We start from the raw sequence: 55800 nt of genomic DNA, 5'->3' as shown, positions 1-55800 counted from the left end.
GAGCAAGCTGATCATCGACACCGACCCCGGTGTCGACGACGCTTTCGCGATCGCGCTGGCGGCGGTTTCCGCCGACGTCGAGCTGCTGGGGGTGACCACGGTCTTCGGCAACGTGCCGCTGACCAGCACCACCGCCAACGCCCGGCGCCTGCTCCAGCTGTGCGACCGCCCCGACGTGCCGGTCGCCGCCGGGGCTTCCCGGCCGTTGGTGCACCTGAACAAACGCGGTTCGAGCCACGTCCATGGCAACGACGGGCTCTCGGGCCACGCGGGGACGCTGCCGGAGGCGACGCGGCCGTTGGAGTCGCTGGACGCCGTGGGGCTGATGGTCTCGCTGCTGGAAGCGTCCGACGAACCGGTGACGATCGCGCCGATCGGTCCGCTCACCAACATCGCCGCGCTGCTCGCCGCGCACCCCGGCATCAAGTCGAAGATCTCGCGCATCGTGCTGATGGGCGGCGGCGTCGCGCGCGGCAACAGCACGGCCGTCGCCGAGTTCAACATCTGGGCCGACCCGGAGGCCGCGCATCGTGTGATCGCCGAGGACGACGTGCCGTGTGTGATGGTCCCCCTCGACCTCACGCACCGCTGCGCCGTGGACAGCGCGTGGCTGGCGAAGCTCGCCGCGTCGGGGCCGCTGGGCCGGACACTCGAAGGGCTCACGCCCGACTACCTCGCCCACTACCGGCGGGTCCTGGGCTTCGACGGCATCGTGATGCACGACGCGGTGGCCGTGGCGGAGGCGATCAGCCCCGGGATTCTCCAGACGGAGACCTACCCGGTGGACATCGACGTGACCGCGGGGCCGGCGCGCGGCATGACGCTCGTCGATCGCCGCGCGGTGCCGATCGACCCGACGGGGCGGCCGATCGAGGTCGCGGTCGACACCGAGCTCGACGGGCTGCGGGAGTTCGTGCTTTCGAGACTTGCCGGAGGTCGGTGATGGCTGGGTCGCCGGAGGGTTCGCCGTCGTCGCCGGTCGGTGGCGACCGCGAGGGCGCGATGTCGCCGCCGAGTGGCGACGGCCAGGTCAGCGGGCCTTCGCCGGCTGAAGGCGACAACGCGGCCGACGCCAAGTCGCCGGTCAGTGGCGACGACCAGACCACCGCGACGTCGCCACCCATGGGCGACGGTTCGACGGCCGGTGAGCCGTCGGCGGGCAGGGGCGATCGCTCGGCGGCCGGTGAACTGTCGCCGATCAACGGCGAGGGCTCGACGAGTGCGGAAGCGTCGCCGTTGGATGGCGGTCGGGCCGCCGAGGTTTCGCCGGTCGATGGCGGCGCTCAGCCAGCCGATGGCGGCGCTCAGGCTGACCGCGGGGCCGCGCCGTTGGATGGCGACGAGACCATGGCGGCGTCGGACGGTCAGAGCGGACAGCTCACACGGACGTCGCCGATGGGGGGCGACGAGAGCGCCGACGTCTCGCCGTTCGCGGGCGAGAAGGCCGTCTTGGGGACGTCGCCAGTCAGTGGCGATGGCCAGGCCGGGCGGGAGTTTTCGGGTCCGGTCGAGCCGCTGCCGCCGTTCTCCGCGGCGATGACGGAGCGCGTGTCGCCGCTGAGTGGCGACGGTGAGAAGCCCCAGGTCGGGAAGCGGAAGTCGCGGCGGGGGCGGGCGGCTGTGGTGGTCGCGGCGGTCGTCGTGGCTGTCGCGGCGCTGGTGGTGGCCGTGCAGTTCGCGCCGGGGTCGCAGCAGCCGGCGACGACGGCCGCGCAGCAGTCGTCATCGGCGAAGGCGCCGGTGCCGTCGGCGGCCGCGTCGAGTGCGGCGGTGCCGACGACGCAGCCGAACGTGCCGCAGCCCAGTGAGTTCGACGCGTGGGCGTCGAAGACGAGCCAGTGGCTGGACATCCCGCTTCGGGCGATGACGGGGTACGCGGAGGCGACCGTCACGCTCACCAAGGAACAACCCGCGTGCCACCTGTCGTGGGTGACGCTCGCGGCCATCGGCAAGGTCGCGAGCGACCACGGGCGGGCGCAGGGTGACCACGTCGGTACCAACGGCGTGCTGGTCAAGCCGCTGGGCACCGTCGAGGTCCGCGACTTCTACGGCCGCGTCGTGTCGACGGCCAACGCGTCCGGGCCGATGCAGCTGGCGCCCGCGGTGTGGTCGAAGTGGCAGCGCAGCGCATCCGGCGGCAAGCCCGATCCGCAGAACATCGACGACGCCGCCCTCACCGCGGGACGCGCGCTGTGCGCCGGTGGCCGCGATTTGGCGACGGACTGGTGGAACGCCGTTTCGTCGCTGCAAGGCGCGCCCGTTTCGCTGCACCGGATCCTGGCGACGGTGAACGTCTACGGCACCGTGGGGCAGAGCAGCCAGGCGCCGAACCCCGCCGTGCTGAGCGCGGTCGACTTCGCGATCGACCAGATCGGCCTCCCGTACGTCTGGGGCGGCAACGGCAGCGGCGACCCCGATCCGGGCTTCGACTGCTCCGGCCTGACGACGGCCGCGTACGGCAGCGCGGGCGTGAAGCTCATGCGCACGGCGGATACGCAGTTCCACAGCGTCCCCCACGTGAGTGAACCCCAGCTGGGCGACCTGATCTTCTACGGTGAGCCCGCCACGAAGATCCACCACGTCGGTCTGTACATCGGCAATCAGCAGATGATCGACGCTCCGCAGACGGGCCAGGCCGTGCAGGTGCACCCGTACCGCAAGCCTGGCGACGACTACGCGGGCGCGGGACGGCCCACGGCCTGACCGGGCCCTGCTGCTTCTACTCGACCACGTCGCCGCCACACGACCCCGGCCGACGTTGCCGGAACGGCTCGTCCTTGTCGCGGGCGTGCCGGGAGAGGGCGATCGCGGAACAGCCGAACTCGCGGGCGGCCCGGCGCATGGTCGAGGCGCTCGGTCGTGGCGATCCGGCCGGTGCCTCGACGATGTCGTCACGCGACCAGCGCGTGCGACGGCCCGGTGCTGGCTCAGCCATGTGCGCAGTCTCGGACCGTTCGGTCATCCGCTTCGACTACACAAGCGTATAGTCTGCTGTACGTCCGTGTAGTGAGGAGGATGCCGTGGCCGAACCCGAGGACCTGACGGCGCGCGCCCGGATCCGCGACGCGGCGATGCAGCTCTTCGGCGAGCACGGCTTCGAGGGCGCGACGATCCGTGGCATCGCCGAGGCGGCGGGCGTCTCGTCGGGCCTGGTGCGGCACCACTTCGGGTCCAAACAGGCGCTCCTCGAAGCGTGCGACGCGCACCTGGTGAAGCTGATCCGCCGCCTCAACGACGAGGCGCTCGCGGGCGCGGGCGGCAACCACGTGGCGGCCGCGCGGATCGCCGTCGGGCCGTACCAGGCGTACCTGTCGAGGGCGTTGGTGGACGGCGGCGCCGCGCCGTTGTTCGACGAGATGGTGCGGCTGGGGGCGCAGTGGCTCGCCGCCGTCGATCGGACGCGGCCGGACGCGCCGGACGTCGCGCCCGAGGTGCGGGCGGCGGTGAGCACCGCGATGGCGCTGTCGATCACGGTGCTGCACGAGCACGTGTCGCGCGCGATGGGCGTCGACGTGTTCAGCCCCGAGGGCGATGTGCTGCTCGCGCGTGCCCTGATCGACCTCTATTCGCACCCGATGCTCAGCGCCGAGGACGCCCGGAAAGCGCTCGACGGGATCGAGCGGCATCGATGACTTTGGGAGGAACCTGTCATGTCTCATGCGACCCATCCCCGGATCTCGCCGCTTCCGTGGGAGGAGATGGCGCCGGAGGAGCAGAAGCTCGCGAAACTCGGTGCCGACGAGGTGATCCGGGTGCTCGCGCGGAACCCGTCGTTGCTGAAGGCTTCGTCGGGTCTCGGCGAACACCTGCTGGCTCAAGGCAAGCTGCACCCACGCGTCCGGGAGCTGGCGATCTTGCGGGTCGCGCTGCGGTGTGAAGCTCCGTACGAGTGGGCCAACCACGTGCCCGCCGCGCTCGGCGCCGGCGCGACGGCGGACGAGATCAACGCACTGTCGGACCCGGCCGCGGTGTGGTCACCCGAGGACGACGCCGTGCTGCGGGCGGCCGACGAGTTGTCCGCCGCAGCGTTCGTCTCGGACGAAACGTGGACGGCGCTCGCGGCGGCGTTCGATCAGGCGACGATCCTCGAGGTGCTGTTCCTCGTCGGCTACTACCGGATGATGGCGGGTTTTCTGAACTCCACGGGCGTCGCGGTGAGGGCCGACCAGCCAGTGCTGGGCGAGCGCGTGGTGCCGGCCGGCGTCGCGGGACCGGTCGTGGCCGACGCGTTGCCGCTCAGTGGCGAAGCCCGTATCGATGGCACGTGGCACATCACCTTCACCCACCCGGCGGGGAGCAAGGAGCTGGTGCTGAGTCTCGAAACCGTGGCCGGCGGCGTGACTGGGTCCATCGTGGACACCCAGCTGGGCGTAACGGTCCCCATCGTGTCGGGCAGTGTCGACGGTCATCACCTGGAGTTCACCGCCGTGGTGACCGATCCGGCGCGGTTCGACATCGGTGTGGTGGGCACGGTGGGCGGTAACGTGTTCACCGGATCGGTGACGATTTCGGGTGGCGGCACGTTCCCGTTTTCGGGCGTGCGCGCGGGGTGAAGGCGCGGAAATGGCGCGCTTGAGGTCGTGGTCGGCTGCTAGCGTCGGGTCCTTCGTTCCTGCTCCCGAATGGAATTCGACTCATGCGCGCCAGCCTTCGTGCCGGCCTGAAGACGGCACTCAAGAACCGCGACCGCGTCGCCACCACCGCCCTGCGCTCGGCACTGGCGGCGATCGACAACGCCGAGGCCGTGCCGGTCGATCAGCCGTCCACGGCGACCGGGACCGAACACGTCGTGGGTGCGGCCCTGGGTGTCGGCGCCGCGGAGGCCGAGCGTCGTGTGCTGACGGAAGCCGATGTGCGCGCGATCGTCGAGAACGAAGTACTGGAGCGCACGACCGCCGCGGACGAGTACGAGCGGCTCGGCCGGGCCGAGGCGGCGCAGCGGCTGCGCGCGGAGGCCGACGTGCTGAGGCAGCACCTGGAGCCGGCCTCCTGAGGTCGGATCCGGCGACGGCCGCCAGCCGGAAATCGGCACTGACCTCGGTGTCGCCGATTTCCGGCAACGGCATCGGCGAGGCATCGGCCACTTGCCGTGACGTCGGTTTCCCGTTCGCCGTGGGGTTGTTCGCGAGGTCCGAAGGCCTGGTCTGCCTGCGGTGATACCGGGTGGACGGCACCTTCGGGAGGCCGGAGCGCCCGGTACCGTGGTGACGTGAGCGGCAACGAGCTGGGAGAGTTCCTGCGCGCGCAGCGGGCCCGGCTGGCCCCCGAGGACGCGGGCGTGACCAGTCATCGCCCGAGGAGGGTGAGCGGGCTGCGGCGCGAGGAGGTCGCGGTGCTGGCGGGCGTCAGCGCGGACTACTACGCGCGCCTCGAGCAGGGGCGCGAGCGCAACCCGTCCGGGCCCGTGCTGGACGCGATCGGGCGGGCGTTGCGCCTGAGCGCCGATGGCCTCTGGCACGCCTACCGCCTCGCCGGCCTGGTGCCGCGGGTGCCGGAGCACCGGCGTGACGACGTCTCCCCCGAGCTCCTGCGGCTCATGGACACCTTCCCCAACGCGGTCGCGTACGTCACCAACCGGCGCCTCGACCTGCTGGCGACGAACGCGCTCGCCGACGCGCTCCTGTCCCCCCTCGGCAAGCCGGCGAACATGGTGCGCACGCTGTTCCACGACCCAGCGGCGCGTGAGCTGTTCGTGGAGTGGGACGACATCGTGGCCAGCGCCGTCGACGCGTTGCGGCTCGCGAGCGGCTACGACCGCGAAGAAGTCGGCGAGCTCGTGGACGAGCTGCTGGCCACGAGCGACGAATTCGCCGTTCTGTGGGGAAACCACGGCGTGAAGGGGCTCGCCGGGACGCGCAAGACGTTCCACCACCCCGCCGTCGGCCAGATCGTGCTGGACTACCAGACGTTCGACGTCCGCGACGCGTCCGGCCAGTACCTGCTGGTGGGCATCGCGGAGCCGAACAGCGCGAGTGCCGATGCGCTGGCATTGCTGGGGTCGTTGCACGCGGTGGCCGACCAGCCGCGGTGAGCCCGGCCAGGGTGTGCCACTCCTAGGCAACGGCGTCCTTCCCGAGGCGTTTCGCCGCGGGCAGCCTCGAGGTCACGACGGTCCCCACGACCGCGCAGACCTCACGAGGAGTACGCATGAACGGCAAGATCGCGCTGATCACGGGCGCGAGCAGCGGCATCGGAGAGGCCACCGCGCTGCGCCTGGCCGCCGACGGTCACCACGTCGTCCTGGGCGCCCGCCGCACCGACCGGCTCGCGGCGCTCACGGAGAAGATCCGCGCGAACGGCGGCGAGGCCGACTTCCGGCAACTCGACGTGACCAACCTGGAGAGCGTGCGCGCGTTCGTGACGGCCGCGCACGAGCGCCACGGCCGGGTGGACGTACTCGTGAACAACGCCGGCGTGATGCCGCTGTCCACTCTGGACAAGCTCCGCGTCGACGACTGGAACCGGATGATCGACGTAAACCTGCGCGGCACGCTGCACGGGATCGCCGCGGTGTTGCCGTTGATGGGCGAAACCGGGGGTCACATCGTGAACGTCGCGTCGACGTCCGGCCTGCGCGTGGACCCGACGGCGGCCGTGTACTGCGCGACGAAGTTCGGGGTGCGGGCCCTTTCCGAGGGGCTGCGACAGGAGAACACGAACCTTCGCGTCACCATCGTCAGCCCGGGCTTCACGCACTCGGAGCTCGCCGATCAGGGCGGGGATCCCGAGACGCAGGCGGCGGTGCGCGCGGCGAGCGAGCAGCTGGGCATCCCGGCTTCGGCCGTCGCGGACGCCATCGCCTACGCCGTGAGCCAGCCGGCGGCGGTGGACGTGAACGAGATCGTGGTGCGGCCGACGGCCCAGACCTGAGCCGCCACGAACGCGGTCGCCGCGGCGAGACCCGTCGGGCCAATCCGGCGCGAAGGGACCCGTCGCGCCGGCCTTCGGCACGACGGGTCCTTTCGCGACACGAGGATCGGCGGAATCCGGTGCCGCAGAACGGATCCGCGAGTCAGGCCAGCGAGGCGGCCAGCTCCTCCAGCAGGTCCATCTGCTCCTGCATGCCACCCTCCATACCGGACTCGATGATGGCGTCGCGGACTTCGCGGCTGCCCGTCTCCATGAGGATCGACAGGCTGGTGCGGTCGCCGGAGCCGGCGAAGGTCGTGGTGGTGATGGCGGCGTCGTCGTCGGACGCGCCGGGGGTTTCGTAGACCTCGCTGCTGACGATGCGTTCGTTCGGGACGATCTCGCGGTACTCGCCGTGGAACGCGACCTCGAAGCCGCCGTTGGCGTCGAGGACGTAGCGCCACCGGCCGCCGACGCGCAGGTCGATCTCGACGGACCGCATCGTGCCGCGGTGGCCCGCCCAGAAGCGTTTCACCAGCTCAGGCGTGGTCCACGCGCGATAGACGAGGTGCCGCGGGGCGGCGAACTCGCGGGTGATCAGGATCTGGTCATCGGCCGGCAGCGTCACCTTCGCCGTGCCCGTTGTCGTCTCGGTCATGGTCGCTCTCCTCGCCCGTGGATCGGTCGTGGGTACGTTCGAGTTCCTCCAGCACGGAATCCAGCAGCTCGAACCGCTCCTCCCAGGAGCGCTCGAACCGCCGCACCCAGTCGTGGATCGGTTTCAGGGCACGGCCGTTGAGCCGGTACAAGCGCTGACGTCCTTCGTCCCGGACGTCGACCGCGCCCACTTCGCGCAGCACGCGCAGGTGCTTCGACACCTGCGGCTGCCCCATGCCGAGCAGCCGGACGAGGTCGTTGACGGGGTACTCGCCACCGGCGAGCACATCAAGGATCTCCCGTCGCCGCGGTTCGGCCACGGCGTTGAACACGTCGGTCGTCGTCGCTGCTCGTGCCATGCCGCCTATAATATTCCCATATGGGTATGCGTCAAGAGGACGCCGGGCGGGCGCGGACGTGGAACCGCTCCCCCTGTGGCCCGAAAAGGGCGAGAACCTCGCAGGGCACGTCGCCGGGGTTGCCGAACCAATGCGGAACGTGCGTGTCGAACTCCACGACTTCACCCGGTTTGAGGATCACGTCGTGCTCGCCGAGAATGAGCCGCAACTGTCCGGAAAGGACGTAGGCCCACTCGTACCCCTCGTGCACGCGCGGATCGGGGTCCGTGTCAGGCCAGTGCGGCGGGAAGATCTGCTTGTACGCGCGCAGCCCGCCGGGCCGGCGCGTGAGCGGGAAGAACGTGATGCCGTGGCGCACGAAGGAGTTCGTGTGCAGCCGCGGGTCGCTGGTCGGCGCGGTGCCGACGAGCTCGTCGAGCGGCACCTGGTGGGCGCGCGCGAGGGCGAGCAGGAGCTCCAGCGTCGGCTTGCGCTGACCGGATTCAAGGCGCGAAAGCGTGCTCACCGAGATGCCGGTGGTCTCCGACAGCTGGGCGAGCGTGGCGTTGTTCTGCTGGCGGAGCGCGCGCAGCCGCGGGCCCACCGATTCGAGGACGCCGTCGACGTCCGGGAGTTCACCGTCCATGCCTCTATTTGCCACTTCGGCAAATGCATTTGTCAAGTCGGCGAGATCTCCGGATAGTCCGAGGGGAGGGTCGAACTACAGGAGGACCAGGTGAACGAGAACTACGACGTCGTGGTGGTCGGCGGCGGTGCCGCGGGCCTCAGCGGCGCGGTGGCGCTTGCGCGCTCCCGGCGTTCCGTATTGGTGGTGGACGCCGGCGAGCCACGCAACGCGCCGGCCGGCCACGTGCACAACTACCTCGCCCGCGAGAGCACGCCGCCCGGCGAGCTGCTGGCGGCCGGGCGCGAAGAGGTTATCGGCTACGGGGGCGAGATCGTGGACGGCGCCGTGACCTCGGCCGTCGCGCTGGACGGCGGCGGGTTCGTCGTGACCCTCGCCGATGGGAGGACCACGCGAGCGCGTCGCCTCCTGGTGGCGACGGGGCTCGTCGACGAGCTGCCGGACGTCCCGGGCGTCGCCGAGCGGTGGGGCCGCGACGTGCTGCACTGCCCGTACTGCCACGGCTGGGAGGCTCGTGACCAGGCGATCGGCGTGCTGGCGACGAACCCGATGGCCGTCCACCAGGCGCTGATGTGGCGGCAGCTCTCGGACGACGTCGTCGTTTTCCGGCACACGGCCGCGTTCGACGAGGAGCAGCTGGCGCAGCTGACCGCGCGCGGGATCCGGGTCGTCGACGGCGAGGTGGCGGCGCTGCGCGTGGAGGGGGACGCACTCACCGGCGTCGTGCTGCGCTCGGGTGAGGTCGTCGCCCGGGAGGCCGTGGTGGTCGCGCCGCGGTTCACGGCGCGGGCCGACGTGCTCGTGTCTCTGGGGCTGGAGCCGGTGGAGCTCGAGGTCGACGGGCACGTGATCGGCAGTTCGGTACCGGCCGACGCGAACGGCGCCACCGCGGTGCCCGGGGTGTGGGTGGCCGGGAACGTGACCGACATGAAGTCGCAGGTCGTCGTGTCCGCGGCGGCCGGGCTGACGGCCGGCGCGGTGATCAACGGCGATCTCGTGGCCGAGGACGTACGACGCGCGCGGGAGCCTTTCGCGCACGAACTGGAACGACAGGTTGCCGCGCTGGTCGGCGGCTCGACGAAGCACGGGGTGTGACGATGGCTGAGCAGCACGAAGAGGTCCCGTTCGACCAGGATTCCTGGGACGAGCGGTACCGGTCGAAGCCCGCGATCTGGAGCGGGCGGCCCAACGCACAGCTCGTGACGGAGGCCGCCGACCTGCGCCCGGGCAGCGCGCTCGACGCCGGCTCCGGTGAAGGCGGCGACGCGGTGTGGCTCGCGCAGAACGGCTGGCGCGTGACGGCCGCGGACTTCGCGGCCACCGCCCTCGACCGGGGTGCGGCGCAGGCGGCCGAGCTGGGCGTGGGCGACCGGATCCGGTGGCTGACGACCGACCTCACGACCTGGGTGCCGGACGAGAAGTACGACCTCGTCACGTCGCACTTCCTGCACCTGCCGACCGTCCATCGGGTCCCGATCTTCGCGCGGCTGGCGGACGCGGTGGCGCCGGGCGGGACGTTGCTCATCGTCGGCCACCACCCGACCGATGTGGAGGGCGCCGCGCACCGGCCGAACGTGCCGGACATGTTCTTCCTGGCGGAGGACGTGGCTGCGACGTTGGACGAGTCGTGGGAGTCCGTGGTGACGGATGCGAGGGAGCGGGCGCACGAGATCGACGGGCACGAAGTGTCCATTCGCGACACTGTGCTGGTGGCGCGGAAGCGGTGAATCCCTTGGCCGGGCCCCTGTTGCCGTTTGGTGGCGACGGGTGTCCGGCCGGGGCTCTCACCGGTGGATGTCGGTTGTCGCCGTTCGCCGTTCACTGGCGAACGGCTGGTGGGCGGGCGAAAAGCGGCGCCGCGCGGGGGCGGCCGGGTTAGCCTGGGCGGCATGGCGACTTGGGAAGACGTTGCGCGACTGGGGGCGCAGCTGCCGGGGACGGAGCTGGTCGTCAAGAGGGATACGCGGTCGTGGGGCGTGAAGGGCAAGGCGTACGCGTGGGAGCGGCCCTTGCGCAAGACCGATCTGGCCGCGCTCGGGGACGCGGCGCCGGAGGGCGACGTGCTGGCGGTTCGGGTGCCGGATGCCGGGGCGAAGGAGGCGTTGCTGGCGGACGAGCCGGGCGTTTTCTTCACCATTCCGCACTTCGACGGCTACCCGGCCGTGCTCGTGCGGCTGGCCGAGATCGATCTGCCGACGCTTGACGAGGCGCTTGTCGAAGGGTGGCTCTGCCGGGTGCCGAAGACGGTCGGGAAGCAGTACCTGCAGGAGCGCGGCACCGGCTGACATTGTCCAGCTCTCCTTAACGATTCGTCCAAGATCTTTCACTTGTCCTGTCGATCAGGCTGGGGCAGCGTGGACAGCGAATCGACCTGGGGGAGCTCGGATGTCCGGCGGCACGGTGGTGCGGATGGCGGCGCTGGCCGTGCTGTGGGGCTCGACGTTCCTGTGGATCAAACTCGCCCTCGAAGGCTTTTCGCCGGCGGTCGTGACCGTGATCCGGTGCGCGCTCGGGTCGTTGGTGTTGCTCGGGCTCGCGGTGGCGGCGCGGCAGAAGCTGCCCTGCGACCGGACGACGTGGGGGCGGCTGACAGTCGCGGCGTTGTTGTGCAACGCGGCGCCGTTCGCGTTGTTCGCGGTGGGCGAGCGGACCGTCGACTCCGGCGTGGCCGGCGTGCTGAACGCGACCACTCCCCTGTGGTCGCTGCTCATCGGCCTCGCGCTCGGTGGCGAGCGCGGCATCCGGCCGACGCGGCTCGCGGGTCTGCTGATCGGGTTCGCGGGGACGTTGCTGATCTTCGCGCCCTGGACGCGAACCGGACTGGCGAGCTGGGGTTCGCTCGCGCTGCTGGGGGCGGCGGTCAGTTATGCGGTCGCGTACGCGTACATGGGGCGCAAGCTCGTCGGCCGCGGGACGGAGCCGTTGGCGCTGTCGGCCGCGCAGCTGTTGGCGGCGACGGGGCTCAGTGCGCTGGCGTTGCCTGCTGGTTTGTCGTCTTCGCCGCACGTCACGGTGTTGTCGGTGGTGGCCGTGGTGGTGCTCGGGGTGTTCGGGACCGGCGTGACGTTCCATCTGAACTACCGCCTGATCGCCGATGAAGGGCCGACGACGGCGGCGACGGTCGGATACCTGCTGCCCGTGGTGTCGGTGGTGCTCGGGGCCGTGGTGCTGGGCGAGGAGATCGGGCCGCGTGTGGTCGCCGGGATGGTTGTGGTGCTCATGGGTGTCGCCGTCTCGAGGCAACAGCGGCCGGTGGCGGCTGCGTGTCGAGTGAACCCCGAACTCCGAGAAAGCGGCTAAACTTCGCCCGCTCGTCCGCGAATGCGGGTGGAACTGGTCGAGGGATGCGCGGATGCGCAGACTCGTCGTTGTTCTCGCGGTGGTCGTCGCGTCGTTCGGGGCGACGGGGGTGGCGGCGGCCGCGACGTCGGTGAGCGTCGGCGGCGCGGTGGCGAATCCTCGGGCGTTCTCGGCGGCCGATCTGGCGGGCGCGGATCTGGATCAGGTGGTGACGGGGTCGTCGCCGATGGTGCCGCCGGGCAAGAACACGATGCTGCGCGTGACGGTGAAGGTGAGTGGGAAGCACCGTGCGGTGACGTTCGCGCTGGCGGAGCTGGATCCGTCGTTCGGCAACCACCCGGCGGTGTTCCGGGCGGGCCGGCATGGTGTGGACCTGACGGTGCCCGGCGACCGCAACGCCTCACGGACGGTGACGAACGTCCGGTCGGTGACGGTGCTCGTGTCCGCCGCGGCTTCGACGACCCGCGCGGTGCGCGTGACGGCGGGGCGGCGCGTCGTGACTCTGCCGCCGGAACTGCTCGCCCGCCTTCCGCGGAGGACGGTGACGGCGACGTTCGGGTCCGATGCGGGGCCGCAGACGCACACGGAGTCGGGGCCGTCGCTTTCGCTGGTTCTACTACTGGCCGGCGTGCTGCCGACGCCGGACAAGACGGTGGTCGCCGTCGGGTCGGACGGCTACGGGGCCGCGGTGACCCTGGCGGAGGCTTCGGTGGGCGGGCGGCCGTTGCTGCTGTCGACGGTGGAGGACGGGAAGGCGCTGGACCTGCCGCGGTTGGTGCCGTTGGGGGATGTGAAGGGCGGGCGGTATGTGTCGGGGGTGACGGCGCTCGCTGTTGGGTGACGTCGGTTTACTGTGGCCGATTGAGGGCGGGGCTGCGGGGCTTGCGGCGCCGAGGGGAGTTGCCGGGTTGCGACGGCGTGAGGGCACGGTTGGCTGCGGTTGCGCGGAGAATCTCGACCAGGGCTGACAGTCGAGGCTGGCAGAGAAGCTCGCGCAAGTGCGCAGAATCTCGACCGAAGCTGAGGGGATGGGTGACCGGACGCGCCCGGAGGGCTGCGACCAGGATCCGACCAAAAGCCGGCGCGGAAGCCGACTGAGTCGCGGACGACGTCAGGCAGACGGTTGGCCCGCGCTGAAAACCCAGGTCAGCGGCGGTGTTGCCGGTGACCGGGACCGCGAGGCATCCGAATGGCGTATGGTCCGAGTCACATTATTGGTCTATACCATTTGGGCAAGGTTTCCCGCTCTCCAGGTCCCCGCTGTGGAGGTTTCACCATGAGGCTCCCCTCTCCCCGGAAGTTGATTGCTGCGTTGGGTGGATTGGCGGCCGTGGCTGCCGGGTTGGCTGCGCCGGCGGGTGCGGCGCCCGCGGCGGCCGGGTCGCCGGTGCCGGTGGCGCCGTATGTGGATATGGGGGCGTGGCCGACGCCGGTGCTCTCGACGATGTCGTCGAAGGGTGGGGTGAAGGGGTTCACGCTCGGGTTCGTGACGGGCGCAGGGTGCAAGGCCAGCTGGTTCAACGCGTACGACCCGCGGTCGGCGTGGCAGGCGAGTGAGATCGCGAAGATCCGGTCGGGCGGGGGTGATGTGAAGGTGTCCTTCGGGGGTGCGTCCGGGATCGAGCTGGCGCAGGCGTGCAGCAGTGTCTCCTCGCTCGCGGCGGAGTACGACGCGGTGGTGAAGGCGTACGGGCTGAAGTACATCGACCTCGACATCGAGGGCGCGGCGGTCGCGGACACGGCGTCGATCCAGCGGCGGTCGCAGGCACTCAAAACGGTGCAGAACAACAACCCCGGCCTGAAGATCTCACTGACGCTGCCGGTGCTGCCCAACGGGCTCGACAGCAACGGCCTCGGTGTGGTCAACGCCGCCAAGGCCGCGGGCGTGAACCTGGACCTGGTCAACGTGATGGCCATGGACTACTACCAGGGTGCGGGCGACCAGGGCGCGAAGGCGATCTCGGCCGCCAAGGCGACGCAGGCGCAGCTCAAGTCCATCTTCGGGCTGTCGGACGCCGCCGCGTGGAAGAAGGTCGGGCTGACGCCGATGCTGGGCGTCAACGACTCGCAGAACGAGATCTTCTACCAGAAGGACGCCACCGCGGTGGTGAACTTCGCGAAGAGCGTGCACCTGGGCATGTTGTCGTTCTGGGAAGCCGGCCGCGACGCGAACGCGTGCAACGGCGCGCTTTACCGCTGCACCAACGTTTCCCAGCAGCCCTACGAGTTCTCGAAGATCTTCTCCGGCTACACCGGCTGACCGCAGGCCCGGCCTGGGTGTCCAGTGAGGACACCCAGGCCGGGCGACGCCGTCAGGGCAGGTAGTACATCGGGTTCGGCAGCTTCACCGGGTGGTCGGCGTAGCCGCCCTCGAGGTCGCTGAACTGGTCCCCCAGGTTGAGCACGATGCGGGCACCCGTCGCCTGGATGTGGGCACGGGTGCCGGACTTGTACTGGATCGTGGTGCAGGTCAGGCCGCACGGCAGGTAGTCCGGCGCCGTGCCGGCCGGCTTGAAGAACGCGCCCGCCGGGGCCGGGTAGCCCTCGTTGGCCAGGTTCTTCAGCGACTGCGGGCCCTGCGGGGTGCTGCGGCCGGTCAGAAAATAGATCTTCACACCGCGCTGGGCGGCCCAGTTCGCCAGCTCCAGCACGGGCTTGTTGGCCACGAACGTGCCGTTGTCGATCGCCTGCTGCTGCTTGACCGGGTCGAACCCGAAGTCGTTGTCGGCCTCCCAGCCGTAGGTGACCTCGGACGTGTCGTCGACGTCGAGCACGATCGCCGGGTTCTTCACCTTGCCGAGCTTCTGCGTGAGGTAGCGCTTCGCGTCGGCCACGACGCGTTTGGTGTCGGTGACGAACCGGCTCGAGTCGGAGTAGTGGTGCTTGCCCGACGCGTCGAGGTAGTCGCCGTAGTAGGCCTTCACGTCGTTCTTGACCTGGCCGATGTTCGCCGGCTCCCGGCCGTGGGCTGCTGTCACGGCGTCGGAGCCGGCCAGCGCGGTCGCACCACCCGCGACGGTGGCGCCGATCGCCGCGGCGGCAGCGAGCTTGAGCAGGGCGGGAAAACGGGACACGGCGACCCCTCCGATGTCTGGGTGAACTTCCGGTTAAGTGCGCCCGAAATCTACGCCAACAGACGCGTCCGGAGAACCCTCCGAAGGGATGCGTTCGGCGCGGCACACGAAGGCCACCGGCGACCGGCCGATGCGCGTGAGCACCACAGTGGACTCAGCGCTACCACGCGGTTTCAGACGGCGACGCAGGGCGTCCGGATCGATGTCCAGACCGCGGACGAGAATCTCCAAGCGGCCGACGTCGTGGCGTTTCAGCGTGGCGCGCAGGGCTTTTTCGCTGTACGGGCCGTGTTCCAGCACGCGGAAGGCGCGGACGCCCGGCGGTGGGGTGTCACCCGTGAGATAGGCGATGCGTTCGTCCAGCTGCCACAGGCCGTGGCGCGCCGCGTAGTGGCGGACGAGGCCGGCGCGGACGACGGCGCCGTCCGGGTCGATGATCCACTCCCCCGGCGGCGAACCAGGCAGGTCATCCGGTTCGGTGTCGGTGACCATCCACTGAGTACCGTCCGAACGCAACACCGTGGCACGCCGGGAGACGCCGGTCTCCAAGCCACGCCAGAGACAGGCTTCGCGGACCTGTCCGTCGAGGGAGACCAGCTCCACTTCCTCGGCCCACGGCGCGATGGCGAAGTCCAGGCCTGGCGCGCACTTCACCGACAAGGTGCGTCCGGCGTAGGCGTCGACGAGCTCGTCCAGCGGCGGCAGGAAGTCCGCCGGTTTCCACGTGCGCCGCCCGGCCGAGTCGCGCCGGGCCGGGTCGGCGACCACGACCGTGTCGCGGCTGACGGGTCGCAGCGCATCGGCCTGCACCACGCCGACCGAAACCGCAGCGGCGGACGCGTTGTGCCGCGCCATCTCCAGCCGCACGCGGTCCACATCGGACCCCAGCGCCCGCGACGCGACCCGTGCCAGCTCCACCAGGTCGGCGCCGACGGAGCACGTCACGTCGTGTACAGCGCGGCCGGCCAGCCGGGAAGCCCGGTGCCGCGCCACCGCCGTCGCGCTCGCCTGTTGCAAAGCGTCGCCAGTGAACAGCCACGAGTCCGCGTCCGCGAGCTTCGGAGCCGACTTCCGCCGCAGCACCACCGTTTCCAGCACCGCCGCGGCGAAGCGCTCCCCCACCGACCGTCGCACGGCGGCGACGTCGGCGATGCGGGAAGCGTCCGTCAGCGGCAGTGCCGCGCAGTCGGCGAGCGCCGCCCGTCCCGCGGCGGAGCGCAGGAAGGCGACGTCGTCGAGCGAGAAACCGTAGGACAACTCAGGAAGGCCGCTTGGTCCCGGTGATCATCACGTTGTAGAACAGCTCGCGCGGCAGCACCTTCGAGAGCACCTTCTTGTCCAAAGCGGACAGCCGCAGCCACAGGTGGTAGGCGAACATGCGCCAGCGCACCGTGAGCTTCTCCTGAGGCACCGCGGCCTCGAACGTCCGGATCGGCCACCCGGCCAGCGCTGCCGAGAACTCGTCGGTCACCGCGCGCACGTCCTGCGCCCCGGCGCCACGCGCCATCCCCTCGAGCTCCGACGGGTCGAAGGTGTGGATGTCCACCACGGCTTCCAGGGCCGCCGCACGCGACGATTCGTCCAGTTCGGACTGCGGGCGCCGCCAGCCGGTCAACGCGGGCAGCTTCGTGACGCGCGTGGTGAGGTACCAGGTGATCTGGCCCAGCTTGCGCGCGTAGAAGTCGCCGACCTTGGTCGGCTCACCCGCGAAGACGAACCGCCCGCCCGGCTTCAGCACGCGCAGCACCTCGCCGAACGCCTGGCGCACGTCCGGGATGTGGTGCAGCACGGCGTGCCCCACCACGAGGTCGAAAGTGTTGTCCTCGTACGGGATCCGCTCCGCGTCGGCCACGCGGCCGTCGACGTCGAGGCCCAGCTTCTCCGCGTTGCGCAGCGCCACCTGCACCATGCCCGGCGAGAGGTCCGTGACCGAACCCTTCTTCGCGACGCCGCCCTGCATGAGGTTCAGCAGGAAGAACCCGGTGCCGCTGCCCAGCTCCATCGCGTGGGTGTAGGGCTGGCCGTCCTCGCCCGCGACGGCGTTGAACACGTCGGTGGCGTAGGAGATGCAGCGCTCGTCGTACGAGATCGACCACTTCTCGTCGTACGTCCCGGCTTCCCAGTCGTGGTAGAGCACGTTGGCGAGCTTCGGGTCGTCGTAGGCCGCCTTGACCTCGTCGGCCGTGGCGTGCGGGTTCGGGGCCGGGTCGGTCACGGCCGTCACTTCCCCTCGAAAGTGGCCTTGCCGGGGCCGTTCTCGACGAAGGACTTCATGCCGTTCTTCTGGTCCTCGGTGGCCCACAGCGCCGTGAACAGCTGCGTCTCGATCTTCAGGCCGGTGGCCAGGTCGACGTCGAGGCCCGAGTCGATGGCGGTCTTCGCGGCCTTGAGCGCCACGGCGGGACCGTTCACGAACTGCGCGGCCCACTTGTGCGCGGCGGCGTAGACGTCGTCCGGCGCGACGACCTCGTCGACGATGCCGAGCTTCAGCGCTTCGTCGGCCTTCACGAACCGGCCGGTGTAGATGAGGTCCTTGGCCTTGCTCGGTCCGATCAGGCGCGAAAGCCGCTGCGTGCCGCCGGCGCCGGGGATGATGCCGAGCTGGATCTCCGGCTGGCCGACCTTCACGTTGTCGCCCGCCACGCGCCAGTCGGCGGTGAGCGCCAGCTCCAGGCCGCCGCCGAGGGCGTAGCCGGTGATGGCGGCGACGACCGGCTTCGGGATGGCCGCGACGAGCGAGCACGCCGCGGTGAGCTCGGCCCCGAACTTCGAGATCTCCGGGTAGGTGCGGTCACCCATCTCCTTGATGTCCGCGCCGCCGGCGAAGGTCTTCTCGCCCCCGTAGAGGATCACCGCACGCACGTCCGAGCGGTTCGAAGCCTCGCGCGCGGCCTCGGCCAGCTCGGTCTGCAGCTGGTTGTTGATCGCGTTGACCGGCGGCCGGTTCAGGCGGATCGTACCGACCCCGTTCTCGACCTCGAGGTTTACGAACTCTCCCACGCGACTTCCTCCTCGTTGACGAATGCCGGCAGGCTACCGGCCGGTACGCCCGAACTTACCGGCGCCGGGCGAAGAACCGCTCGCCCGAACGCTGCAGCACCAGGTCCTGGTCAAAGGTCTTCGACAGGTTCTCGCTCGTGATCACGTCGTCCATCAGGCCCGCGACCACGGCGTGCCCGTCGCGCAGCAGCAACGCGTGGGTGAAGCCCGGCGGGATCTCCTCGACGTGGTGCGTGACGAGGACCATGGCCGGCGCGTCCGGGTCCATCGCGAGGTCGGACAACCGCGCCACGAGGTCCTCGCGCCCGCCCAGGTCCAGACCCGCCGCCGGCTCGTCGAGCAGCAGCAGCTCCGGGTCGGTCATCAGCGAACGCGCGATCAGCACCCGCTTGCGCTCGCCTTCCGACAGCGTGCCGAACGTGCGCTTCGCCATGTGCGCGATGCCGAGCGTGCCCAGCAGCTCGGCGGCGCGGTTGAGGTCGAGGCTGTCGTAGGCCTCGCGCCAGCGGCCCATCACGGCGTAGCCGGCGCTCACCACCACGTCTTCCACACGCTCGTCGCCGGGAATGCGCTGGGCGATGGCGGCGGAGGTGAACCCGATGCGGGGGCGCAGGTCGAAGATGTTCACGCGGCCGATGCGGTCGCCGAGCAGGTCGACGGTGCCGGCCGTGGGGTGCAGTTCCGCGGCGGCCAGCCGCAGCAGGGTCGTCTTGCCCGCGCCGTTGGGCCCGAGCACGACCCACCGTTCGTCGAGTTCGACGCTCCAGTCGAGGTCCGCGAGAAGGTCGTTTCCGCTGCGGCGGACGCCGACACCGGACATCCGCACCACGAGGTCGTCAAGGTCGCTGGGCAGGATCGGCTCGCTCACGGGCCCATTGTGGCCGTCCACGCGCGCGCGTCCGCACCCGCCCGGGGTTGACAACGCACCCGCGCGCGTGTGAGCCCGCGACGGCGTCCAGCGGATGGGACGAAGCAGCGTACAAACCGTGGGCTGTGGCACGATCGGTGACGTGTCCAGGTCCGCGTCCGCCGCCGTCCCCGCAGCCCGGGGCTCGTTCTGGCGCCGGCGCACGATCGACCTGCTCCTCGTGGCCTCGTGCGGGTGTACGCGAGCGCGGCGCGCCTGCTGAGACGCGGGTTTCGTGCCGCGCTGTGCCGTTCTGCCAGCCGTCACCACTGCTTGAGGAGCACCCGCGTTGACCACGTCGATCACCCGTCCCGACTTCGAGATCCACCCCCGTCTGACCGATCCCCTGCTGGCGCAGCTGCTGCAGCCCGAGCGCCTGCTGTGGACGCCGCGTGAGCTGGCCGACCTCACCAAGACCGTGACCACCGAGCTGACCTCCAGCCTGCGCGAGGTGCTGCGCTTCGACGAGGAAAGCCGCTGGTGGGCGCGGCTCGCGCTCACCGACGGGCTGGAGCTGTGGCTGCTGTCGTGGCTGCCCGGCCAGCAGACGAAGCCCCATGACCACGGCGGCGCGGCCGGCTCGTTCACCGTGCTGCAGGGCGAACTGGGTGAGGAATACCGCTATCCCGGCGGCCCGATCCGGCGCCGCACGCACCAGGCGGGCGAGGGCATCGGCTTCGGCGCCGGGCGCGCGCACCAGGTCACCGGCCTCGGCGACGAGCCGGCCACGAGCGTCCACGCGTACTCGCCGCCGCTGGTGCCCACGCGCGAATACGCGACGCTGGCCGACGTGCCCGCCGAAATCCCGCCGCTGCCGGTCATACTCGGCCGATGAGCTCGATCGACGACTTCCTCGCCGGCGCCCGGTCCTCCCTGGACCGGGTCCCGCCGGCTCGCGCAGCCGCGCTGCAGGCCGAAGGCGCGCTGATCGTGGACATCCGGCCGCACGCCAACCGCGCCGCCGAGGGCGAGATTCCCGGCGCCGTGGTCGTCGAGCGGATCCACCTGGAGTGGCGGCTCGCCCCGGACAGCGACTGGCGGCTGCCCGGTGTGACCACTGACACGACGGCGATCGTGATGTGCAACGAGGGCTACTCGTCGAGCCTGGCCGCGGCGGATCTGCAGCGGTTGGGGTTGAAGAACGCTACGGATCTCGCGGGTGGGTTCCGGGCGTGGGCGGCGGAGGGGCTGCCCGTGGTGGAGGGTGGGTCGCCGGCGGTGCCGTGACGGCGGTTCCGGCGGGCCCCGGCCTGGTCTGCAACAGCAGTGGTGACCCCGCGAAGCCGTGCCGTTCGTAGGCCGGCACGGCTCGCTCCGACGAATGCACGGTGACGCGCTCCAGGCCGAGTTCCGCGGCCAGGCGCAGGGTCGCGTCGATCAGCCCGCCGCCCAACCCGCCGTCGCGGGCCTCCGGCACCACGTACACGCACTGCACGTCACCCGAGGCCCGCGAGAGCGCGACCGGCGACGGCACCCGCGCCGTGATCGCGAGGAACGCCATCCCGATCACTTCGCCGTCGCGCACGAGGACCAGGCACCGGTGCGTGGCCGCGTTGTCCCGCGCCCACGCCGCGAACTCCCGCACGAACGCGGCCCGCTCCTCGTCGGGCAGGCCGTCCCGCTCCGCCACCCACCGCCACCGCAACCCGGCGACGGCCTCGAACTCGGCGGGACGCGCCGGGCGGACCTCGATGGCCGCCACCGTCAGGCGAGGACGACGCGGGCCAGTTCCGCCGGGCTCGCCAGCAGCGGGTGTTTCGGCAGCACGCGCACCGTGTAGCCCACCGAGCCGGCACGGGGCAGGCGCAGTGAGGCGGAGAACGCGCCGATGCCGTCGCCGCGCATGGGGACCGTGACGGTGTCGGTGAGCTCGTCGCCGTCGCCGACCTGCCCGACGACGGCCTGGATGTCCACTTCGGACGGGTCGAGGCCGGCGAGGTCGATGCGGGCGCGGACGGTGACCTCGGTGCCGACGACAAGCCTTTCGGAGCGGTCGTAGAGCAGCTCCGAGTCGAAGATCCGCACGCGGGGCCACGACACCTCGAGCTTGGTGCGGTAGTCGGCGAGCGACAGCGCGCCGGCGTACCCGTCGCCGACGGCGGCGGCGACCATGCGCGAAGCGGGCAGGTAGCCGGAGTCCACGTACTCGCGGACCATGCGCGACGCCTGCACGCGCGGGCCGAGCGTCTCCAGCGTGTGCCAGACCATGGACAGCCAGCCGGAGGGGACGCCCGAGGAATCCTTGTCGTAGTAGAGCGGCGCGATCTGCTGGCCGAGCAGGTCGTAGAGCGCGGCGGCCTCCAGGTCGTCGCGGCGTAAGGGATCGGTGACGCCGTCGGCGGTGGGGATGGCCCAGCCGTTGGAGCCGTCGTAGCACTCGTCCCACCAGCCGTCGCGGATGGAGAGGTTCAGGCCGCCGTTGAGCGCCGACTTCATGCCCGACGTGCCGCACGCCTCCAGCGGCCGCACGGGGTTGTTGAGCCACACGTCGCAGCCGCGGTAGAGGTAGCGGGCCATGGACATGTCGTAGTCGGGCAGGAAGACGATCCGGTGGCGCACGGCGGGGTCGTCGACGAACCGCACGATCTGCTGGATGAGCTGCTTGCCGTTCTCGTCGGCCGGGTGCGACTTGCCGCCGATCACGATCTGGATCGGCCGCTTCTCGTCCAGCAGCAGGGCGCGCAGGCGGTCGGGATCGCGCAGCATGAGGGTGAGGCGTTTGTACGTGGGCACGCGGCGGGCGAAGCCGACCGTCAGCACGTCGGGGTCGAAGACGCGCTCGGTCCAGCCCAGCTCCAGCGCGGAAGCGCCGCGCTGCATCCACGCCGCCCGCACGCGCCGGCGGACCTCGGCCACGAGCTTCTCCCGCAGCTCGCGGCGCAGCCCCCACAGCTGCTGGTCGGTGACGCCGTCGCGCAGCGAGCTGTCCGGCGTGCGGCCCTCGTGGCCGAACTCGTCGTGGTTGCCGCCCAGCAGCGCGCTCAGCTCGCGCGCGACCCACGTGGGCCCGTGCACGCCGTTGGTGATGGACGAGACCGGCACCTCGTCGTCGTCGAAACCGGGCCACAGGCGGGAGAACATGCGGCGGGTGACGCGGCCGTGCAGCTCCGAGACGCCGTTGGCGCGCTGAGCGAGCCGCAGTCCCATGTGGGCCATGTTGAACAGGCCGGGGTTGTCCTCCGCGCCGAGCTGCAGCACGCGGCGCACGTCGATGTCGGGCACGAGCCGGCCGTCGGAGAAGTAGCGCTGCACGAGGTCGACGGGGAACCGGTCGATGCCGGCGCTCACCGGCGTGTGGGTGGTGAACACCGTGCCCGCGCGCACGGCCGGGAGCGCCTCGTCGAAGCCGAGGCGGTCGGCCTGGATGATCTCGCGGGCGCGCTCGAGGCCGAGGAAGCCGGCGTGGCCCTCGTTGGTGTGGAAGACGTTCGGCTGCGGGTGGCCGGTGAGCTCGCAGAACTTCCGCACGGCCCGGAAGCCGCCGATGCCGGCGAGGATCTCCTGGCGGATGCGGTGGTCGGCGTCGCCGCCGTACAGCCGGTCGGTGACGGGACGCAGGTCCTCGTCGTTGGCTTCGATGTCGGTGTCGAGCAGCAGCAACGGAATGCGGCCCACGCGGGCGCGCCAGATCTGCGCGCGCAGCGTGCGCCCGCCCGGCATGGCGACCTCGACGAGGACCGCGTGCCCGCCGTCGGTCACCAGCTCCAGCGGGAACGCGTTGGGGTCGATCACGGGGTAGTGCTCGACCTGCCAGCCGTCGAGCGACAGGCTCTGGCGGAAGTAGCCCGACCGGTACAGCAGCCCCACGCCGACCATCGGCACGCCGAGGTCCGAAGCCGCCTTCAGGTGGTCGCCCGCGAGCACGCCCAGGCCGCCCGAGTAGTTCGGCAGGGCCTCGGTGACGCCGAACTCCATCGAGAAGTACGCGACGGCCGCGGGCAGACCTTCGTCGGTGCGCCGCTGGTACCAGCGCGGTTCGGTGAGGTACTGCTCCAGCCCCGCCGCGGCTTCGTGGGTGCGGCGCAGGAAGTCCTCGTCCACGGCCAGCTCTTCGAGCCGCTCCGGCGGCAGCGCGGTGAGCATCCGCAACGGGTCACGGATGGCGTTGAAGAGCTCGGCGTCCATCGACGCGAACAAGTCGCGGGTCGGTGGGTGCCACGTCCAGCGCAGGTTCGTCGCGAGCGCGCCGAGGCCCGCTAGCGATTCCGGCAGGCTGGCTCGGACGGTGAACCGGCGGACAGCACGCATGGTCAGCGACCATATCGGGCCCGGGCACGGAGCGCGCATGACCCGTTCGGGGATAACGCTCACATCGGGCACAGCCGCTTAGTAGGGTCCCGGGCGTGATGAGGCGAGGGGGAGCGCTGCTGGCGCTCGCGGTGGTGGCCGCGCTGGGCGCGGCGGCGTGCGGCAACAGCTCGGCCGGGCCGGTGACGCCCGGGGCCGGCAACGTCGCGGGCCTGCCCGTGACCCACTTCGACAGCGGCCTGAAGCGCGGCGCGCCGAAGCCGGACCTGACCGTGAAGAACGCCGAGGGCGGGCAGGACGACCAGCTGGCCACGGCCGCGATCGCCGACGTCGAGGCCTACTGGGGCGAGGCGCTGCCGACCGAGTTCGGGCAGGACTTCAAGCCCGTGACGTCACTGCTGTCCTACGACTCGCGCACCGACACGGAGCAGACGGCGTGCGGCAGCGTGAAGAAGCTCGTGAACGCGTTCTACTGCTCAGCTGACGACTCGGTGGCGTGGGACCGCGGCGTGCTGCTGCCGATGCTGCGCCAGCGCTTCGGGCCGATGTCGGTGGTCACCGTGCTGGCGCACGAGTTCGGCCACGCGATCCAGTACCGGCTCGGGCCGAAGGCCGGCATCACGAAGAGCACGCCGAGCGTGGTGAAGGAGCAGCAGGCCGACTGCTTCGCGGGCAGCTACTTCCGCTGGGTCGCCGAGGGGAAGAGCAAGTACTACCAGGTGTCCACGGCCGAGGGCCTGGACCAGATCATGGCCGCGATGTTCTTCATCCGCGACCAGGCCGGCACCAGCGCCACCGACCGGCAGGCGCACGGCACGGCGTTCGACCGGACGTTCGCGTTCCAGTCCGGGTTCGAGAAGGGCCCGAAGGAGTGCGCGGGAATGAACGCGCAGAACGTGCAGGCGCGGCTCACGGAGCGGCCCTTCGACAGCAAGGACACCGGCAAGGGCGACGCGAAGATCTCCGAGCAGACCCTGACGCTGCTGAAGGCGAGCCTCGATTCGGCGTTCGGCGGTGCGGGGGTGCAGGCGCCGACGATCGTGCAGGGCAGCGGCAGCTGCTCGGGTGGGCCGTCGACCCCGCCCGCGTCCTACTGCCCCGCGGACAACACGGTGAACATCGACGTTTCGCGGCTCACGGCGCTGGCGCAGCCGGTGGACGAGGAAGCCGAGGCCTCCGGGCAGCAGAGCACGGGGCTGGGCGACTTCGCCGCATTCGCGGAGGTGGCGTCGCGGTACGCGTTGGGGATCCAGAAGGGCGTGGGAGCGTCGCTGGACAACCCGAACGCGGGGCTGCGGACATCGTGTCTGGTGGGTGCCTGGGCGGCGTTCACGAACCGGCCCGGCACGCTGCGCCTGTCCGCCGGCGACCTCGACGAGGCGATCGCGGACCTGCTGCGTCCGGAGGGCCTGGTGTCGGCGGACGTGAACGGCAAGCGGCCGGACAGCGGTTTCGACCGGGTCGAGTCGCTGCGCCGGGGATACCTCGAGGGTTCCTCGGTCTGCTCGAAGCAGTACGGCTGACCGATCCGCCGGCGCGTTTTCCACGCAGGCTGGAAAATCAGCGTGAACGGAGTTTCCCGGCATGCTGGAAACGCGCCCGGCGGGTCGGGAACACGACGAAGGCCCCCGATCGCGGATCGGGGGCCTTCGTCGTGGAACGGCTCAGAACAGGGCGCTCGCCAGGTTGCGGCGGGCCTTCATCACGCGCTCGTCGGCCGGGTCGAAGAGGTCGAACAGCGCCACCAGGTGTTCGCGGACGCGGTTGCGGTCGTCGCCGGCGGTGCGGCGGACGGCGTCGATCAGGCGGGTGAACGCGGCGTCCACGTCCTGCTCCGCGATCTCCAGGTCGGCGGCCGCGAGCTGGGCGTCGAGGTTCGACGGGTCGGCGTCGGCCTTGGTGCGGGCGTCCGGGTCGGCCGCTTCGGCGCGGGCGGTGAACTTGACCTGGGCCAGGGCGTTCTTGGCCAGCTCGTTGGCGGGCTCGGCGTCGAGGATGCGCTCGTAGGCGGCCTGCGCCGCGGCGAAGTCGCCCTGCTCGAAGGCTTCCTCTGCCTCGGTGAAGCGCGGGTCCTCGGGCTCCTCGATCGGGCCGCGGACCTCCTCGGCGGCGCGGATGCCGGGGAGCTTGTCCCGCAGGGCGTCGAGCAGCGCGTTCAGCCACTTGCGGATCTCGGGCTCCGGCAGGGCGCCGGAGAACGCGTCCACGGGCTGGCCGCCGCCGATCGCGACGACGGTCGGGATCGACTGGGCACCGAACAGCTGCGCGATGCGCGGGTTGGCGTCCACGTCGACGCGGGCGAGCACCCACGCGCCGGCCGCTTCGGTGGCGAGGCGCTCCAGCACGGGGCTGAGCTGCTTGCACGGGCCGCACCAGTCGGCCCACAGGTCCACGAGCACGAGCTGGTTGAGCGAGCGCTCGACGACGTCGGTCTGGAACGTGGCTTCCGTCACATCCATGATGACGTCCGACGGCGGCGCGCCACCCCCGGCCGGCGCCGCACCCGCGGGCGGCGCGGGGGGCTGGCTCCGGGACGCTTCGGCCCGGGCCTTGAGCGCGGACAGGTCGACCGCGCCGGACAGTGCGGCGGACATGGCCGCTGAGTTCGCTGCAGATCCGCGTGGGTGTGTCACGCCCTCCATCCTGGCACGGGGTGGCGGGACATTTCACCGCCGGTGCCCGGGTGGCGCACTCGCGTCGCGATTGGCAGGAGCGCCCGGCTCGTGCATGCTCACGGCGGAAAGATCAGGGAGGCCGTGATGCTGAGCCGGCGCAACGCCACCGTGGCGGTGGCCGTCGGGGTGGGTGTGGCGTGGGTCGTGGCGATCACGGTGCTCATCGCGAACCAGCCGGACCCGGGCGCCCCCTCGCCCGTCGCTCTGCGTGACTCGCTGCGCAGTGCCCTCGTCGCCCGCGACTCCGGCGCGCTCGAAGACCTGCTCGACTACCCGGGCTCGGGCGCCTCCGACTTCGCCGACGACTACGTGGCCGTGCTCGGCGAAGACGACGTGCGCGACATCGCCGTGCAGCTCGTCCCCGACGACCACTCCCCCACGCGCGCGGTGGTCAGCGGGGTGACGCACGGTTCGCGCTTCACCTACTCCCTGGCCGTGACCAGGGAGGAAGGCCGGTGGACCGTGGCGTTCACCCCGCCGCTGCCGTAGGCACTCAGCCCTCGCGCAGGTGCGCTTCCACGCGGTCGACCTTCGCGGTGAGCTGGCCCGTGTCGTAGCCCGGGCGGATGTCGGCCTTGAGGACGAGGCCGACGCGCGCCGAGCCCTCCCCCGCGGCTTGCACGGCCTGCTTCACGACGGCCATCACCTCGTCCCATTCGCCCTCGACGTTCGTGAACATCGCGTTGGTGGAATTCGGCAGCCCGCTGTCGCGGACGACCTTCACGGCGCGGGAGACGGCCTCGCTCACGCCGGCGTCCGGGTCACCGCCGGAGGGGCTCACGCTGAACGCGACGATCATGTCGGGATCCTTTCGTCAGGGGAAAACAAAGGCGGGGCGAGCAGGGCGATCGCCGTCTTCCGGGTACCCGCTGGTAACTTCGTTTGTCATGAACCGACCGCTGCCGTTCGACCCGATCGCCCGTGCGGCCGAGCTCTGGGAGGACCGGATCGGTCCCGCCGGAACCATGGCCGCGGTCACCGGTCTGATGCGGGTGCAACAGATCATCCAGTCGGCGGTCGACGGCTCGCTCAAGCCGCACGGCCTCACGTTCGCCCGCTACGAGGCGCTCGTGCTGCTCACCTTCGCCCGCAACTCGAGGCTGCCGATGCGGGTGATGGGTGAACGGCTGCAGCTGCACCCCACCAGTGTCACCAACATAGTCGACCGCCTCGAGCGCGACGGGCTCGTGAAGCGCGTGCCGCACCCCACCGACCGCCGCACCACGCTGGTCGAGATCACCGACGACGGCCGCGCGCGCCGCGAAGCCGCGACGGCCGCGGTGACGGGCATCGACTTCGGGCTCACGGGGCTCACCGAGCGGCAGGTCGAGCAGCTCACCGATCTGCTCACCAAGGTCCGCCGCTCATCCGGCGACTTCACCGAATAACGCCGAAACCACGCGACCCGGGCAAACGCGAAACGGGCCCGCACGACACGAGGTCGTACGGGCCCGTCGGAAGCGGGGAACTCAGGCGTTCGCGGTCTCCGGCACGCGGGACTCGAACAGGCCGACACCGCCGTGGGTGAGGCGCTGCGGGCCGTCGAGGCGGCCGTTGCGCAGGGCCCACTTCTCGAAGATCCAGGTGAACAGCGGCGGGATGCTGGACAGCAGCGCGAGCACCAGGGTCTTCGGGCGCCAGCCGAGCGGCTTGGCGACGGACAGGGAGACCACGACGTAGAGCACGAAGATCACGCCGTGGACCATGCCGATGACGGGCACGCCGCCCTCACCGGAGGAGTGCACGACGTACTTGAGAAACATCCCGATCAGCAACGCGGCCCAGGACAGGGCTTCGGCGACTGCGGCCACGCGGAACACGAGAGCGGCCTTGCTGGACACGACTTTCCTCCTGTGCGTCACACGGGTGCGTGCTGCCTGCACACACAAAAACGCGTCCGGCGCACTGTCCAAGGGGGACTACCCGCTTGACGTCAACAGCACTGTCGGACGCGTATGACACCAGTGTGAGGCGTGACGGCCCTCACCGGAACACCGGGGCCCGTGACTATCCTCACGACCCCTCCCGAATATGGTCTGGACCACTGCGGAAAACCGGCGGGGAAATGCCCGGAAAACCGTGAAGGCCCCTTCCCGGTCTCGCATTCCGGGAAAGAGCCTTCACGGACAGTCCTCAATCGGGCACTAACCGGCACAAGGTGACGGCGGCGCCGACGAAGGTGATGTTGCCCACGTGGCCTGCGTGGCGTCGGCGGTCAGCGTGAAGTCCAGCGTGGTCCCGCCCCGCAACTGCTCGACACTCACGTACGACTTGTCGGACGGCCGCGCCTGCCGCCCGTCGCCCACCTTCAGGTTGCGGACGTACTGGAGCTTCGCCCCGTCCGCGCCCGGCGCCTTGATCGTCACCGAACGCCCGTTCTGCAGGTGCAGCACCGATTTGGCGAACTGCGGCGCGTTCAGCACGAAGTTCCCGGTACCGGGCACGGCCGGGTAGAGGCCGAGCGCGCTGAAGACGTACCACGCCGACATGGTGCCGAGGTCGTCGTTGCCCGTGACGCCGTTCGGGGCGTTCGTGAACAGCGTGTGGGCCGCGCGCACCACCGCGGAGGTCTTCCACGGCTGGCCGGTGAGCGTGTACATCCACGGCGAGTGCAGGTCGGGCTCGTTGTTGGGGTTGTAGCGGAACTGGTTGTAGTAGGAGTACGGCCCCACGACCCACTCCTCCCGGACGGTCTTCGCCGGGTCCTTCACGAGGTCGTCGTAGGCGAAGAAGTCGTCGAGGCGCTGGTGGGTGTTGTCGGCGCCGCCCATCTCCTTCATCAGGCCGGGCACGTCCTGCTGCACGAGCCACTGGTACTGCCAGGCGGTGCCCTCGTGGAAGCCGTCCTGGCTCTGCGGGCTGTACGGCTGGCCCGCCGGGGTGAACCAGTCGCCACCGGTGACCTTCGGGCGGAAGAAGCCGGTGAAGCCGCGGTCGGTCACGGTCGGGTCCCACAGCGTCTGGTAGGTGCGCCCCTTCGCGGCCAGCGCGGCCGCGTCCTGCTTCTTGCCCAGCGCCGCGGCCATGACCGACAGCGAGCAGTCGCCGAGCGCGTACTCGAGCGTGGCCGAAGCGCCGTGGTTCGGGTCGGTGTCCTGGCCCTTCTTCGGGAAGTTCGGGTCGTACTGCACGAACCCGTCGGCCTGGTAGCTCGCGTTGCCGGAGCGGCCCTGGAACGGCGAGGACGCCGGTGGGATCTGCTGCGAGTTCTGCAGCAGCGCCTCGTACGCCTCGACTTCGTCGCCCTTCAGCGCGCCGAAGCGCCACAGGTCGACCAGGAACGGCGTGACCGGGTCGCCGGTCATCGTGTTCGTCTCCTGGCTCGCGTACGCCCACCGCGGCAGCCAGCCGCCCTCCTCGTGGATCGCGAGGATGCTCTTCGCGATGTCGCGCGCCCGGTCGGGCTTGAGCAGCGCGAGCAGCTGGTTCTGGCTGCGGTAGGTGTCCCACAGCGAGAAGAAGTCGTAGTAGGTCCAGCCGATCGCGCGGTGGATCTTCTTGTCGAAGCCGTAGTAGCGGCCGTCGGCGTCGTTCGCGGTGAGCGGCTGCAGGAACGCGTGGTAGAGCGACGTGTAGAACACGGTGCGCTCGTCGGGCGTGCCGCCAGTGATGTCCACACTGGACAGTTCCTGGCGCCACGTGCGCTGTGCGTCGGCCTTCACTGCGTCGAACGGGCGCACCCGCGAGGCGGCGAGGTTCACGTCGGCGCCGTGGGCGTCCACCTGGGAGATCGACGTGGTGGCCGTGATCTGGTCGCCCTTCGGGAAGGTCAGCCACGCGCCGCGCAGGCCCGCGCCGCCGTCCGAGGACTTGCTGCCGGGCGTGCCACCCGTCGGCGACCAGGTGCCGTAACTGGAGAACGGCTTGTCGAACTTGGTGGTGAAGTACGTCGTGTAGGCCTTGCCGCCGCAGAAGGCCTGCGACTCGACGGTGCCGGAGATCGTGTGGTCGTCGACGATCCGCACGCTGCTGCCGGTCACGGGCTCCTTGGCGTTGGCCTGCCCGACGTTCACGAACACGTTGGCAGGACCGGACTTGTCGAAGGTGTAGCGCTCGACGCCGCTGCGGGTCGAGGCCGTGGTCTCCACGTCGACGCCGCCGTAGCCCGTGAGGTGCACCTTGTAGTAGCCGGGTTTCCCGACCTCGCCGTCGTGGGTGTAGGGCGCGGCGTAGTTGGCGTTGTCGAACGTGGCGGGCTTGGTCGTGTCGAAGGCCGCGCCCGGGCCGACGTCGCCCGTGGTGGGCAGGGTCTGCACGAGGCCGCCCTGTTCCCAGCAGCCCGCGCCGGACAGGTAGAAGTGGCCGAAGCCGCGGATCGCGGTGTCGGTGTAGAGGTAGCCGGCGTAGTGCGTGGTGGACGGCGAGACCTGCACCATGCCGAACGGCGCCGAAGCGCCGGGGAACGTGTTGCCCTCGTCCTGCGTGCCGATGAACGTGTTCACGGACTCCAGCGCGTCGGCCGGCCTGGCCGAGGCGGTCACCGGCGTGAGGCCGGCCGCCGCGACGGCGAGCGCGACCGCGCCCGCCAGTGTTCTGCTCCTCATCGAACTCCCCTGAAGGAAACGGGTCCGTGGAGGGCTCCTCGGGTGAGGAGCCCTCCACGGATCACGGACGGGCGAAGATCAGCCGACGGCGATCGCGAAGATGTGCATCGCGCCACCGCTGACGTTCGACGGCAACGTCACGCTCGCCACCGTCTTACCGACGTCGAGGGTGATCGGCGCGGTGCCGAACACCAGCGTGCGAATCTGCTGCGGGTCGGTGCCCGAAGCGTTGCGGTACGGCGTGGACAGCACGATCCGGTTGCCGAACGACGGTTGCGCGGCCCCGCCGCCCAGCGTCCAGTCGGACACGCCGACCGTGGCGGTGGACGTGGTGCCGTCGGTGTAGGTGACAGTGAGCGTGCCCTGCGCGTTGCCGTTGGAGCCGGCGCCGAGCAGCGCGAGCCGGCCCGAGCCGGTCACGGTCACCTTCTGGCCGTTGGCCACGACGTTGTCGGGGTCGCCCGCCGGGAACGAGGGCCAGGTGAAGTTCAGCCCGTCGCTCGTCACCGTGCCGCCCGGCTTGGCGCCGGCCGCCGCCAGCGCGTCGGCCGAGTAGCTCCAGCCACCGCCGTCGAAGTTGGCCTTCGTCGAGTCGGAGTCGGGCGAGATGCCGGCGTTGTCCACTGTGGCCAGCCAGCTGCCCGGCTGCGCCACGAGCACCGTGAGCACGGCCTCGGTGCTCGCCAGCCCCGGCGCGGAGAACGTCACCGGGATGCGGCGGGCGCCGTCGGCGGTGCCCGCGGGGACGGTGACGGTGACCGTGGCCTGCGCCTTGCCGTTCGCGGGCACGGCGACCGAGCCCGACGCCGGAGACAGCGTGATGCCGTCGGCGCTGCCCGCGGTGTAGGTCCACGTCTTCGCGGTGCCGGACAGGTCCTGCACGCCGACGCTCGCCGTCGCGGTCGAGCCCGCCGGGGTCACCACGCGGGCCGGGTTGGCGAACGCGAGGCTCGGCTTCTCCTGCTCGCGGAACGACGGCGGGGCGTCGGCCGCCGCGGCGCCCCACTGGGTGGCCGTGGCGGAGCGGGTGAAGTCGAGCGTGCCGCCGGTCGAGATCAGGGCCTCGGGCAGCCACGCCTTCGCGGCCGCGCCGCCGTTGACCTTCAACGAGCCGACGTAGTCACCGGTGCCCGGCGCGTTGATCGTGATCTTCTTGCCCGCGCCGGTCGTGAGCACGGCGTGCTCGAAGCGCGGCGTGGACAGCAGCACCTCTGCGCGGCCCGGGATCTCCGGGTAGACGCCCAGCGCGGACCACACGTACCAGGCCGACATCTGGCCGAGGTCGTCGTTGCCGATCAGGCCCTCGGGACGCGGGTTGTAGAGCTCGTCCATCGACCGGTGCACGATGGCCTGGGTCTTGGCCGGGGCACCCGCGTACGAGTAGGCGTAGGGCGCGTTGGAGTTCGGCTCGTTGCCCATGAAGGCGTACGGCTCCTGCGTGCCCGCGTTCAGCTTCGTGAAGAAGGTGTCGAGCCGCGACTGGGTCGCCGTGTCGCCGCCGAACGCGGAGACGACGCCGCCGAGGTCGTAGGGCACCATCCACTCGTACTGCGCGCCGTTGCCCTCGACCCAGCCCTGCGAGCTGGCCGGGTCGTACGTGCCGGCGAACGAGCCGTCGGCGTTGCGCGGCTGCAGGTGGCCGGTCCCCGGGTTGTACAGGTTCTGCCAGTTCTGCGCGCGCTTCATGAACGTGGTGTAGGTGGCGCTGTCGCCGAGGCGCTTCGCGAACTGCGCGATGGCGAAGTCGGCGCTGGTGTACTCGAGGGTGTCCGCGCCGGCGCCGGGCACGTAGCCGAGGCGCAGGTAGTCGGCGAGGCCGGGCCGCTCGGTGTAGCCCTGGGTCGGCTGCGTGGCGCCCTTGATCATCAGCAGCAACGCCTTCTGGGCGTCGAAGTCACGCGCGCCGAAGGCGTACGCGCTGGAGACGATGATGTGGTACGGGTCGCCGTTCATCACGCCGGTGTAGTCGTTGGCCACGGTCCAGCGGTCCCACGAGCCGCCCTGCTCGGCGTAGGCCATCATCGAGCGCACGATGTCCGACGTCTGGGCCGGGTCGATCGTGGCCAGCAGCGGGATCTCCGAGCGGTAGATGTCCCAGCCGGAGAAGTTGGTGTACATGGCGTGGCCCTTGTCCGCCTTGTGGATCCGGCCGTCGAAGCCGGGGTAGGAACCGTCCACATCGGAGAACACGTTCGGCTGGATCAGCGAGTGGTACAGCGAGGTGTAGAACGTGGTCAGGTCGGCGTCGGAGCCGCCGCTGACGGCGACCTTGCCGAGCTGGTCGTTCCACGCCTTGCGCGTGCCGGCCGCGATCTGGTCGAAGGACTTCTTGCCGTTGTTCTCGGCCTTCAGGTTCGCCTTCGCGCCGTCCACGGACACGAACGACAGGCCGACCTGCACATTGACCTGCGCGCCGTTGAGGTTCGCGAAGGTCACGTAGCCGCCGCTGCCGGGGCCGCTCACGGTGGTGTCCTGCGTCTTGGCCTTGGCCGGGCGCGCGATCGCGGCGTTCACGCCGTTCGGCTGCGCCACCTTCGCGCGGGCCCCACCGGTCTCCGACGTCTTGCCGGGCGTCACCGCGCCGTTCTTCCACGTGCCGATCGAGGCAAACGGGGTGTCGAACTTGGCCGAGAAGTACACGCGGTAGGTGTTCTGCGCGCCGCAGAAGCGGCCGCTGGTCGCCCAGCCGCTGATGGTGTCCTTGCCGATGGTGATCGACGCGTCGTCGGTGCCGTTGACCGAGCCGGACGTGTTGACCAGCAGCGTCGAGGACGCGCCGGCGGGGTAGGTCAGGCGCGCGGAGCCGGTGCGCTGCGTCGCGCTCAGCTCGACCTTCGCGCCGCTGTCGAGGGTGACGTCGTACTCGCCCGCGGTGGCGTGCTCGTTGTCGTGGCTGAACTTCGACGTGTAGTGGCCCGGGTCCGTCGCGGGCGAGGTGCTGACCTCGCCGACGTACGGGATGAAGGGGATGTCCTCGTAGGTCGAGCAGCCGGCACCCGAGAGGTGCGTGAGGCTGAAGCCCGTGAGGGCGTTGTCGTCGTAGAAGTAGCCGCCCGGCTGCGACTTCACCGTGTCCGGGCTCCACTGCACCATCCCGAACGGCGCCACCGCGCCCGGGAACGTGTTGCCGGCACCACCACCGGTGCCGAGGTCCTCACCACCGGGCCGAGTTCCGACGAAGGGGTTCACCCACTTCGCGAAATCGGTGGCCGGTGCTTTCGCCGCCTCGGCTGCCGTGGCCGGCGCGACCGCCGCCACCACCGCCGTGGTCAGGAAGATCAGTCCGGCTCTCCAGCGCGCTCGCGCCATCGCCATCGCCTCTCCAGTCGTCGGCGCGACACGGCCGTCAGGGCCGCGGAGGAGTGGGATGACAACCTTGTCGCGCACACCGTCGATGCGGGCAACCTTGGGCAATCCCTCACGAAAACGTCAAGGCAGGCGTGGGAACCTGTCTGGTTCAGGACACCGTGATCAGCCATCTGCCCCACAACTTTCGCAGGCTGAATCCCATTCGGCGCGAAGCGGGCATTGACAGCGACCCGGCCTTTGGTGTGCAATCTGCGCCACTATGACAACGTTGTCTCCTCATGGCCGGGAAGCGGACGGGCTTCCCCGCCCGGCGAGCCGACGGGCCACGATGAGCGATGTGGCCCGGCTGGCCGGCGTCAGCATCAAGACCGTGTCCCGGGTGGTCAACGACGAGCCCGCGGTGCACCCCGACACCGCCGAGCGCGTGGTGGCCGCCATCGAGCAGCTCGGGTTCCGCCGCAACCTCGGCGCGCGCAACCTGCGCCGCGGCTCGACCACGGGCACGATCGGCCTCATCGTCGAAGACGTCGGCAACCCGTTCTACTCCGAGCTCAACCGCGCGGTGGAGCGCATCGCCACGTCGTTCGGCCGCCACGTGCTCACCGGCTCGTCGGAGGAGAACTCCGACCGCGAACGCGAGCTGGCGCTGGAGTTCTGCGCGCGCCGGGTCGACGGGATCCTCGTGGTCCCGGCGGGCATGCAGCACGGCTACCTCGTGCCGGAGATGCGCGCGGGCACGCCGGTGGTGTTCCTCGACCGCCCGGCCGGCGACATCGTGGCCGACACCGTGCTCGTCGACAACCTCGGCGGCACCATCGACGCGGTCACGCACCTGGTGCGGCACGGGCACCGCCGGATCGCGTTCCTCGGTGACAGCCCCGACATCTTCACCGCGGCCGAGCGGCTGCGCGGCTTCCGCGAAGGCTGCGTGCGCAACGGCGTCTCCTACGACGAGAGTCTCGTGGTGATGCGCACACCCACGCCCGAGACGATCGCGCACGCCGTGGCGACGCTGCTGTCCGGTCCGTCGGCCGCGACGGCGGTGATCGCGGGCAACAACCGCGTGGCCGTGCACCTGCTGCGCGCCCTGGCCCACGCCGAGCACCGGCCGGCCATGGTGAGCTTCGACGACTTCGAGCTGGCGGACCTGCTGGACCCGCCCGTGACGGTGGTCGCCCACGACGTCAGCGCCCTGGGGCACGCGGCGGCAGAGCTGCTGTTCGCGCGGATCCAGGGGGATCAGTCCGCACCCAGAAAGGTAGTCCTGCCCGTGCATCTTGTCGCCCGTGGTTCCGGTGAGGTCACCCCGTGAGCACGCACCTCGAACCGATCCGGCTCCCGGCCAACCAGCCGCCGCAGTTCTACCGCGGTGGCGACGCGATCGCCGCGCTGCGCGGTGCCACCGGTACGGACTCGAAGTTCGGCCCGGAAGACTGGGTCGGCTCCGTCACCACGATGTTCGGCCAGGACACCAACGGCCTGACGAAGCTCCCCAGCGGTGTCTGGCTGCGCGACGCCGTGCGCGAAAACGCCGAGGCGTGGCTGGGTGCCGCGCACGTGGCCAAGCTCGGCGACTCCACCGGCCTGCTGGTGAAGCTGCTCGACGCGGGCCAGCGGCTGCCCGTGCACTTCCACCCGAGCGACTCCTTTGCGGAGAAGCATTTCGACTCGCACTTCGGCAAGACCGAGGCGTGGATCGTGGTGGGCACCTACGGCGACGACCCGCGCGTGTACCCGGGGTTCAAGGAGACGGTGAGCAAGGCGACCGTCGCCGAGTGGACGCGGGAGCAGGACGCCCCGAGTATGCTGGGCGCGCTCAACAGCGTGCCGGTGCAGGCCGGCGACACCGTGTACATCCCGGCCGGGCTGCCGCACGCGATCGGCGAGGGCGTGTTCGTGGTGGAGCTGCAGCAGCCCACCGACTTCTCGCTCACGCTGGAGTGGCGTGACTTCCTCGCATCGCCGGAGAAGGGCCACCTCGGCATCGGCTTCGACACCGCGATCGAAACGCTCGACACGTCCGGCTGGGACGCCGAGCGGCTCACCACGATCGTCAAGCACACCGCCGAGGACAAGGCCACGTCCGTCGACCTGCTGGCCGCGGGTTCCGACGAGTTCTTCCGCGCCGACCGCGTGCAGCTCAGCGGCGGCTCCCTGGCGTTCGACCCGTCGTTCTCCGTGCTCGTGGTGCTCGACGGCACCGGCACGCTGCGCACGGAACACGGCGGCGAGTTCTCCGTCACCAAGGGCGAGACCTACGTGGTGCCGTTCGACGCCGGGCAGGTCGAGGCGTCGGGCTCGCTGACCGCGATCCGCTGCCGCCCGCCCGCACCCGAGAAGAGGTAGGCCCAGGAGCGCGATCCTGCCGGAGGCGGTGGACCTCACGAAGCACCACGGCTCGGTGGAAGTCCGGCAGGATCGCGCTCGACGGCTCCGAAGAGCAGCTCGCGTCCGAAGTGGACGGTCTGGAGAAAGGCGGGTACCGGGCCCTCGTCGCCCAGGACCCGGCCGCGATCGGCGCCCAGGCGCGCAGGAGGCCGTGGCGGCGCTGGAGGGCGAGCCCGTGACGCGGACCCTCACCGCGCGGCCGCACTCCACCACCGAGGACGACCTGGCCGCGAACCCGCAGAACTTCTCCACGCAGAGCTGCTGAGCATCCCAGATTCGGCGAAGGGGACTTTCCCGCGCGGAAAGTCCCCTTCGCCGCGTTCGGGGCTAGGATCTACTCCCCCAGACTTTTGTCGCCGAGGGGAGGCCGACGATGACCGAGGGTGTCCGGCTGCCGTGGCGTTCCGCCGCGCGCGCCGACCCGATACCGGTGCTGGCCGCGGCGCGCAAGATCACCGACGACCTCATCGACGGGCTGGCCGGCACCCACGCACGGCGCGCGGCCCACGGGCTGCGGCGGCTGTTCGGCGTGGCCGGGCTGGGGCTCACGGACCTCTCGGGCTCGCTGCTGTGGTCGGGCCGGCCGGGGCCGGACGCCACCGTGGCCCACGTGCTCGACGAGGTGCTGCACAGCGAGGAGCCCGCGTCCGTCGACGGAGTCGCGGCGGTGCCGCTGCACGTCCACGACGAGCTGGCGGGCGCGTTGCTCGTGGTGGGCGCGTCGGGTTCGGAGGTGGTCCGGCAGGCGGCCGACGTGGTGGTGCAGGCCCTGGAACGCGGCCGGCTCGAGGCGTCGGCGGACCAGGCGGCGCAGGCCGAGCTGCGGGCGTTGCGGGCGGAGATGTCGCCGCACTTCGTGTACAACGCGCTGACCGTGATCGCGTCGCTGGTGCGCTCGGAGCCCGACCGGGCGCGGGACCTCATGCTCGACTTCGCCGACTACACGCGCTACAGCCTGGCGCGCCACGGCGAGTACACCGTGGTGGCCGAGGAGTTCCGCGCGGTGGAGACCTACCTGGCGCTGCAGCGCGCGGTGCTGGGCGAACGGCTCAAGGTGCAGGTGCGCGTGGCGCCGGAGGTACTGGCGGTGGCCGTGCCGTACCTGGTGCTGGAGCCGCTCGTGGAGAACGCCATCCGCCACGGCATCGAGCCGCGCGCGACCACCGGGCTCGTGCAGGTCCACGGGCAGGCGGAAGGGAACGACTGCGTGATCAGCGTGGAGGACGACGGGGTCGGCATGGACCCGAAGCTGGCCGCCGACATCCTCGCCGGCCGGGTCGCCGAGGGCAGCGGCCTCGGACTGGCCAATGTGGACAGACGACTGCGCAACGTCTACGGCGCCTGGTACGGGCTGACCGTGGAGACGGAAGTGGGTGCCGGTACGCGTGTGGTCGTGCGGGTGCCGCGGTTCCAGCCGGGGGTGCTGCCGTGAGCGGGCTGCGGGTTCTGGCCGTCGACGACCTGGCGCCGGCGCTGGACGAGCTGTGCCGGATGCTGCGCGAGGCACCAGAGGTCGGCGAGGTCGTCGGCGCGGGTGACGCGCTGCGGGCGCTGAAGCTGTTGCAGGCGGACCACTTCGACGCGGTGTTCCTCGACATCTCCATGCCGGGCCTCGACGGGCTGGAGCTGGCGACGCTGCTGGCTCGCCTGTCGGAGCCGCCGGTGATCGTGTTCGTGACCGCGCACGACGGCCACGCGGTCGCGGCGTACGGCATCGGTGCCGTGGACTACCTGCTCAAGCCGGTGCGGACGGAACGGCTGGCGGCGGCGCTGGCGAAGGTCGTGCGCATGGCGCCTTCGGAGGCCCAGCGCGCGGCACCCGACGCGATGGCCGCCCTCCCGGTCGACGCGGGCGGCCGCACGCGGTACGTCCGCCGCGACGACGTGTTGTTCGTGGAGGCCCACGGCGACTACGTCCGCCTCCACACCCGCGGTGGGGTGCACCTCGTGCGCATGCCGATCTCGCGGCTCGAGGAGTACTGGGAAGGCACCGGTTTCACGCGCGTGCACCGCGGTTACCTGCTGTCGGTGTCGGCCGTGCTGGAGCTGCGCAGCGACACCACCGGTGGGTTGCTGGCGCACACGCCCGTCGGCGACGTGCCGGTGAGCCGTCGCCACGCGCGGGAGCTGCGAGACCGGTTGCTGGAGGCGGCGCAGCAGGGGCAGCTGGGGTCGTCTTGGTGAGCGCCGTCTGGGTGGAGACGCCGTGAGCCGGGTCCGGCGGGTCGCCGTGACGAGCCCGCAGACGCGCCTCGCCCGCTCCCGCAGGCAGGCGCGCGGGCGGTGGCGGATGCCGCGGCTGAGGGCGTCCGACGCCGAACGCGCCGCCGTCCTCTACCGGGCGCAACGCAGACGCGGCATTCCCGCGCTGGTCGCCATGTTCGTGCTCGTGCTCGGGCTGCCCGTGGTGTTCGCCGTCGCACCGGGGCTGGACGCGGTGCGGCTGTGGGGCATTCCGTTGTCCTGGCTGATGATCGCACTGCTCCCCTACCCCGTGATGGCCGTGCTGGCGCGCTGGCAGCTGCGGCGCGCGGAGAAGGCCGAGGAGCGGTAGATGGACCTCGCGCTGGCGGTGACGCCCGTCGTGCTCATCACGCTGCTCATCGGCGTGCGCGGGGTGGCCGCGATGCGCACGACGTCGGACTTCCTGGTGGCGTCGCGGCGGATCTCGCCGTTCGTGAACTCCGCTGCGGTGTCCGGGGAGTACCTGTCGGCCGCGTCGTTCCTCGGGGTGGCGGGGCTCGTGGTGAAGGACGGGGTCGGCGCGCTGTGGTACCCCGTCGGGTTCACGGCGGGGTACATCGCGATGCTCGTGCTCGTCGCCGCGCCGATGCGGCGGTCCGGGGCGCTGACGGTGCCGGACTTCGCCGAAGCGCGCCTGGCCTCGCCGGCGCTGCGCAGGATCGCGGCGGTCGTGGTGCTGGTGATCGGCACAATCTACGTCGTACCGCAGTTCCGCACGGCCGGGCTGGTGCTCACGGCCGTGGGCGGCACGCCGTACTGGGTCGGGGTGGTCATCGCGGGCACAGCCGTGAGCGTCACGCTCGCGCTGGGCGGCATGCGCGCGGCGACGTACGTGCAGGCGTTCCAGTTCTTCCTGAAGCTGCTGCTGTTCCTCGTGCCCGCGCTGTGGCTCGTGGTGCACGTGAGCGACGCCGACCGCGACGCCGCGCTCACGCCCGTCGAGTTCACCCGCTTCACGCACGAGACGCCGGTGGACTTCGAGCACGACGTGACCGTGGTCCTGCGCGAGCCCACCACCATCGTCACCGCGACCGGGCCGAGCACGCTCCCGCCGGGCCAACTGACCGTCCACAGTGGAGAGCGCCTGGTCTTCGCCACCAACGCGCCCGTGCCCGACGTCAGCGACGGCGCCGCGCTCGGCGGCCCCGACTGGCAGCGGCCGCTGCTGGACCTCGACAAGGGTTACCCGTTGCTCGGCACGTGGGCCGTGCTCATCGCGACGATGCTCGGGACCATGGGCCTGCCCCACATCCTGATGCGCTTCCACACCAGTCCCGACGGCCGCGCCGCCCGCCGGACCGCGGCGATCACCGTGGCGCTGCTCGGCGTGTTCTACCTGTTCCCCGGCGTCTACGGCGTGCTCGGCCGCGTGCTGGTGCCCGAGATCTACCTCTCCGGCGACACGGACACGGTCGTCGTCGCGCTGCCGGCTCAAGTGGACACCGGCTGGGCCGGTGAACTGTTCACGGCGCTGCTCACCGCGGGCGCGTTCGCGGCGTTCCTGGCGACGTCGCTGGGCCTGCTGCTGGTGATGTCGGGCGCCATCGCCTACGACCTCATGCCCGGTGGCCTGCGCCGGCTGCGCGTGACCGTGGTGTTCGCCGCCGCGGCGATGGTGGTGCTGGCGCTGCCGTCGGCGCAGCTCGACGCCGGGGTGCTCGTGACGTGGGGCTTCACCGTGGCCGCGTCCACGTTCTGCCCGCTGCTCGTGCTCGGCATCTGGTGGCCGCGCCTCACGGCCGCGGGCGCGATCAGCGGCGTGGTCACGGGGCTCGTCGCGTCGTCCGGCTCGATCCTGTTCGCCCTGGCCGGGCCGCGGCTCGACGGCTGGGTGGCGATCTTGGTGTCACAACCGGCACCCTGGTCGGTACCACTCGCGTTCGGCGTCATGGTGGCCGTCTCCCTGCGCGGCCGCCCGCCGTCCTGGGCCGGCGCCGCGATGCTCCGCCTGCACCTCGACGAGCGAGCGCCCGGCCCGGAGCCGCCCCATTCGTCCGCACCCGTGTACCGCTCGTCGACCGTTCGTCGTGTCGCCCGGCGTTTGAACCGCTGACACTTCCTCGCCGGCGCCGGGGCTCCCTAGTGTGGCGCGGACCACAATTCGCAGCGTCGCGAGGGAGTGACCATGAGTCCCACCGACTCCGGCGTGTCCGACAGCCCGCCGGACACCTGGGAGCAAGTCCAGGAGAGCGCTGAGTTCAGGCAGCTACGCCACCGCTTGCGCAGCTTCGTCTTCCCGATGACCGCGCTGTTCCTCATCTGGTACCTGCTGTACGTGCTGCTGGCGGACTACGCCCACGGCTTCATGAGCACGAAGATCGCCGGCAACTTCACGGTGGGCCTGCTGTTCGGCCTGCTGCAGTTCGTGTCGACGTTCCTCATCACGTGGCTGTACGTGCGCTACGCCAACCGGCGCCTCGACCCGCTGTCCGAGCGGATCCGCGAAGACATCGAGAACCCGGTCACGAAGGAGTCCGAATGAAGACCCTCGCGGCAGGCGTCGAGGGCAGCAACCCGACGCTGAACATCATCATCTTCGCGGTGTTCGTGGCGATCACGCTCGTGATCGTGTTCCGTGCGAGCCGCAACACCAAGACGGCGTCCGACTACTACGCCGCCGGACGCGCGTTCTCCGGCCCGCAGAACGGCATCGCGATCAGCGGTGACTACCTGTCGGCCGCTTCGTTCCTCGGCATCGCGGGCGCCATCGCGATCTACGGCTACGACGGGTTCCTCTACTCGATCGGCTTCCTCGTGGCCTGGCTGGTCGCGCTGCTGCTGGTCGCGGAACTGCTGCGCAACACCGGTCGGTTCACGATGGGCGACGTGCTGGCGTTCCGCATGAAGCAGCGCCCGGTGCGCGCCGCGGCGGCGATCTCGACGCTGATCGTGTCGTTCTTCTACCTGCTGGCGCAGATGACGGGCGCGGGTGGCCTGGTCGCCCTGCTGCTGGGCATCGAGGGCAAGACCGCGCAGTCGGTGGTCATCGCGATCGTCGGCGTGATCATGATCGCCTACGTGCTCATCGGCGGCATGAAGGGCACCACGTGGGTGCAGATCATCAAGGCGGCGCTGCTCATCATCGGCGCGCTCGTGATGACGCTGTGGGTGCTCGCCAAGTACGGCTTCAACTTCTCGTCGCTGCTGCAGGGAGCCGTCGACAAGGCGGGCGCGGCCGGCGAGACGCTGCTCGGGCCGGGCAAGCAGTACGGCGCCACGGGAACGTCCAAACTGGACTTCTTCTCGCTCGGCATCGCGCTGGTGCTCGGCACGGCCGGCCTGCCCCACGTGCTGATGCGCTTCTACACCGTGCCCACGGCCCGTGACGCCCGCCGTTCGGTGGTCTGGGCGATCGTGCTGATCGGCGTGTTCTACCTGTTCACGCTGGTGCTGGGCTACGGCGCCGGCGCGCTGGTCGGGCCCGACGACATCAAGGCCGCACCCGGCGGCGTGAACTCGGCGGCGCCGCTGCTGGCCCTGAACCTCGGTGGCCCGGTGCTGCTGGGCCTGGTCTCGGCGATCGCGTTCGCGACGATCCTCGCTGTGGTCGCGGGCCTGACGATCACCGCGTCGGCTTCCTTCGCCCACGACGTGTACGCGAGCGTGGTGAAGAAAGGCAAGCCGCAGCCCGGTTCGGAGGTACGCGTCGCCCGGATCACCGCCGTCGTGATCGGGGCTGTCGCGATCGCCGGTGGCATCCTGGCCAACGGGCAGAACGTGGCGTTCCTCGTGGCGCTTGCCTTCGCCGTCGCGGCCTCGGCCAACCTGCCGACGATCCTGTACTCGCTGTTCTGGAAGCGGTTCAACACGCAGGGTGCACTGTGGAGCATCTACGGCGGCCTGATCATCTCGATCGTGCTGATCGTCTTCTCGCCGGCGGTGTCCGGCAAGCCGATCGACGCGAAGACGGGCAAGAGCCCGTCGATGCTCCAGGGCGTGGACTTCCACTGGTTCCCGCTCGACAATCCGGGTCTGGTGTCCATCCCGGCCGCCTTCCTGCTCGGCTGGCTCGGGACGGTGTTGTCGAAGGAACGCAACAAGAAGAAGTACGCGGAGATGGAGGTCCGTGCCCTCACGGGTGTGGGTGCGGAGAAGGCTGTGCAGCACTGAGTTTCATGCAGTACAAAGCGGGCCGGGACTGTCCAGTCCCGGCCCGCTTTGTACTGGGGGTCCTACAACCCGAGCGGCAGCACCAGCTCCAGGTCGGTCTTGCGCACCGGCGTTCCGTCGACCGCGGTGCCGTCCTCGTTCGGCTCGATGCCGCCGGCGGCGACGCGGTCGAGGGTGCGCAGGCCGAGCGGGCCGACGGTGCCGAACACGGTGTAGTCGGGCCGCAGGGTGGAGTCGCCGTAGACGAGGAAGAACTGGCTGCCGTTGGTGTTCGGGCCGGCGTTGGCCATGGCGACCAGGCCGCGGGAGTAGATCCGGCCCGGACCCGACGGGTTGGTGGTCGAGGGCGGCAGGTCGGTGGGCAGTTCGTCGCGGAAGCTGTAGCCCGGGCCGCCTTCGCCGGTGGCCGTCGGGTCGCCGCACTGCAGGACCTGCAGTGTCGGGTAGGCGGTGAGGCGGTGGCAGGTCGTGTTGTTGAAGAAGCCGTGGCGGGCCAGGTGCAGGAAGCTCTGCACCGTGCACGGGGCCTCGGCGCGGTCGAGTTTCAGCGGCAGCAGGCCCTGGTTGGTGATCACGGGGACGTCGACCTTGCCGCGGTCGGGAGTGTGCCGCGGGTCGGGCGGCAGGGGCACGGGACGGGCGGCGGGCTCGTCCGGCGTTTCGGTGTACTGGCAGGCGCCGTGGGTGGTGGTGGGCGCAGCGGCTTGCGTCGCTTGCGCCGCCGGGGTGAACGCGGCGCACAGCGCACCGATGGCCAGTGTGGTGACGAGGAGCCTCTTCATGCGGTATCCCTCCCAGTGAGAAGGGCAGTATACGAACGGTCCGGACCATTCGGCGCCCCGCGAAAGTCGGGCGCTCACGAAACGCTGACCGGCTCCTGACAACTGTTCCCTAGCGTCCCCGGTCATGATCACTCGCCTCTTCCTCAGCGTCGTGGCCGCCGCCGCGGTGGCGGCCGCGCTGCCCGCGGTCGCGTCGGCCGCGACCGGGCCGGTCGTGCAGCCCCTGGCCGTGTCCGCGGCCGACCAGCAGGCCGTGCTCGACTACTGGACCCCCGAACGGATGAACGCGCTCACTCAGCCGTCGTCGGACAACCCGCCGACGGGCGGCCCGGACGGCGCGCCGTGGACCACCGGCAACGCGGTGTCCAAGACGGTCGGCCGGCTCTTCTTCACCGACCACGGTGAAGATTCCAGCTGCACGGCCACCGTGGTCGACAGCGCGAACCGCAGCACCGTCGTCACGGCCGGGCACTGCGTGAACGACACCGACCTCCTCGGCGAGGACAACCAGTGGAACGCGCACTCGATGTTCGTCCCGGGCTACCACGACGGGCAGGCGCCGTACGGGAAGTTCGTCGCCCGCTTCGGCGTCGCGGACAGCACGTGGCTCGCGAACGACCAGATCGACGCGCAGAGGTTCGACACCTTCGACCAGGCTTTCGTGGTCCTCAACCGCGGTGCGTACGGCGTTTCCGTGCAGGACAAGGTGGGCGCGGCGCAGAAGATCGGCTTCGACCGGCCGGGCAGCGCCGAGGTCTACCAGTTCGGCTACCCGCGCGCCGCGTCCGATCCCGCGCGCGAAGGCCTGCCCGAATACACGGGCGCGCGCCTGGCGTTCTGCACGGGCCCGACGCGCGAGTGGCCGGGCACCCCGGACTTCCCCGACTCGCCGAACCAGTGGGGCACGGCGTGCGTGATGGGCGGCGGCTCCAGCGGCGGCCCGCGCCTGCGCGACTTCAACCCGAAGACCGGCTTCGGCACGGTCGTCGGCGACAACACCGAAGCGGGCTTCTTCGACGCCGCGGGCAAGCCGTGCGAACGCGATTCGGGGTGCACGCGGTACCTGGTGGGGCCGCAGTTCAGCACCGCGGTGACGAAGCCGTTGTTCGAAGCGGCACAGCACGCCTGACCCGGGTGAACGACGAAGGCCGGGCAGCCGCAACGGGCTGCCCGGCCTTTCGCCGAACCAAGAACTACTTCGCCGCCGGAACCCGCAGCAGCAGTGCGTCGCCCTGGCCGCCGCCGCCGCACAGGGCTGCGGCGCCGAGGCCGCCGCCGCGGCGGCGCAGCTCATGGATCAGGTGCACCGCCAGCCGGGCGCCCGAGGCGCCAATCGGGTGGCCCAGGGCGATGGCGCCGCCGTTGACGTTGACCTTCGACGGGTCCAGGCCGAGCTTCTCACTGGCCACCACGCCGACCGCGGCGAACGCCTCGTTGATCTCGACCAGGTCGAGGTCGCCGACGTCGAGCTTGGCCTTCGCGAGAGCCTTGCGGATGGCGTTGGACGGCTGCTCGTGCAGCGACGCGTCCGGGCCGGCGACGACGCCGTGGGCGCCGATCTCGGCCAGCGGCGTGAGGCCCAGCTGGGCGGCCTTCTCGGGGCTGGCGACAATCACGGCCGCGGCGCCGTCGGAGATCTGCGACGACGAGCCGGCGGTGATGGTGCCGTCGGAGGCGAAGGCGGGGCGCAGCTTGGCGAGGCCGTCGACGGTGGTGTCGGCGCGGACGCCCTCGTCGGTGGAGAAGACGATCGGGTCGCCCTTGCGCTGCGGGATGGTGACGGGCGCGATCTCCTCGCGGAAGAAGCCGGCCTCGATGGCGGCCGCGGCGCGCTGGTGGGAGCGCGCGGAGAACTCGTCCTGCTGCTCGCGCGTGATGCCGTAGCGCGCGTTGTGCTTCTCCGTCGAGGCACCCATGGCGACCTGGTCGAAGGCGCAGAACAGGCCGTCGTGGGCCATGTGGTCGAGCATCGTCACGTCGCCGTACTTGAAGCCGCCGCGGGACTTCGGCAGCAGGTGCGGCGCCTGCGTCATCGACTCCTGGCCGCCGGCCACGACCAGGTCGAACTCGCCGGCGCGGATGAGCTGGTCGGCGAGCGCGATGGCGTCGAGGCCCGAGAGGCACACCTTGTTGATCGTGAGCGCCGGGACGTCCATCGGGATGCCCGCGGCCACGGCGGCCTGGCGGGCGGGGATCTGGCCGGCGCCCGCGGTGAGGACCTGGCCCATGATCGTGTACTCGACCTCGGACGGCGAAACCCCGGCCTGCTCCAGCGCCGCTTTGATCGCGATGCCGCCGAGCTGCGCCCCGGTGAAGTCCTTCAGCGAGCCGAGCAGCCGCCCGATGGGGGTACGGGCCGCACCCAGGATCACGGAACCGGACACGTCGTCCTCCCAAGAATTCTGAACACCTACAGTCTCATGACTGTACCCGGGCCCGCGGCTTCTTGATGGAGCCAGTGTGAGGGGGCGCACGTAGGTTTTCAGGGGGCTTCACCAGGGTGGTGGCCTTTATCCTGCCCCCATGAACACTGAGTCCATCCAAGCCGTGCTCACCCCGTTCGTGACCGCGATCGACCACGTCGGGATCGCGGTACCCGACCTCGACGAAGCGATCGCGTTCCACAAGGAGCACTTCGGCCTGGAGGTCGCGCACGAGGAAGTGAACGAGGAGCAGGGGGTCCGCGAAGCGATGCTGCGCGCGCCCGGCACCGCGGGCACCGAGACGATGATCCAGCTCCTCGCGCCGCTGCGCGACGACTCGACGATCGCGAAGTTCCTCGGCCGCAACGGGCCCGGCCTGCAGCAGCTCGCCTTCCGGGTGTCCGATGTGGACGCCGCCGCGGCCGCGCTGCGCGAGCAGGGCCTGCGACTGCTGTACGACGAGGCCAAGCGCGGCACCTCCGACAGCCGCGTGAACTTCGTGCACCCCAAGGACGCCGGCGGCGTGCTCGTGGAGCTGGTGGAGCCCGCCGCGCGCTAGGGCTCTCGCACTCTCAGCGCTTGGGCTCCCGGGCCTTGGCCGACAGCGCGTTGGCCAGGAAGGTGAGTTCGCCGTCGAACTCGGCGGGGCGGTCGTCGCCGGAGTGGCGGGCCGTGGCGTGGCGGTGGCTCACGGCGCGGGCGAGCAGGCCGGAGGCGCTGTCGAGGTCGGCGACGGCGAGGCGCCCGCCCGTGGCGCCCACGATCACCGAGCGGACCAGGCGCACGAGGTGCTGGAAGCGTTCTCCGAGCGCGTCCCGCACCACGTAGTGGGTGTCGGCTTCGCGCCAGAGCACGTGGGAAAGGCCGAGCGAGCCGATGAAGCGGCGGTCGAGCTCCGAGACGAGCCGCCGCAGCGACCCGGCGAGGTCACCGGGCACCACCACGGCGGCGGGCTCGATGTTCTCGTCGGGCAGCCGGGCGACCAGCGCAGCCAGCAGGTCGGACTTGCGGCGGAAGTAGTAGTGGACCAGACCCTTCGGCACCCCGGCGCGCTCCGCGATGCGGGACGTCGGGGTGGCGTCGAAGCCGGACTCGGCGAAGAGCGCTTCAGCCGCGCAGAGGATCCGCTCCTTCGCCGAGTCATCCGTCATGTCAGCTCCTTCAGTGCGGCATCGCCGTCCGGTGGGCGGCGGTGGCCATCGGCATCGCGGCGGCGCCGGCGATGATCGTGAGCGCACCGGCGACCCAGGACGTCCACGACGCCCCGTTGAACTCGGTGTACCGCATCACCCACGGCGCGAGGAACAGCAACACCCCGAGGACGATCTGGATGCCCTCGCCGTAGACGGCACCGGGCGCCGCGAGCGACACCAGGCCGTCGATGGCGATCAGCGCACCGAGGATCACCATCGTCCACATCGTCATCGTGTCCGTGCTCAGCCAAAGGGGTGAAAGAGCGGCGACAACACCGATGACGACCTCGGCCCAGTCGTGGGGCCGGGTCCAGGCGCGCGTCGAGACTTCACTCATTCGTGCTCACCTCCGCAGAGAACCTGCTGTTCAGGAAGTTTCCCTGCTTCGATCATGCGCCTTGATTGGCCGGCCGGTCAAGATCTGTGGGTCACAGTTGCGCACAACCGGTTCCGGCGTGGTTTTCAGCCATCGGGCTACTGTGTTCGGCCGCTCGGCGCACGCTAGTCCGGACACCGTGGGTGCTCACCCGTCCGTGACCCCGTAGCGGCTACGGTAGGGCCATGAGCCTTGGCGAGGAACGGGAGCTTGTGCCGCTGGGAGCCGGCTTCGACGTGGCGAAGCGCGGGTACAGCCGAGCGCAGGTCGACGAACATCTGGAACGGCTGGACGCCGACCTGAAGATGCTCACCGGCGACCGCGACGCCGCCATCGCCCAGGCGGGTGATCTGGCCCGGCAGCTGGAGATCGCGCGCGGTGAGATCGCCGACCTGCGCGGGCAGGTCGACCGGCTGGCGCAGCCGCCGACGAGCGTCGAGGGCCTGTCCGAGCGCCTGCAGCGGATGCTGCGCCTGGCACAGGACGAGTCCGCCGACACGCGGGCGCGCGCCGAGGCCGAGGCCGGCCACATCCGCGCCAAGGCGGAGACCGACGCCAGCGCCATGCGCGCGCGGTACGAGCAGCTGCTCACCGAACTCGACCTGCGCCGCAAGGAGATGGAAGCCGAGCACCGCAAGGTCCTCGAAGACGCCCGCGCCGAGGCGAAGTCGATCACCGACAAGGCCGAAGCCGAGCGCAACAAGCTCGACGCGGAGTCCGAGGCCCGCCGCACGCAGGTCGAAGAGGACTTCGAAATCGCCATGGCCGCCCGCCGCACCGAGGCGATGCGGGTGCTGGCCGAGCAGGAGGCCGCGTCGAAGGCCGAAGCCGAGCGCCGCGTGCGCGAAGCCGCCGAGGACGCCGCCGCCATCCGCGCCAAGGTGCTGGAAGAAGAAACAGCGGCCCGCGCCGACATCGAGCGCCGCCAGCGCGAATCCGTCGCCGACGCGAACAAGCGCAAGCAGGACTCGATCACCGAGGCCAACGCCCGCCTCGCCGAAGCCGCCGACGAGGCCCGCCGCCGCGTCCGCACGGCCACCGACGAGTCGAACCGCCGCATCACGCAGGCCAACGAGCGCGTCGAGGCGCTGCGCAATGTCCGGACCAGCCTGGCCGAGCAGGTGCGCCAGGCGCGCACGGTGCTGGCGGAGGCCCACCACGTGCTCGGCGAGACCGACACGGTGGTGCCGGCGGACATCAAGGCTTCCATCGAGCCGAAGACTCCGGTCCCGGCTGCCGTTCCCGCTGGTTCGGGTTCGGGTTCGGTCGAAGGCGACGTCGAGAAGACGGTCCGCCTGCGCACGAGCGACGTCCCCAAGCCCAAGGCCCAGCCCCAGCCCGCCTCGGGCCAGGCAGGCAAACCCACCGGCGACTGACGCCCTGGTCCAGCCCACGAACGGCCGCGCCCCGAGCTGCTGAGGGGTGCGGCCGTCACCGTGTCCAGCACGGCAAGCAACTCACGAGTAACCTTCCCCCGACAAGAGGGGCGGTGGCGCCCCGATTCGGGATCGCCGGGAGGTTTCGGATGGCTGTCTATCGGACCGTGGTGGTGGGGACGGACGGGTCGGACTCGTCGTTCGCCGCGGTGGACCGGGCGGCGGGCGTGGCTGCGGATGCCGAGGCGAAGCTGGTCGTGGTGTGCGCGTACTACCCCGCCAGCAAGCACGACGTGGAGCAGGCGCAGGACGAGCTCGGCGACGAGGCCTACCAGGTCGTCGGGTCGGCGCCGGCGGAGGACACGTTGCAGAGCGCGCGCGACCGGGCCGCGAAGGCCGGGGCGAAGGACATCCAGACCATCGCCGTGAACGGTGAGCCGGTGCACGCGCTGCGCAAGGTCGTGCACGAGACGTCGGCCGACCTGCTGGTGGTGGGCAACCGCGGCCTCAACACGCTCGCCGGGCGGATCCTCGGCTCGGTGCCGGCGGAGGTGGCGCGCAAGTCCGGGGTCGACGTCCTGATCGTGCACACGACCTGACCCGTGGCCGACTCCCCTGACCTGCAGCAACGCCTCGAGAAGCTACTCCTTGGCGGCCCGCGCAAGTACACGCGCCTCGAGGTGGCCGCGAAGGCCGGTGTGCCCGAAGAACGCTCGCGCCGGCTGTGGCGCGCCCTCGGGTTCGCCGCGGCGGACGACAACGAGGTGGTCTTCACCGACGCCGACGTACAGGCCATGCGCACCGCCGACCAGCTCGTGGCGTCGGGGCTCGTCGAGCGCAACCTCGAGGTCGCCGTGACGCGCGCGCTCGGGCAGCACCTGTCACGCCTGGCCGAGTGGCAGGTGCACATGCTGTGGACGCTCATCACCGAGAATCCGGACCTCGACGACCGCCAGGTCACGCGGCTTGTGGAACGCCTGCTGCCCGAGCTGGAACAGGTGCAGAACTTCGTGTGGCGCCGCCACCTCGCCGCCTACGCCGGGCGCGCGTTCGCCACGGACGAGGACCTCGAGGCGCGGCCGCAGATCGTCGGGTTCGTCGACATGGTGGGCTACACGAAGATGACCCGCCAGGTCGACGAGGAGGAGCTCAGCCACGTGCTCGACGCGTTCGAGTCGCTGGCCGCGGGCGTGATCGCCGACCACCGCGGGCGGATCGTGAAGATGATCGGCGACGAGGTCTTCTTCGTCACCGACTCCCCCGAGTCGGGTGCCGAGATCGCGTTGGCCCTGACCGAACGCGCGTCGGCCTCCGAGGACCTGCCCGCTGTCCGCGCCGGGCTCGCATCCGGGCGCGTGCTGTCCCGCTTCGGCGACGTCTACGGCTCGGTTGTGAACCTCGCCGCGCGGCTGACGTCCGTGGCGCGGCCGGGCACGGTGCTGGTCGACCGCGAGCTGGCGGCCGCGCTCGAACCCCTGCCGGAGTACGAGCTGCGGACCCGCCGGCCCGTCGCCGTGCGCGGGTACAGCCGGCTGCGGCCCTCGGCGTTGCGGCGGGCGCAGGGCCGGCCGTCGGGGATGTTCGCGGCGGCGCAGGAACGCGCGGCCGAGGCCATGGGCCTGCCCGAGACGACCCGGGCCGCCACCGAACCGGACCGCCCCGAAGATCTCACGCTGGGTTCGGGCCGGCGCCGCCGGCGCAGGCGCTGATCAGGCGTCGTAGTCCACGGTCACGCGGTCACTCGCCGGGTGCGACTGGCACGTGAGCACGAATCCGGCATCCACCTCGGCCTTCTCCAGCGCGAAGTTGCGCCGCATGTCCACGGCGCCCTCGGTCACGCGGGCGCGGCAGGTGCCGCACACCCCGCCCTTGCACGCGAACGGCAGATCCGGCCGGAACTTCTGCGCACCGTCCAGAATGGACGATTCCTGCGGCAGGCTCATCGTGGTCGAGCGGCCGTCGAGGATCAGCGTGACCTCCGAGGCGGCGCCGGCCACCGCCGGGTCGACGTGCTTGACCGGCTCCGGCGGCACATCGTCGACGTAGAACAGTTCCTGGTGCACGCTCGCCTCCGGCACGCCCAGGGCGGTCAGCACCTCCTGCGCCCCGGTGACCATCCCGAACGGCCCGCACAGCCAGAAGTGGTCCACCGACTCCACCGGCACCAGCGAGCCGAACAGCGCGCGCAGCTTGTCGGCGTCGAGGCGGCCGGTGAACAGCTCGGCCTCGCGGGGTTCGCGCGAGAGCACGTGGATGAGCTCGAGCCGAGCCGGGTAGCGGTCCTTCAGGTCGGCCAGCTCGTCGGCGAACATGACGGTGTCCGTGCGGCGGTTGCCGTAGAGCACGGTGACGGTGGCGTCCGGCGTGGCGAGCAGCGAAGCGACGATCGACAGCACCGGCGTGATCCCGGAGCCGGCCGCGATCAGCACATGGTGACCCCCGGCGGTCAGATCCGGCGTGAAGGTCCCCGTCGGTGCGGAGACCTCGACGACGTCACCCGGGCGCACGTCCTGCACGAGCCACGACGAGAACACGCCCTCGGGCACCAGGCGCACGCCGACCCGCGGCCGCTGACCGGCGGGCGCGCAGATCGAGTACGACCGGCGCTCGTCCCGGCCGTCGACGGTGCGGCGCAAGGTCAGCGACTGGCCAGGCGCGAAGGCGAACGTCTCCGCGAGCTCCTCCGGGACGTCGAAGGTCACGGCGACCGCGTCGTCGCACAGCCGCTCGACGTCGGCCACCCGCAGGGAGTGGAAGCCGGTGCGCCGGGAAATCGTGCTGGTCAACTCAGATCTCCTTGACGTGTTCGAACGGTTCCAGGCACGCGCGGCACCGGCGCAGTGCCCGGCACGCGGTGGCGCTGAACCGCGACTGCTCTTCGGTGTCGAGCGAACCGCAGTGCGGGCACGCGATGCGCGACACCGGCGGTGACAACGTGAGCGGCACCGGTCCACTCGCGCGCCGCGGCGCCGCACCCGGCGGTGCGATACCGGCCTCGGCGAGCTTGCGGCGCCCCTCGGCCGAGATCCAGTCCGAGGTCCAGGCCGGTTCGAGCACCGTGCGGATCTCGACGTCCGAGTAGCCCGCGCCGAGCAGCGCGTGCTCCAGGTCGTCGCGCATGGTGTCCATGGCCGGGCAGCCGGTGTAGGTGGGGGTGATGGCCACCGTCACGCGACCGTCCTCTTCGGACACCGAGCGCAGCACACCCAGGTCGGCGAGGGTGAGCATCGGCAGCTCGGGATCGGTCACGGTCGCGGCCACCGCCAGTGCGGTGCTCGATGCCGGCTCCGCTGGGAAAAGCACGTCGGCGGTCACCATGTCGCGTCCGGCATCGCTCGCGCCACGCTCTGCAGCTCGGCCAGCAGGAAGCCCATCTGCTCCGTGTGGACCCCGTCGCGACCGGTCCGCCCGGACACGCCGGCCACGGCTCCCGCGGCCGGCCGCTCCAGCGTCGCCGCGGCCAGCACCTGGTCGAGGACGACGTCGAACTCCGGGCGCAAAGAAGCGGCGTCCACCAGCTCCAGCGGGTGGGTCTTGAACAGCTCGTCGACGTACGGCCACACCGCGTCGAAGCCCTCCTGCATCCGCTCGTGCGACAGCGGAGTGCCGTCGCCGAGGCGGACGACCCACTGCGCCGCGTAGTCGCGGTGGTAGGCGAGTTCCTTGACGCCCTTGGCCGCGATCGCCGCGAGCACCGGGTCGGCACTGGACTCCAGCTGCTGCAGCAACGCCAGCCGCCACGTGGAGAACACGAGCAGCCGCGCCATCAGGTGACCGAAGTGGCCTCCACCGAGCTCCGCGAGCCGGACGTTGCGGAACTCGTGCTCGGCCCGCAGGAACGCGAGCGTGTCCTCCGAGCGGTCGGTCCCGTCGGCCTTACCGGCGCGCGCCAGCAGCAGGCGGGCCTGGCCGAGCAGGTCGAGGCCGATGTTGGCGATCGCCACCTCGTCCTCGAGCTCCGGCGCGTTCGTGACCCACTCCTGGAGGCGGTGGGAGAACACCAGCACGTCGTCGCCCAGCATCAGGCAATACGCCGCCAGCGAAGCGGCGTCCACTTCCGAGGGCACCGAAGTGTCCACACCGGACAGCGGGTCGGCGAAGCCGGTGCCGAAGGCCCACCGGGCGTCGTTGTCCTCGGTGATGGCCTCGTAGACGTTGTCGAAAGACATCAAGGCCTCACATGTGCGGAACGTTGTCGGGGATGTCGTAGAAGGTCGGGTGCCGGTAGACCTTGTCGCCGCTGGGCGCGAAGAACGGGTCCTTCTCGTCCGGCGAGGACGCGGTGATGTCCGCCGCCTTCACGACCCAGATCGACACGCCCTCGTTGCGGCGTGTGTACAGGTCACGGGCGTTGTGCAGCGCCATCTGGTCGTCCGCCGCGTGCAGCGAGCCCACGTGCACGTGGTTCAGCCCGCGCTTCCCGCGCACGAACACCTCGTACAACGGCCAATCGTGCTTCACAGCGAACCTTCCTTCTTGGCAGCGTGCGCCACCGCGGCTTCACGAACCCAAGCGCCGTCGTCGTGCGCCTGCTTCCGGTGAGAGACGCGCTGCTTGTTGCACGGGCCGTTGCCCTGCAGCACGTTCTTGAACTCGTCCCAGTCGAGGGCACCGAAGTCGTAGTGCTCCCGATCGGCGTTCCAGCGCAGGTCCGGGTCCGGGAACGTGACGCCCAGCGCCTCCGCCTGCGGCACCGACATGTCGACAAAGCGCTGCCGCAGCTCGTCGTTGGTGTGCCGCTTGACCTTCCAGGCCATGGACTGGGCGGTGTTCGGCGACTCCGCGTCGGGCGGGCCGAACATCATCAGCGACGGCCACCACCAGCGGTTCACGGCCTCCTGCACCATGTCCCGCTGCTGCTGCGTGCCGCGCATCATCGTCATCAGCAGCTCGTAGCCCTGCCGCTGGTGGAACGACTCTTCCTTGCAGATCCGGATCATCGCTCGCGAGTACGGCCCGTACGAGCTGCGGCACAGCGGCACCTGGTTGCAGATCGCCGCGCCGTCGACCAGCCAGCCGATCACGCCGACGTCGGCGAAGGTCAGCGTCGGGTAGTTGAAGATCGACGAGTACTTCTGCCGGCCGGTGATCAGCTTGTCGGTGAGGTCCGCGCGGTCGGCGCCCAGCGTGGCCGCGGCCGAGTACAGGTACAGGCCGTGGCCGGCTTCGTCCTGCACCTTCGCGAGCAGGATCGCCTTGCGGCGCAACGAAGGCGCGCGTGTGATCCAGTTGCCCTCGGGCTGCATCCCGATGATCTCCGAGTGCGCGTGCTGCGCGATCTGGCGGATCATCGTCTTGCGGTAGCCCTCGGGCACCCAGTCGCGCGGCTCGATGCGCTGGTCGCGCTCGATGGTGTGCTCGAAGTGCCCGAGCAGGTCTTCCTCGGAAACGGTTGCGGTCACGGCTGCTCCTTCGAAACGAGCGTGAGCACGTCGTACTTCGCCACGGAGTCGCCGGTCTGGTTCACGACGTCGGCGTCCCAGCGGACCTCGCCGTACTCCTGGTCGATACGCGGGGTGATCTGCTTGGCGGTCAGTGTCACGGTGAGCGCGTCGCCTTCCTTGACCGGCGTGAGGAACCGCAGGTTCTCCAGGCCGTAATTGGCGAGCACCGGGCCCGGCTCCGGCGAGACGAACAGGCCCGCCGCGAACGACACCACGAGGTAGCCGTGGGCGACGATCCCGCCGAACAGCGGGTTCGCGGCCGCGGCGGCCTCGTCGGTGTGGGCGTAGAAGGTGTCGCCGGTGAACTCGGCGAAGTGGTCGATGTCGGCGCGGGTCACCGTGCGCGGGCCGGCCACCACGGAGTCACCGACGCGCAGCTCGGCCAGCGACTTGCGGAACGGGTGGTCACCCTCGACGCGCGGCGCGCCCTCGACCCACCGGCCGGTGACGGTGCCGAGCACCTTCGGGCTGGCCTGCACGGCCGTGCGCTGCATGTGGTGCAGCACGCCGCGGATGCCACCCATCTCCTCGCCACCGCCGGCACGACCGGGCCCGCCGTGCACGAGCTGCGGCATCGGCGAGCCGTGGCCCGTCGACTCCTTCGCGTCGTCGGCGTCCAGCACGAGCAGCCGGCCGTGGTAGGGCGCGACGCCCAGCACGATCGTCCGCGCGAACTCCGGGTCGCCGGTCACGATCGACCCGGCGAGGCTGCCGCCGCCGCGCGCGGCGAACTCGATGACCTGCTCGATCGAGGTGTAGGGCATCAGCGTGGACACCGGTCCGAACGCCTCGACCTCGTGCGGCTCCGAACGCTGCGGGTCGGCCTTCAGCAGCACCGGCGACAGGAACGCGCCGGTCGACTCGTCGGCTCCGACGACGTCGACGTGCTCCGGATCGCCGTAGACGACGCTGCCCGCGTCGAGCAGGGCCTTGAGCGAACGGCGGACCTCTTCCCGCTGCTCCAGGCTGGCCAGCGCGCCCATGCGCACGCCCTCGGCGGTCGGGTTGCCGACCACGACCTTCGCCAGGCGCGCGCTCGCGGCCTCGGCGACGTCGTCGAGCATCTCCGCCGGCACGAACGCGCGGCGGATCGCGGTGCACTTCTGGCCGGCCTTCACGGTCATCTCCGTGACCAGCTGTTTCACGAACAGGTCGAACTCCGGCGTGCTCGGCCGCGCGTCGGGCGCGAGGATCGAGCAGTTGAGCGAGTCGGCCTCCGCGTTGAAGCGCACGGAATTGCGCACGACCGCGGGGTGCGCGCGCAGCTTCTGCGCGGTGGACGCGGAACCGGTGAACGACACCAGGTCCTGCGCGGTCACGTGGTCGAGCAGGTCGCCGACGCTGCCGGCGATGAACTGCAGCGAGCCCTCGGGCAGGATTCCGGACTCGATGATCAGCTCGACCAGCTTCGCGGTGAGGTAGGCCGTCTGGCTCGCCGGCTTGATCAGGCTCGGCACACCGGCGAGGAACGCGGGCGCGAACTTCTCCAGCGGCCCCCACACCGGGAAGTTGAACGCGTTGATCTGGATCGCGACGCCGTGCAGCGGCGCGGCGATGTGCTGCGCGACGAAGGTGCCGCCCTTGCTCAGCGGCTCCACCGCGCCGTCGAGGTACACGGTGTCGTTGGGCAGCTCGCGCTTGCCCTTCGACGCGTAACTGAACAGGACGCCGATGCCGCCGTCGACGTCGAACTTCGAGTCACCCAGCGTGGCGCCGGTGCGCGCCGACACCGCGTAGAGCTCCTCGCGGTGCTCGCGCAGGTGCGACGCGAGGGCCTTGAGCAGGGCCGCACGCTGGTGGAACGTGAGCTCACGCAGGGCAGGACCGCCCACGCGGCGGCCGTAGTCGAGCGCGCCGGCGAAGTCGACGCCGGTCGACGAGACGCGGGCGACCTCCTCGCCGGTCGCCGCGTCGTGC

56 protein-coding genes and 1 pseudogene (2 of these 57 cut by a window edge) are annotated in these 55800 nt (G+C 70.8%); 31 read left to right on the top strand and 26 right to left on the bottom strand.

The annotated features are described in order from the left end of the window. Together AB0K15_RS26555 and AB0K15_RS26550 are read left to right on the top strand one after the other, a co-directional pair. Window positions 1-943, top strand: partial view of a nucleoside hydrolase gene (locus AB0K15_RS26555; RefSeq protein ID WP_364055789.1) — the 3' portion only. The gene continues 5 nt to the left of window position 1, outside the view; only the last 943 of its 948 coding nucleotides appear in the window; the start codon falls outside the window, past its left edge; its stop codon occupies window positions 941-943. A 593-nt stretch (window positions 944-1536) separates the two neighbouring features. Continuing rightward, window positions 1537-2703, top strand: a complete 1167-nt coding sequence (locus AB0K15_RS26550; RefSeq protein WP_364055981.1) for a C40 family peptidase — start codon at window positions 1537-1539, stop codon at window positions 2701-2703. Window positions 2704-2719: 16 nt separating this feature from the next. Here AB0K15_RS26550 and AB0K15_RS26545 read toward each other — a convergent pair whose 3' ends face one another. Next, entirely contained in the window at window positions 2720-2935 is a 216-nt protein-coding gene (locus AB0K15_RS26545) for a hypothetical protein (RefSeq protein ID WP_364055786.1), read from the bottom strand. Window positions 2936-3020: 85 nt separating this feature from the next. On the opposite strand from AB0K15_RS26545, the gene AB0K15_RS26540 reads away from it, so the two are divergent. The 5 genes from AB0K15_RS26540 to AB0K15_RS26520 all read left to right on the top strand — a co-directional run bounded on the left by AB0K15_RS26540 (window position 3021) and on the right by AB0K15_RS26520 (window position 6870). Further along, window positions 3021-3632 (top strand): TetR/AcrR family transcriptional regulator, encoded by a 612-nt coding sequence (locus AB0K15_RS26540; protein WP_364055783.1) that lies wholly within the window; start codon window positions 3021-3023, stop codon window positions 3630-3632. Window positions 3633-3650: 18 nt separating this feature from the next. Continuing rightward, window positions 3651-4553 (top strand): carboxymuconolactone decarboxylase family protein, encoded by a 903-nt coding sequence (locus AB0K15_RS26535; protein WP_364055780.1) that lies wholly within the window; start codon window positions 3651-3653, stop codon window positions 4551-4553. Window positions 4554-4636: 83 nt separating this feature from the next. Further along, entirely contained in the window at window positions 4637-4993 is a 357-nt protein-coding gene (locus tag AB0K15_RS26530; protein WP_364055777.1) for a hypothetical protein, read from the top strand. A 216-nt stretch (window positions 4994-5209) separates the two neighbouring features. Continuing rightward, a complete protein-coding gene (locus tag AB0K15_RS26525) occupies window positions 5210-6031 on the top strand; it encodes a helix-turn-helix transcriptional regulator (protein WP_364055774.1) in 822 nt (273 codons plus the stop codon). 116 nt (window positions 6032-6147) lie between these two features. Further along, the gene (locus tag AB0K15_RS26520; protein WP_364055771.1) at window positions 6148-6870 is read left to right on the top strand and encodes an SDR family oxidoreductase; all 723 of its coding nucleotides are present in this window, start codon (window positions 6148-6150) and stop codon (window positions 6868-6870) included. 142 nt (window positions 6871-7012) lie between these two features. Here AB0K15_RS26520 and AB0K15_RS26515 read toward each other — a convergent pair whose 3' ends face one another. The 3 genes from AB0K15_RS26515 to AB0K15_RS26505 are packed head-to-tail and all read right to left on the bottom strand — an operon-like array spanning window position 7013 to window position 8490. After that, complete coding sequence (locus AB0K15_RS26515; protein ID WP_364055768.1) at window positions 7013-7507, bottom strand: SRPBCC family protein; 495 nt, start codon at window positions 7505-7507, stop codon at window positions 7013-7015. Continuing rightward, window positions 7458-7865 carry a metalloregulator ArsR/SmtB family transcription factor gene (locus tag AB0K15_RS26510; protein WP_364055765.1) on the bottom strand — a complete coding sequence of 136 codons (408 nt, stop codon included), beginning with the start codon at window positions 7863-7865 and terminating at the stop codon, window positions 7458-7460. Before AB0K15_RS26510 ends, AB0K15_RS26515 begins: the two co-directional genes overlap by 50 nt. Window positions 7866-7896: 31 nt before the next feature. Next, window positions 7897-8490, bottom strand: coding sequence for a cupin domain-containing protein (locus tag AB0K15_RS26505; protein WP_364055762.1), 594 nt, complete (start codon window positions 8488-8490; stop codon window positions 7897-7899). 90 nt (window positions 8491-8580) lie between these two features. Between AB0K15_RS26505 and AB0K15_RS26500 the strand changes: the two genes are divergently transcribed. The 6 genes from AB0K15_RS26500 (at window position 8581) to AB0K15_RS26475 (ending at window position 14050) form a co-directional block, all read left to right on the top strand. Next, window positions 8581-9585: an NAD(P)/FAD-dependent oxidoreductase gene (locus AB0K15_RS26500; RefSeq protein ID WP_364055759.1), complete on the top strand. Its 1005-nt coding sequence runs from the start codon at window positions 8581-8583 to the stop codon at window positions 9583-9585. A 2-nt stretch (window positions 9586-9587) separates the two neighbouring features. After that, complete coding sequence (locus tag AB0K15_RS26495) at window positions 9588-10217, top strand: class I SAM-dependent methyltransferase (protein WP_364055756.1); 630 nt, start codon at window positions 9588-9590, stop codon at window positions 10215-10217. Between the two features lie 162 nt (window positions 10218-10379). Beyond that, on the top strand, window positions 10380-10775 hold the full coding sequence (locus AB0K15_RS26490; protein WP_364055753.1) for an MmcQ/YjbR family DNA-binding protein: 396 nt from the start codon (window positions 10380-10382) through the stop codon (window positions 10773-10775). 100 nt (window positions 10776-10875) lie between these two features. Next, window positions 10876-11790, top strand: a complete 915-nt coding sequence (locus AB0K15_RS26485) for a DMT family transporter (RefSeq protein ID WP_364055750.1) — start codon at window positions 10876-10878, stop codon at window positions 11788-11790. A gap of 52 nt (window positions 11791-11842) precedes the next feature. Then, complete coding sequence (locus AB0K15_RS26480; RefSeq protein ID WP_364055747.1) at window positions 11843-12631, top strand: hypothetical protein; 789 nt, start codon at window positions 11843-11845, stop codon at window positions 12629-12631. Window positions 12632-13120: 489 nt separating this feature from the next. After that, window positions 13121-14050, top strand: coding sequence for a chitinase (locus AB0K15_RS26475; protein ID WP_364055744.1), 930 nt, complete (start codon window positions 13121-13123; stop codon window positions 14048-14050). Window positions 14051-14102: 52 nt separating this feature from the next. Here AB0K15_RS26475 and AB0K15_RS26470 read toward each other — a convergent pair whose 3' ends face one another. Genes AB0K15_RS26470 through AB0K15_RS26450 form a run of 5 tightly spaced genes read right to left on the bottom strand, consistent with a single transcriptional unit; the run spans window position 14103 to window position 18732 of the window. Then, window positions 14103-14864: an HAD family acid phosphatase gene (locus AB0K15_RS26470; protein ID WP_364055741.1), complete on the bottom strand. Its 762-nt coding sequence runs from the start codon at window positions 14862-14864 to the stop codon at window positions 14103-14105. A 33-nt stretch (window positions 14865-14897) separates the two neighbouring features. Next, window positions 14898-16121: a class I SAM-dependent methyltransferase gene (locus AB0K15_RS26465; RefSeq protein ID WP_364055738.1), complete on the bottom strand. Its 1224-nt coding sequence runs from the start codon at window positions 16119-16121 to the stop codon at window positions 14898-14900. A 1-nt stretch (window position 16122) separates the two neighbouring features. Continuing rightward, complete coding sequence (locus AB0K15_RS26460) at window positions 16123-17088, bottom strand: class I SAM-dependent methyltransferase (RefSeq protein WP_364055735.1); 966 nt, start codon at window positions 17086-17088, stop codon at window positions 16123-16125. Then, on the bottom strand, window positions 17085-17864 hold the full coding sequence (locus AB0K15_RS26455) for an enoyl-CoA hydratase-related protein (protein WP_364055732.1): 780 nt from the start codon (window positions 17862-17864) through the stop codon (window positions 17085-17087). Before AB0K15_RS26455 ends, AB0K15_RS26460 begins: the two co-directional genes overlap by 4 nt. A 55-nt stretch (window positions 17865-17919) precedes the next feature. Continuing rightward, window positions 17920-18732, bottom strand: a complete 813-nt coding sequence (locus AB0K15_RS26450) for an ABC transporter ATP-binding protein (protein ID WP_364055729.1) — start codon at window positions 18730-18732, stop codon at window positions 17920-17922. A 328-nt stretch (window positions 18733-19060) separates the two neighbouring features. On the opposite strand from AB0K15_RS26450, the gene AB0K15_RS26445 reads away from it, so the two are divergent. Both AB0K15_RS26445 and AB0K15_RS26440 read left to right on the top strand, forming a co-directional pair. Then, entirely contained in the window at window positions 19061-19606 is a 546-nt protein-coding gene (locus AB0K15_RS26445) for a cysteine dioxygenase family protein (protein ID WP_364055726.1), read from the top strand. After that, window positions 19603-19998: a rhodanese-like domain-containing protein gene (locus tag AB0K15_RS26440; protein ID WP_364055723.1), complete on the top strand. Its 396-nt coding sequence runs from the start codon at window positions 19603-19605 to the stop codon at window positions 19996-19998. The genes AB0K15_RS26445 and AB0K15_RS26440 overlap by 4 nt, the downstream gene beginning before the upstream one ends. Window positions 19999-20026: 28 nt before the next feature. Here the strand turns inward: AB0K15_RS26440 and AB0K15_RS26435 are convergent. Together AB0K15_RS26435 and glgP are read right to left on the bottom strand one after the other, a co-directional pair. Next, window positions 20027-20473 (bottom strand): annotated as a pseudogene (locus tag AB0K15_RS26435) (GNAT family N-acetyltransferase); the annotation flags it as partial. Between the two features lie 2 nt (window positions 20474-20475). Beyond that, window positions 20476-23019 (bottom strand): alpha-glucan family phosphorylase, encoded by a 2544-nt coding sequence (glgP, locus tag AB0K15_RS26430; protein ID WP_364055720.1) that lies wholly within the window; start codon window positions 23017-23019, stop codon window positions 20476-20478. 98 nt (window positions 23020-23117) lie between these two features. Between glgP and AB0K15_RS26425 the strand changes: the two genes are divergently transcribed. Further along, on the top strand, window positions 23118-24542 hold the full coding sequence (locus tag AB0K15_RS26425; RefSeq protein WP_364055717.1) for a neutral zinc metallopeptidase: 1425 nt from the start codon (window positions 23118-23120) through the stop codon (window positions 24540-24542). 141 nt (window positions 24543-24683) lie between these two features. Here the strand turns inward: AB0K15_RS26425 and AB0K15_RS26420 are convergent, their stop codons facing one another. Further along, window positions 24684-25613, bottom strand: a complete 930-nt coding sequence (locus tag AB0K15_RS26420) for a tetratricopeptide repeat protein (RefSeq protein ID WP_364055714.1) — start codon at window positions 25611-25613, stop codon at window positions 24684-24686. 165 nt (window positions 25614-25778) lie between these two features. On the opposite strand from AB0K15_RS26420, the gene AB0K15_RS26415 reads away from it, so the two are divergent. After that, window positions 25779-26183, top strand: a complete 405-nt coding sequence (locus AB0K15_RS26415; RefSeq protein WP_364055711.1) for a hypothetical protein — start codon at window positions 25779-25781, stop codon at window positions 26181-26183. A 4-nt stretch (window positions 26184-26187) separates the two neighbouring features. Here AB0K15_RS26415 and AB0K15_RS26410 read toward each other — a convergent pair whose 3' ends face one another. After that, window positions 26188-26493: a thiamine-binding protein gene (locus tag AB0K15_RS26410; protein ID WP_364055708.1), complete on the bottom strand. Its 306-nt coding sequence runs from the start codon at window positions 26491-26493 to the stop codon at window positions 26188-26190. Between the two features lie 88 nt (window positions 26494-26581). On the opposite strand from AB0K15_RS26410, the gene AB0K15_RS26405 reads away from it, so the two are divergent. Next, the gene (locus AB0K15_RS26405; RefSeq protein ID WP_220237531.1) at window positions 26582-27082 is read left to right on the top strand and encodes a MarR family transcriptional regulator; all 501 of its coding nucleotides are present in this window, start codon (window positions 26582-26584) and stop codon (window positions 27080-27082) included. Window positions 27083-27163: 81 nt separating this feature from the next. Here AB0K15_RS26405 and AB0K15_RS26400 read toward each other — a convergent pair whose 3' ends face one another. The 3 genes from AB0K15_RS26400 to AB0K15_RS26390 all read right to left on the bottom strand — a co-directional run bounded on the left by AB0K15_RS26400 (window position 27164) and on the right by AB0K15_RS26390 (window position 33553). After that, on the bottom strand, window positions 27164-27535 hold the full coding sequence (locus AB0K15_RS26400; protein WP_364055705.1) for a DUF3817 domain-containing protein: 372 nt from the start codon (window positions 27533-27535) through the stop codon (window positions 27164-27166). Window positions 27536-27838: 303 nt separating this feature from the next. Then, the gene (locus AB0K15_RS26395; RefSeq protein ID WP_364055702.1) at window positions 27839-30238 is read right to left on the bottom strand and encodes a GH92 family glycosyl hydrolase; all 2400 of its coding nucleotides are present in this window, start codon (window positions 30236-30238) and stop codon (window positions 27839-27841) included. Window positions 30239-30316: 78 nt separating this feature from the next. Continuing rightward, the gene (locus tag AB0K15_RS26390; protein ID WP_364055699.1) at window positions 30317-33553 is read right to left on the bottom strand and encodes a GH92 family glycosyl hydrolase; all 3237 of its coding nucleotides are present in this window, start codon (window positions 33551-33553) and stop codon (window positions 30317-30319) included. Window positions 33554-33875: 322 nt separating this feature from the next. On the opposite strand from AB0K15_RS26390, the gene AB0K15_RS26385 reads away from it, so the two are divergent. From AB0K15_RS26385 to AB0K15_RS26350, 8 genes are all read left to right on the top strand, one after another. Then, window positions 33876-34859 carry a LacI family DNA-binding transcriptional regulator gene (locus AB0K15_RS26385; protein WP_364055696.1) on the top strand — a complete coding sequence of 328 codons (984 nt, stop codon included), beginning with the start codon at window positions 33876-33878 and terminating at the stop codon, window positions 34857-34859. After that, a complete protein-coding gene (locus AB0K15_RS26380; RefSeq protein ID WP_364055693.1) occupies window positions 34856-35893 on the top strand; it encodes a class I mannose-6-phosphate isomerase in 1038 nt (345 codons plus the stop codon). The genes AB0K15_RS26385 and AB0K15_RS26380 overlap by 4 nt, the downstream gene beginning before the upstream one ends. 415 nt (window positions 35894-36308) lie before the next feature. After that, entirely contained in the window at window positions 36309-37367 is a 1059-nt protein-coding gene (locus tag AB0K15_RS26375; RefSeq protein WP_364055690.1) for a histidine kinase, read from the top strand. Continuing rightward, entirely contained in the window at window positions 37364-38119 is a 756-nt protein-coding gene (locus AB0K15_RS26370) for a LytTR family DNA-binding domain-containing protein (protein ID WP_364055687.1), read from the top strand. Before AB0K15_RS26375 ends, AB0K15_RS26370 begins: the two co-directional genes overlap by 4 nt. A 22-nt stretch (window positions 38120-38141) precedes the next feature. Next, entirely contained in the window at window positions 38142-38489 is a 348-nt protein-coding gene (locus AB0K15_RS26365; protein WP_364055684.1) for a hypothetical protein, read from the top strand. Continuing rightward, window positions 38490-40232, top strand: a complete 1743-nt coding sequence (locus AB0K15_RS26360; RefSeq protein ID WP_364055681.1) for a cation acetate symporter — start codon at window positions 38490-38492, stop codon at window positions 40230-40232. It begins immediately after the preceding gene. A gap of 72 nt (window positions 40233-40304) precedes the next feature. Continuing rightward, window positions 40305-40661: a DUF485 domain-containing protein gene (locus AB0K15_RS26355; protein ID WP_364055678.1), complete on the top strand. Its 357-nt coding sequence runs from the start codon at window positions 40305-40307 to the stop codon at window positions 40659-40661. Beyond that, entirely contained in the window at window positions 40658-42289 is a 1632-nt protein-coding gene (locus AB0K15_RS26350; RefSeq protein WP_364055675.1) for a cation acetate symporter, read from the top strand. Before AB0K15_RS26355 ends, AB0K15_RS26350 begins: the two co-directional genes overlap by 4 nt. Before the next feature lie 62 nt (window positions 42290-42351). On the opposite strand, the gene AB0K15_RS26345 is transcribed toward AB0K15_RS26350, so the two are convergent. Beyond that, the gene (locus AB0K15_RS26345) at window positions 42352-43071 is read right to left on the bottom strand and encodes a peptidylprolyl isomerase (protein ID WP_364055672.1); all 720 of its coding nucleotides are present in this window, start codon (window positions 43069-43071) and stop codon (window positions 42352-42354) included. A gap of 124 nt (window positions 43072-43195) precedes the next feature. Here AB0K15_RS26345 and AB0K15_RS26340 point away from each other — a divergent pair, with 124 nt between their 5' ends. Beyond that, on the top strand, window positions 43196-44200 hold the full coding sequence (locus AB0K15_RS26340) for a hypothetical protein (RefSeq protein WP_364055669.1): 1005 nt from the start codon (window positions 43196-43198) through the stop codon (window positions 44198-44200). A gap of 64 nt (window positions 44201-44264) precedes the next feature. Here AB0K15_RS26340 and AB0K15_RS26335 read toward each other — a convergent pair whose 3' ends face one another. Then, window positions 44265-45455 carry an acetyl-CoA C-acetyltransferase gene (locus AB0K15_RS26335; RefSeq protein ID WP_364055666.1) on the bottom strand — a complete coding sequence of 397 codons (1191 nt, stop codon included), beginning with the start codon at window positions 45453-45455 and terminating at the stop codon, window positions 44265-44267. A 139-nt stretch (window positions 45456-45594) separates the two neighbouring features. On the opposite strand from AB0K15_RS26335, the gene mce reads away from it, so the two are divergent. Further along, window positions 45595-46053: a methylmalonyl-CoA epimerase gene (gene mce, locus AB0K15_RS26330; RefSeq protein ID WP_364055663.1), complete on the top strand. Its 459-nt coding sequence runs from the start codon at window positions 45595-45597 to the stop codon at window positions 46051-46053. Window positions 46054-46066: 13 nt separating this feature from the next. On the opposite strand, the gene AB0K15_RS26325 is transcribed toward mce, so the two are convergent. Together AB0K15_RS26325 and AB0K15_RS26320 are read right to left on the bottom strand one after the other, a co-directional pair. After that, a complete protein-coding gene (locus tag AB0K15_RS26325) occupies window positions 46067-46645 on the bottom strand; it encodes a TetR/AcrR family transcriptional regulator (protein ID WP_364055660.1) in 579 nt (192 codons plus the stop codon). 10 nt (window positions 46646-46655) lie between these two features. Further along, window positions 46656-47024, bottom strand: coding sequence for an SPW repeat protein (locus AB0K15_RS26320; protein ID WP_364055656.1), 369 nt, complete (start codon window positions 47022-47024; stop codon window positions 46656-46658). Window positions 47025-47275: 251 nt separating this feature from the next. Here AB0K15_RS26320 and AB0K15_RS26315 point away from each other — a divergent pair, with 251 nt between their 5' ends. The 3 genes from AB0K15_RS26315 (at window position 47276) to AB0K15_RS26305 (ending at window position 50148) form a co-directional block, all read left to right on the top strand. Beyond that, window positions 47276-48439 carry a chromosome segregation protein gene (locus AB0K15_RS26315; protein ID WP_364055978.1) on the top strand — a complete coding sequence of 388 codons (1164 nt, stop codon included), beginning with the start codon at window positions 47276-47278 and terminating at the stop codon, window positions 48437-48439. Window positions 48440-48588: 149 nt separating this feature from the next. After that, entirely contained in the window at window positions 48589-49038 is a 450-nt protein-coding gene (locus tag AB0K15_RS26310; RefSeq protein ID WP_364055653.1) for a universal stress protein, read from the top strand. Window positions 49039-49041: 3 nt separating this feature from the next. Beyond that, complete coding sequence (locus AB0K15_RS26305) at window positions 49042-50148, top strand: adenylate/guanylate cyclase domain-containing protein (RefSeq protein WP_364055650.1); 1107 nt, start codon at window positions 49042-49044, stop codon at window positions 50146-50148. Here the strand turns inward: AB0K15_RS26305 and paaE are convergent, their stop codons facing one another. The 6 genes in view from paaE to paaZ are tightly spaced (at most 7 nt apart) and all read right to left on the bottom strand, a layout consistent with a single transcriptional unit that may run on beyond the window. Continuing rightward, window positions 50149-51225, bottom strand: coding sequence for a 1,2-phenylacetyl-CoA epoxidase subunit PaaE (paaE, locus tag AB0K15_RS26300; protein WP_364055647.1), 1077 nt, complete (start codon window positions 51223-51225; stop codon window positions 50149-50151). 1 nt (window position 51226) lies between these two features. Further along, window positions 51227-51757, bottom strand: a complete 531-nt coding sequence (gene paaD, locus AB0K15_RS26295) for a 1,2-phenylacetyl-CoA epoxidase subunit PaaD (protein WP_364055644.1) — start codon at window positions 51755-51757, stop codon at window positions 51227-51229. After that, complete coding sequence (gene paaC, locus AB0K15_RS26290) at window positions 51751-52608, bottom strand: 1,2-phenylacetyl-CoA epoxidase subunit PaaC (protein ID WP_364055642.1); 858 nt, start codon at window positions 52606-52608, stop codon at window positions 51751-51753. The genes paaD and paaC overlap by 7 nt, the downstream gene beginning before the upstream one ends. 7 nt (window positions 52609-52615) lie before the next feature. Then, the gene (gene paaB, locus AB0K15_RS26285; protein ID WP_364055639.1) at window positions 52616-52900 is read right to left on the bottom strand and encodes a 1,2-phenylacetyl-CoA epoxidase subunit PaaB; all 285 of its coding nucleotides are present in this window, start codon (window positions 52898-52900) and stop codon (window positions 52616-52618) included. Next, window positions 52897-53841 carry a 1,2-phenylacetyl-CoA epoxidase subunit PaaA gene (gene paaA, locus AB0K15_RS26280; protein WP_364055636.1) on the bottom strand — a complete coding sequence of 315 codons (945 nt, stop codon included), beginning with the start codon at window positions 53839-53841 and terminating at the stop codon, window positions 52897-52899. The genes paaB and paaA overlap by 4 nt, the downstream gene beginning before the upstream one ends. Continuing rightward, a protein-coding gene (paaZ, locus tag AB0K15_RS26275) for a phenylacetic acid degradation bifunctional protein PaaZ (RefSeq protein WP_364055633.1) crosses the window boundary here: on the bottom strand, window positions 53838-55800 show its 3' portion. The gene runs 65 nt beyond the window's last position; 1963 of the gene's 2028 nt are visible here — the last part of the coding sequence; the start codon falls outside the window, past its right edge; it ends in the stop codon at window positions 53838-53840. Before paaZ ends, paaA begins: the two co-directional genes overlap by 4 nt.

Source organism: Amycolatopsis sp. NPDC049253 (assembly GCF_040678995.1).
In the GTDB taxonomy this organism is placed as follows: Bacteria; Actinomycetota; Actinomycetes; order Mycobacteriales; family Pseudonocardiaceae; genus Amycolatopsis.
This window is presented reverse-complemented; position numbering and strand designations above follow the sequence as displayed.

What these genes read in the sequence shown, in the direction of transcription:
- AB0K15_RS26550 (WP_364055981.1), top strand. Translation starts at nt 1,537, where the DNA reads ATGACGGAGCGCGTGTCGCCGCTGAGTGGCGACGGTGAGAAGCCCCAG.
- AB0K15_RS26545 (WP_364055786.1), bottom strand. Translation starts at nt 2,935, where the DNA reads ATGGCTGAGCCAGCACCGGGCCGTCGCACGCGCTGGTCGCGTGACGAC.
- AB0K15_RS26535 (WP_364055780.1), top strand. Translation starts at nt 3,651, where the DNA reads ATGTCTCATGCGACCCATCCCCGGATCTCGCCGCTTCCGTGGGAGGAG.
- AB0K15_RS26530 (WP_364055777.1), top strand. Translation starts at nt 4,637, where the DNA reads ATGCGCGCCAGCCTTCGTGCCGGCCTGAAGACGGCACTCAAGAACCGC.
- AB0K15_RS26520 (WP_364055771.1), top strand. Translation starts at nt 6,148, where the DNA reads ATGAACGGCAAGATCGCGCTGATCACGGGCGCGAGCAGCGGCATCGGA.
- AB0K15_RS26515 (WP_364055768.1), bottom strand. Translation starts at nt 7,507, where the DNA reads ATGACCGAGACGACAACGGGCACGGCGAAGGTGACGCTGCCGGCCGAT.
- AB0K15_RS26510 (WP_364055765.1), bottom strand. Translation starts at nt 7,865, where the DNA reads ATGGCACGAGCAGCGACGACGACCGACGTGTTCAACGCCGTGGCCGAA.
- AB0K15_RS26505 (WP_364055762.1), bottom strand. Translation starts at nt 8,490, where the DNA reads ATGGACGGTGAACTCCCGGACGTCGACGGCGTCCTCGAATCGGTGGGC.
- AB0K15_RS26495 (WP_364055756.1), top strand. Translation starts at nt 9,588, where the DNA reads ATGGCTGAGCAGCACGAAGAGGTCCCGTTCGACCAGGATTCCTGGGAC.
- AB0K15_RS26490 (WP_364055753.1), top strand. Translation starts at nt 10,380, where the DNA reads ATGGCGACTTGGGAAGACGTTGCGCGACTGGGGGCGCAGCTGCCGGGG.
- AB0K15_RS26485 (WP_364055750.1), top strand. Translation starts at nt 10,876, where the DNA reads ATGTCCGGCGGCACGGTGGTGCGGATGGCGGCGCTGGCCGTGCTGTGG.
- AB0K15_RS26480 (WP_364055747.1), top strand. Translation starts at nt 11,843, where the DNA reads ATGCGCAGACTCGTCGTTGTTCTCGCGGTGGTCGTCGCGTCGTTCGGG.
- AB0K15_RS26440 (WP_364055723.1), top strand. Translation starts at nt 19,603, where the DNA reads ATGAGCTCGATCGACGACTTCCTCGCCGGCGCCCGGTCCTCCCTGGAC.
- glgP (WP_364055720.1), bottom strand. Translation starts at nt 23,019, where the DNA reads ATGCGTGCTGTCCGCCGGTTCACCGTCCGAGCCAGCCTGCCGGAATCG.
- AB0K15_RS26425 (WP_364055717.1), top strand. Translation starts at nt 23,118, where the DNA reads ATGAGGCGAGGGGGAGCGCTGCTGGCGCTCGCGGTGGTGGCCGCGCTG.
- AB0K15_RS26420 (WP_364055714.1), bottom strand. Translation starts at nt 25,613, where the DNA reads ATGTCCGCCGCACTGTCCGGCGCGGTCGACCTGTCCGCGCTCAAGGCC.
- AB0K15_RS26415 (WP_364055711.1), top strand. Translation starts at nt 25,779, where the DNA reads ATGCTGAGCCGGCGCAACGCCACCGTGGCGGTGGCCGTCGGGGTGGGT.
- AB0K15_RS26410 (WP_364055708.1), bottom strand. Translation starts at nt 26,493, where the DNA reads ATGATCGTCGCGTTCAGCGTGAGCCCCTCCGGCGGTGACCCGGACGCC.
- AB0K15_RS26405 (WP_220237531.1), top strand. Translation starts at nt 26,582, where the DNA reads ATGAACCGACCGCTGCCGTTCGACCCGATCGCCCGTGCGGCCGAGCTC.
- AB0K15_RS26395 (WP_364055702.1), bottom strand. Translation starts at nt 30,238, where the DNA reads ATGAGGAGCAGAACACTGGCGGGCGCGGTCGCGCTCGCCGTCGCGGCG.
- AB0K15_RS26390 (WP_364055699.1), bottom strand. Translation starts at nt 33,553, where the DNA reads ATGGCGATGGCGCGAGCGCGCTGGAGAGCCGGACTGATCTTCCTGACC.
- AB0K15_RS26385 (WP_364055696.1), top strand. Translation starts at nt 33,876, where the DNA reads ATGAGCGATGTGGCCCGGCTGGCCGGCGTCAGCATCAAGACCGTGTCC.
- AB0K15_RS26375 (WP_364055690.1), top strand. Translation starts at nt 36,309, where the DNA reads ATGACCGAGGGTGTCCGGCTGCCGTGGCGTTCCGCCGCGCGCGCCGAC.
- AB0K15_RS26360 (WP_364055681.1), top strand. Translation starts at nt 38,490, where the DNA reads ATGGACCTCGCGCTGGCGGTGACGCCCGTCGTGCTCATCACGCTGCTC.
- AB0K15_RS26355 (WP_364055678.1), top strand. Translation starts at nt 40,305, where the DNA reads ATGAGTCCCACCGACTCCGGCGTGTCCGACAGCCCGCCGGACACCTGG.
- AB0K15_RS26350 (WP_364055675.1), top strand. Translation starts at nt 40,658, where the DNA reads ATGAAGACCCTCGCGGCAGGCGTCGAGGGCAGCAACCCGACGCTGAAC.
- AB0K15_RS26345 (WP_364055672.1), bottom strand. Translation starts at nt 43,071, where the DNA reads ATGAAGAGGCTCCTCGTCACCACACTGGCCATCGGTGCGCTGTGCGCC.
- AB0K15_RS26340 (WP_364055669.1), top strand. Translation starts at nt 43,196, where the DNA reads ATGATCACTCGCCTCTTCCTCAGCGTCGTGGCCGCCGCCGCGGTGGCG.
- mce (WP_364055663.1), top strand. Translation starts at nt 45,595, where the DNA reads ATGAACACTGAGTCCATCCAAGCCGTGCTCACCCCGTTCGTGACCGCG.
- AB0K15_RS26325 (WP_364055660.1), bottom strand. Translation starts at nt 46,645, where the DNA reads ATGACGGATGACTCGGCGAAGGAGCGGATCCTCTGCGCGGCTGAAGCG.
- AB0K15_RS26320 (WP_364055656.1), bottom strand. Translation starts at nt 47,024, where the DNA reads ATGAGTGAAGTCTCGACGCGCGCCTGGACCCGGCCCCACGACTGGGCC.
- AB0K15_RS26310 (WP_364055653.1), top strand. Translation starts at nt 48,589, where the DNA reads ATGGCTGTCTATCGGACCGTGGTGGTGGGGACGGACGGGTCGGACTCG.
- paaD (WP_364055644.1), bottom strand. Translation starts at nt 51,757, where the DNA reads ATGGTGACCGCCGACGTGCTTTTCCCAGCGGAGCCGGCATCGAGCACC.
- paaC (WP_364055642.1), bottom strand. Translation starts at nt 52,608, where the DNA reads ATGTCTTTCGACAACGTCTACGAGGCCATCACCGAGGACAACGACGCC.